We start from the raw sequence: 55726 nt of genomic DNA, 5'->3' as shown, positions 1-55726 counted from the left end.
CGAAGCCCAGCTCGCCGAAATCGGCGCCGAGGCGTCCGCCCTGCTGCTCGAGCCTGAAGGCCGCAACACCGCCGCCGTCGCCGCCATGGCCGCGCTGCACCTTGCGGACGCGGGCGAAGGCGCGCTCGGCCTGCTCGTGCCGTCGGATCATTTCATCGGCCGGCCGGAAGTCTTCCTCGCCGCTGTCCGCGCCGCCGCCGATGCCGCCACTGGCGGGCACATCACCACTTTCGGCATCGCCCCGACACGGCCCGACACCGGCTTCGGCTATATCCAGGCGGGCGAGAGCATTTCAGGCGCAGTCTCTACTGTCGCCGCCTTCCGCGAGAAGCCGGACGCCGCCACCGCCGCCAGCTATCTCGCCAGCGGCGCCTATAGCTGGAATGCCGGCATCTTCCTGTTCCGCCCCGATGCCCTGCTGGCCGAATTCGAGGCACATGCCCCGGACATTCTCTCCGCCACCCGCACAGCCCTCACCGGCGCCCGCCGCGATGGCGCCGCGATCTATCCGGACGCTACCGCCTTCGCGGCCATCCGCGCGACCTCCCTCGACTATGCCGTGATGGAAAAAACCGCCCGCGCGGCCGTCTATGCTCCGCTCGACTGCGCCTGGAGTGACATTGGCACCTGGTCGATGATCGGCGAGATCAGCGCCCGCCAGAACACGCCCGCCCCGGTGGAGATCGCCTCCGAAGGCTGCGTCGTGCACGCCGCGGACGGTATCCTCGTCGCCCTCGTCGGCGCGGAAAACCTCGTGGTTGTTGCAGATGGCGCCCGAGTCCTCGTCGCGGCGAAGGACCGGTCTCAGGATGTCGGCGCCGTGGTCAAGGCCCTCAAAGAGCGCGGATTGACCGACTATCTCTGACCCGCCAGCTTGTATGGCGGCCCCCGGCAATCAACTCCCGCCTGCTTGCCAGATGCGCCGGGCCGGGACACTCTCGGTGTGCCTGATTTGCCGCAGAGGTACCCCCATGGCGCATCCCCCGTCCCGACGCCGCTTGCCGAGCGCGCTGGTTGCCGCTGCCCTCGTCTCCACCCTGCCGGTCTGGGTCTCGGCCTGCGCCAGTGGCGGCAGCAGCGGCGGGGGAACGAGCCCGCCGGTCCAACCCCTGCCCCCTCCGCCGCCCCCGCCGCCTCCACCCCCTCCGCCGCCACCGCCACCCCCTCCGCCGCCACCGGCCCCGCCTCCGTCTTCCTTCGAGACGAGTGAGTATAACTTCACCCGCGGCCTGCCTTTCCTCGGCGCCTCGCACGCTTATGCCCGGGGCGCGACCGGCGAAGGCATCGTCGTCGCCGTGATCGACACCGGTTCAGACCAGGGCCACCGCGACCTGACCGGCCAGTTCACCGGCCCGACCTATGACGTGAACGCCGCCACCCGCGACCCGGACGATATCGACACGGAAAGCCACGGCACCTTCGTCTCCGGCATCATCGCCGGCCGGCGCGACGGCACCGGCATCATGGGCACAGCCTTCAACGCGCAGATCATGGACATCCGCGCCGACCGGCCGGGCAGCTGCGCCGAAGACGATGGCTGCCGCTATCCGACGGGCGATGTCGCCGCCGCGATCAATTACGCCGTCGCCAATGGCGCGAAGGTCATCAACCTCTCCCTCGGCGGCGCGCCCGGTGCCAACCAGACGATCGAGAACGCCATCCTCGCCGCCGCCGCGCAGGGCGTGCTCGTGGTCGTCTCCGCTGGCAATGACGCTGAACCTCCGGATACGGATGAGAATGGCAACCCGGTGGCGGCAAAAGGCACCACGGTCAACAGCCCGGCGCGCGCGGCGGGTTATTCCGGCGCGCTCGGCCGCGTCGTAGCCGTCGGCTCGGTCGTCGCCTTTGCCGGATCCGGCGGCCAGGATGCAGACCGGATCGGGCGCATCTCGAACTTCTCGAACCGGGCCGGGGAAGACGCGATGAACTTCTACCTCCTCGCCCCCGGCCAGCGCGTTGTCTCCACCGGCAACCGCGTCGGCGATGACGACCCCGGCCCCTATTTCATCATCAGCGGCACCTCCTTTGCCGCGCCTTATGTCTCCGGCTCGCTCGCCCTGCTGCTTCAGGCCTTCCCCAACCTTCAGGCCCAGCCGGAAACCGCGCTGCGTATCCTGCTCGACACCGCCGATGACTATATCGACCCCGAACTCGACGCCGTGCTCGGCATTGCCGCCGGTGTCGGCGTCGATCCTGTCTCCGGCGTCGGCGTCATGAACCTGCGCCGCGCCTTCGCGCCGCAGGGCACGCCGAATGCCTTCATCAACGGCGAACTCATCCCGCTGGGCCAGATGGCGGCCCCCGCCAGCGGCCCCTTCGGCGACTGGGCCTCCCGGGGCGGCCTGTTTGAAGGCATGGCGATGATCGACCGGTATAAGCGCACCTTCAGCTTCGACGCCGCCGGCCTCACCACAACCGCCCGCGCCCCGCTCGCCAGCGCCTCGGCGCGCGCCGCCTCCTTCGCCGGCGAGGCCCGGGCCGTCCGTGCCGGGAACATCGCGCTCAGCTGGCACACGCCGAAACTGGTCGAGGACCGCGCCGCGCCCTACCAGCCGGAACCGCAGGCGCAGGTCTCCGCCACCTTCCGCTTTGCCGGCGGCGAAGTCTCTGCCGGGCGCGGCGGCAGCCTGCCCCGGATTGCGCCGGAAACCGCCCTCGTCACCGAAGCCGGCATGACGAACGCCCTGTCGATGACCGGCAGCTGGGCTTCGGCCTCCCACACGCTCGGCCCCGTCGAAGTCCACTCCTTTGCCGCGAGCGACGAAACGATGAGCCGCATGGGCGCCGGCTTTGGCCGCTCCGGATACGGATGGTCCGTGCGCACCCTGGTCGAGATCGCCGAGGACCGCGAAACCGCCTTCGGCAGCGAGGTCCAGTCCCGCCTCGGCCTCGGCCAAGGCGGGCGCCTCACCGCCTGGACGCTGGAGGGCGCGCGCAATCTCGGCGGCGGATGGTCGGTCTCCGGCGGGTATGAATTCGGCATGGCCGAGCTCGATGCGTCTGCTGCCGACGGCATCCACACCAGCCGCTGGTCGCTCGGCGCAGCCCGCCGCATGGGCCCGGCCAGCCTCAGCCTCGTCCTCGCCCAGCCGCGCCGCGCCGAAGGCGGCACGCTTTCCTTCGACACCGTGACCGGCGCCGACACATCCGGCTGGATCATCAGCACACGGCAGGTCGGGCTCACGCCGTCAGGCCGGCAGCTGAACCTTGAATCGCGCCTGCGCTGGCAGCTCAGCGAGGACTGGCTCGCCGAAACCGCCGCCGCCCTCGTCCACCAGCCCAATCATGTTGCCGCCGCAGACGATGCCGCCATGGCCTGGTTCGCCATTCGGGGCCGCTTCTAGATGCGCGCGGGAAGGCCCGGCCTTGCCGCCGCCGGGCTGCTCGCCGCCGCTTGCGCCTGTATTCCGCCTGCGGAAGACATTGCCGCCGCCTGCCCGGCCGTGCGCAGCGCCGAAGCCTGGATCAACCGGATGCCTTCCACAACCGCACGGGAACCTGCCCTTGTGGTGATGGTGCGCGTCGACAGCGCAGAGCCATGGTCATTGAAATCCGTGGGCGCGCCGCAGCCCGGCGATCCGTTGCGGCTCGAACTGACCGAAGGCGGGCACGGCCATCCCGGCATCGCCAGCTGGCGCCGCACAGGCCGCGAGACGCCCGGCTCCATCGAGATATTCTGCGGCGAAAACCTGCATCACCGCATTACGGAGATTACCTCCGCGCGCTGACGATCAAGAGGCTCAGCGCCCGTCGCGCCGCTTGTAGCGCGGCGGCCCGTCCGGCCCATGCTTGCCGGCATAGGGATTCTTGCCCTGGCGCACGAACAGCCGGATCGGCACGCCGTGCATGTCGAACGCCTCGCGGATCCCGTTGACGAGATAGCGCTTGTACCCCTCCGGCATCTGGTCCCCGCGCGAGGCGATGAGCACGAAGGTCGGCGGGCGCGCCTTCATCTGCGCCATATAGCGCGGCTTGATCCGCTTGCCCTGCACGCTCGGCGGCGGATGGTGCTCCACCGTATGGCGCAGCCAGCGATTGAGATCGCCCGTCTTCGCCCGCGCCGTCCAGTCCTTGTAGACCTTCACCACCGCCGGCATCAGCCGCTCGACATTCCGCCCCGTCAGGCCGGACAGGAACACGACCGGCGCCCCGCCTGCATTCGGCATCAGCTTGTTCGCCATCTCGCGGATGTGCTTCGCCGCCCCGTCCGTATCCTGAACAGTATCCCATTTGGAGATGACGAGCACGATCCCGCGCCCCTCGCGCAGGGCCAGATCAGCGATCTGCAGATCCTGCTTCTCCATCGCCTCATGCGCGTCCATGACGAGCGCAATAATGTCCGCATACTTCAGCGAACGGATCGTCTCGGCGGTCGACATCCGCTCCAGCCGTTCCTGAACCTTGGCCTTCCGGCGCAGGCCCGCCGTGTCCACAAGGCGGATCTTCCGGCCGTCCCACTCCCAGTCGATGGCAATGGAATCGCGCGTGATGCCCGCCTCCGGCCCGGTCAGCAGGCGTTCCGATTGCAGGAGCTGGTTGATCAGCGTGGACTTGCCTGCATTCGGCCGGCCGACAATGGCCAGCTTGATCGGCCGGTCCGGCTGGGGCGGCGGCTCGGGCAGGTCCACATCGGCGGCCTCGATCGCGGCGACGAGTTCATCATCCGTTATCGACGTATCTTCAATGTCGATATGGGCGAGCTTCTCGAGGATATCGTCCCCGGCCCCGCCGGCATAATCGGGCTCGGCCTCTTCCAGGGCCCGCTCGAACGCATCCTCGCCAAGCGCCTGCCGGATCGCCTCATAGAGCTCCGCCATCCCCTCGCCATGCTCGGCCGACAGCGCTACCGGCTCGCCAAAGCCGAGCCGGAACGCGTCCAGAACACCGGTCTCGCCCTGCCGGCCCTCCGCCTTGTTGGCAGCCAGCACGACCGGCACACCGGACTTCCTCAGCAGCTGCGCAAAGGTCTCATCCTCCGGCGTCACGCCCACGCGGGCATCGACGAGAAAGAGCGCAAGATCGGCTTCCGCAATCGCTGCCTCGGTCTGCGCGCGCATCCGCGCCTCGAGGCTGTCATCGCGCACATTGTCGAAGCCGGCGGTGTCGATCAGCAGGAGCGGCAGCGAGGCAAGGCGCCCCTCGGCGGTCTTGCGGTCGCGTGTCACGCCCGGCTGGTCGTCGACCAGGGCGAGTTTCTTGCCCGCGAGGCGGTTGAACAGGGTCGACTTGCCGACATTCGGCCGGCCCACGATGGCGAGCTTCAGGGGCAAGGGTCAGCCCTCCCGGAGGCACAGGCGGCCGGCGGGAGAGTTCCCGGGGGCCGAAGGTTAGCGGATGGCGATCAGGTTCGCCTTGTCGGTGAGGACAAAGAGGCGCCCCTGCGCCGCGATCGGCTCAATGAAGACTGTATCGCCGAGCCGCAGCGAGCCGGTCTGCTGCCCTGTCTGGGCCGAGAAGGCAAGCAGTTCTCCCCGTGAGGAGACCACGATCACCCGGTCGGAGGCAATAATCGGAGAGGTATAGGTGATCCGGTCGCGCTTTTTCTCTTCGTTCCGGAACTGTGGCAGCTGGGTCACCCAATAGGCTTCGCCCGTCTCGGCATCGAGGCAGACAAGCTCGCCCTCGGTCCCCACGATGAACAGGTAGCGCCCCGCCAGTGCCGGCGCCTTGGTCGAGCCGACCGGCCGGCCCCAGACGCGCGTGCCCGTGCGCCCGTCAATCGCCACGGTGGCGCCCGACTGGTTGGAGGCAAAGACCAGCCCTGCGCCCAGGATCGGGCGCGAGCCGATGTCATTGATCTCGGAAATTGGCGTGAACCGGCCTGCCCCCTGGATGGCATCCACCCAGAGCCGCCGGCCATTGGCCGCGAGGAAGGCGATGATCTCGCCGGAGGAGAAGGGCGAGATGATGAAATCCTCGACCGCCGCCGCGCTGGGGCTGCCAAGGACCCGGGCGGATTCGGCAATCGCCTGATCGCTCCACAGCGTCTGGCCGGTCGCGAGGTCGAGGGCGAAGATCTCGTTATTGTTGGAGCTGACGAAGATCCGGTTGTCGTCAATCGTCGGCGAGCCGATCATCGGCGCCCCCATGGCCCGCCGCCAGATCTCGCTGCCCGAGGCAGCATCCAGCGCGGCCACGAAGCCGAAGCCGCTGGCCACCACCAGCTTGTCGCCGGAGACCGCAAGCCCGCCGCCGACCGCAGCGCGGTCACGGCGCGTCAGGCCCTGCAGGCGCTGCGTCCACACGGTCGCGCCATTGTCCAGCCGCATCGCCCGGACCGACTGGGTCGAATCAAGCGTGAAAATCAGTGTTTCGCTGCTGACCGGCGGGGTGGTCAGGGCCGACCGGTTGGACGAGCCCCTGCCGGCAGAACGCCGCCAGTCAATCGCCAGGGCCGGCGCCGCCTGAATGTGCCCGATCGCCTTGCTCGGTGTGCCGCCGGCTTCCGGCCAAGCGCTTACTTCGCGGGCCGCCGGCAGGTTGATCAGGACGCCGGCAAAGCCCGGATTGGGCTCCACCCGGTCTTCATCCAGCACCATGGCGAGCCGGCCAACCCGGTCCTCCGCCTTGGCCGCCGCAGCATTGCCGCCGCCAAAGCGCGGCAGGCTGTTGCAGCTCGCCGCCATCAGCGCCGTAGCCAGGACAGCCGCAGCAAGCAGGGGAAAACGGGCAGGCTTCATGGAACAGACTCCTCGGTCTCTGACGCAGGCACTTCCTCGGGCGATTCCTGAGGCATTTCGGCGGCGCCGGGCGCAGCTGTGCCCGCCCCCTGGGGAATGGCCGCCAGCGCCATATCGGCCCGGCGCTGCAGGTTTTCGCTCGCGGCGGCATCGAATTTCAGACGGTTGAACTCGGCCCTTGCTCTCGCATAGTCCCCGGTCTCGAAGGCTTTGGCTGCGACCAGCTCCCGCGCCAGCGCCCCGGCGGGCGAGGTATCGGTCAAGAGGCCGCCCAGCATCGCTTCCAGCTCGGGCAGGGTCATCGTGCCGGCGCGGAAATAGGCCGCTTTCAGCAGGGCGAGCCGGCCAAACGGGTCACTGTCCGTGCCGCCGGAAACGGCCAGCAGCTCAGCCGCGCCGTCTGCATCCCCGCCGCCCTCATAGAGGGTCCGGGCGAGGAAATGCGTCGCCAGCGGCGCCAGTTTCGGATTAGTCTCGCGGATCGTGCGGAAGGCGGCTTCGGCCTCCGCATACTGGCCCTCTTCCAGCGCCTTGACTGCGTTCTCGAAGGCCGCCGCCTGCGCCGCCTTGCGGGCCTCTGCCGCGGGCGTCAGCACGAATTCATTCAGCGCCACAACGCCCACCAGCAGCGCCACGCCGCCATAAACGAAGGGCCGCCAGCGCTTCCAGACGCTCTGCAGCTTCTCCTGGCGGACGCTTTCATCAACTTCGGTGAAGATGTCAGTCACAGGCAGGGGCTCCGGCGGAGGGGGCTATCGGGATTTCGCGGCGAACCTAGACGCGCCTCAGCGCGGCTGCAACGGAAGAGCGCTGTTACCCGGCGGGTTTTCGCAGGCTGTAGATTTCGGCCGAACCGGGGAACCGCCGCGCCCGCACGTCTTCGGCATAGGCCGCCGCTGCCTTGCTGATCTCGGTGGCAAGGTCAGCATAGCGGCGCACGAATTTCGGGGTCCAGTCGAACAGGCCCAGCATGTCCTGCGTCACCAGAACCTGCCCGTCACAGGCTGCCGAAGCGCCGATCCCGATGGTCGGGCAGCTGACTTCGGCGGTGATTTCGGCGGCAAGGTCCTCGGCCACACCCTCGATCACGATGCAGAACGCCCCGGCGCTGTCAGCGGCGCGGGCCTCGGCGATCACGCGCTCGCGTTCATCCTCGGTGCGGCCCTTGGCGCGGAAGCCGCCATCGATGTTCACCGCCTGCGGGCGCAGGCCCACATGGCCCATCACAGGAATGCCGCGCTCGACGAGGTGTGCGATCTGGCCGGCCGCATAGGCCCCGCTCTCGATCTTGACCGCCTGGCAGCCGGTTTCCTTCATGATCCGCGCGGCGTTCAGGAAGGCCTGGTCCGGGTTGGTCTCATACGATCCGAACGGCATGTCCACGACCACGAAGGCCTGCTCCGCCCCGCGCATCACCGCCTGGCCATGCAGGATCATCATCTCCATCGTCACGCCCACCGTGGAGGGCAGCCCGTGCACCACCATGCCGACACTGTCGCCCACCAGAAGGATATCTGCATGGGCATCCAGAAGAGCGGCGGTCGGCGCGTCATAGGCCGTCAGCATCACGAGGGGCGTGCCCCCCTTGGCGGCGGCAATATCCTTGACGGTCTTGCGGGTCGTGCGGGTCTGTTTCGACATGGCCGGGGGCTTACCCCGCCCCGCGCATCCCGGCAAGCGGCCCCGCCTCAACCCCTCTCCCACAAAGTGGGAGAGGAGGGGCCCATTGCGCAGCAATGGGAGGTGAGGGCGGCCGGCGCTCAGCCGGCCAAAGCAAAGCCCCCTCAGCGCACCGCGCAGGCCGCCCAGCCCTCATCATCGGCGCTCAGCCAGTCCGTCACCCGGTAAGGCTCATCGGTCGAGATCATCACAACCCCGTCATCGACGAGCTGCTGATACTCGCTGCCATCGCCGTCCGCCCAGTAGACGTCATCGAGGCGCTCGCCCCGCCGCCCCAGCGTCCCGAAGGCCGGCTCGACCCCTTCGGCATTCAGCCGCGCAAAGGCCGGCGGGTCCGGCTCGCGCGTGCCCGTCCAGGCGATCAGCCGCGTGCGGTCCACACCCAGCGCTTCCAGCCGCTCGATGTCCCGGGCGCCCCGCACGGAAGCCGTCAGCACCATGCCCGGCGCATAGCGGGCGATCTCGGCGGCTTCCTGGTCATTGTAGGAGATGAACACGGCGATGCTCTCCGCCCCCGCCGCCTTCACGGCCTCTGCGATGTTCCGGAACCCCGTCGTGCGCTTGCGGTCGAGCTGGATGATCGCCCCGGCCTCCTTCGCCCAGAGCAGCACATCGGTCAGCTTCGATGGCCGGAACTCGGTCGCCGTCCCGTCATTGTCGATCAGCCGCCGCCCGGCGACATCGGCCCAATCAGTGTCGGAGACATAGCCCGTCCCCTCGATCACCCGGCCGAACCGGTCATCATGGTGCAGGAACAGGACCCCGTCCCGGCTCTCATGGATGTCGATCTCGAACACCCGGATGCCGCGCTCATAAGCGTGCTGCAGTGTCTCCAGCACATTCTCCGGATAGCCCGGCGCCGGCCCGCCCCGGTGCGCGGCGACGACCACCCCGCCCGTCTCGCGCAGGCAGTCGAACAGCTCCGGCAGCGCCGCGGTCAGCGCCGCCCGGGCGCCGGCTTCTGCCGTTGCACCCTGCGCCGCGCCCGCCTCGTCCCCGCCCGCCACGGGCGCCGGCGCGCCGGAACAGGCCGCAATCAGGAAGGCGCCGAGGGCTGCCGTCAAACGTCGCATCATGAGGGGGCGTCCTTTCCTTGCGTCAGTCACGCCGCCCGCATAGACAGGGCTCAGACAAAGCACAAGCCGCCGCCTTGAAGCGGACAGGCGCACAATCCGGAGGGACTTGAAATGAAGGGAATTATGCAGGACTGGCCGCTGACCGTGGACAAGATCCTCGAACATGCGCGCCTGCAGCACGGCGACCGCACCATCGTTACCCGCCGCGTCGAAGGCAACATCACGCGCCTGACCTATGCCGAGCTCTATGGCATGGCCAAGCAGGTCTCCACCGCCCTCAAGGATCTCGGCATCGGGATCGGCGACCGCGTCGCCACCCTCGGCTGGAACTCCGAACGCCACATGGCCGCCTGGTATGGCACCATGGGCATCGGCGCCGTCCTGCACACGATCAACCCGCGCCTCCACCCCGACCAGATCGCCTGGATCGCCAACCATGCCGAAGACAAGGTGCTGATCTTCGACAAGACCTTCCTGCCCATCATCGAGGCCATCAAGGACAAGCTGGAGACGGTGAAGACCTTCATCATCTTCGCCGGCGCCGACACGATGCCGGAGAACAAGCTCGGCGCGATGGCCTTCGACATCTGGATCGACGGGCGCTCGCAGAATGTCCGCTGGGGCGACTTCCCGGAAGATACCGCCTGCGGCCTCTGCTACACTTCCGGCACCACCGGCAACCCCAAGGGCGTGCTCTATTCCCACCGCTCCAACGTGCTGCACACCCTCGTCACGATGGGCAAGGATGTGATGGGCATGGGCGCTGCCGACACTGTGCTGCCGGTCGTGCCGATGTTCCATGCCAATGCCTGGGGCCTTGCCTTCTCCTGCCCGGCGACCGGCGCCAACATGGTCATGCCCGGCGCGCAGATGGACGGCGCCTCGATCTACCAGCTGCTGGATGAGGAGAAAGTCTCGATGACGGCAGCTGTGCCGACCGTCTGGCTGATGCTGCTCACCCACCTCCAGCAGAACAACCTCAAACTGCCCCACCTCAAGAAAGTCCTCATCGGGGGCTCGGCCATCCCGGAGAAGATCCTGCGCGCCTTCGAGGAAGAATACGAAGTCGATGTCGTCCATGCCTGGGGCATGACCGAAACCTCGCCGCTCGGCACGCTCGGCGCCCTGCCGCCGCACCTGATCGACGCCCCGCTCGACGAGCGCATGAAGCAGAAACTGAAACAGGGCCGCCCGCCTTTCGGGGTCGAGCTGCGCCTCGTCGATGATGATGGCAATGAACTCGCCCGCGACGGCAAGACCTCCGGCCGCCTCCTCGTGCGCGGCGCCGCCATCGCCGGCGGCTACTTCAAGGGCGCGGGCGGCCATGTCCTCGATGCCGAGGGCTGGTTCGACACCGGCGACGTCGCCACGCTCGACAATTACGGCACCATGACCATCACCGACCGCGCCAAGGATGTCATCAAATCGGGCGGGGAGTGGATCTCCTCCATCGACATCGAGAACATCGCCGTCGGCCACCCCAAGGTCGCCAACGCCGCCGCCATCGGCATCTACCATCCCAAATGGGACGAGCGCCCCCTGCTGATCGTGCAGCCCGCCGCCGGCGAAAGCCCGACCAAGGAAGAAATCCTCGCCAGCCTCGAAGGCAAGATCGCCAAATGGTGGACCCCGGACGATGTCCAGTTCGTCGAAAACATCCCCCTCGGCGCCACCGGCAAGATCAACAAGCTCGCCCTGCGCGAACAATTCAAGGACTACAAACTGCCAACGGCCTGAGGCAGCCCCTCACCTCCCATTGCTGCGCCACTTAACCCCTCTCCCACTCGTGGGAGAGGAGGGGCCCGCGCCCGAAGGGCGTGGGAGGTGAGGGCCTCCCAAACTCTTCGCATTGCAGACGCATCAGAAAGCGCTAGGTTGCCGGCCAACACATCGAGGCGCCCATGACCACCGACACCCCCCCGCCCTCCACCGCCGGCTGGCGCGGCACCTTTGCGGGCTTTGCGCTCGGCCTGTCGCTGTTTGCGGTGCTGTGGTTTGCCGCCGCCGCCATCGGCACCAAGCTCGGCCTGTGGCGCTGGGAGTTCGGCCTCGGCGTCATGACCATCCAATGGGGCCCGATGCTGCTGATGGCAGCGGCGGGCGTCTCTGTCCTCGCGGTCATCATCGCCCTCATCAAGGCACCGCGGAAGCAGGCCTTCATCATCGCTCTCGCCGCCCTGCTCATCTCCGGTCTCGCCTTCGGGCGGCTCGCCGGCTTCGGCGGCCATGCCGCGCGCCTGCCGCCGCTGCACGACATCCAGACCGACTGGGCCGACCCCATCCAGCCGAGCGACGCCCTGCTGACCGCCCGCGAAGCCACCGGCGCCCTCAATCCCATCCTCGATGATCCCATCATTCCCGAAGGCGCCAACAGCCGGTGGGAAGGCATGGGCGGGCGCCGCGTCGCCGAGGTGCAGGCCGAGGCCGAATTCGACCCCGCCCGCCACAAATCCCCGCGCGAGACGCCCTACCCGCTCATCGCGCCGCTCATCGCCCCCGGTGTCACGGCGGATCAGGCCTACGGCGCCGCCCTCGCCGCCATCGAGGCGCGCGGCTGGACGCTCATTCTCGCCGAGCCGGAGGAAGGCCGTATCGAAGCCACCGAGACCAGCTTCTGGTTCGGCTTCCATGACGACATCCTCATCCGCGTGCGCGAGGAAGACGGCGCCGCCCGCATCGACGTGCGCTCGGTCAGCCGCGTCGGACTGTCGGACCTCGGCGTGAATGCGAAGCGCATCCGGGGACTTCTGGACGAGATCGAAACCCGCCTCGCCAAGGGCCTGACCGGCTGAGCCCGCCCCTCTGAATCCTGCCTCTATCCATGCGGTTTTTCCGCTAAGCCCTTGGAATCATTGAACCGAGAAAATACTTATCCGACCCCCCTTCGGGCGGGGGTATACTGCGCGCATGGTCAACCCTGCCCTCAGCCATCCGGACATTGCCCGCCTGTTCCGGGCCGTGCACGTCCTGTGCTGGCCCTGGCTGTTCTGGCAGCTGAGGCAGCTGATCCGCTGGGGGCTGGAGACCGGCAACACCACGGTCCTCATCTCGGTCTCGCGCTGGGGCCGGCTGCAAGTGCGCTATGCGGGAAGGCCCGCACCCCCGCGCCCGGATTACCGTCCGTTATCTGACTATATCGATCAGCCTACGCACATCCCGGACGCCTGCCTCGCGCGCCTTGATGCCTGGCCGCCGCTTGCGCAGGCCGGCCGCGTCCTTGCCATCGTCAAACCCCACCCGCCCGGCCTGAAACCGGCCGCCGCCGCGCCCTTCTGCGACACGTCCTGACTCGCGCACACACGTAAACCCCAGCACCGCCCCCGGCCTGCCCTCGCAGCGCCGGGCGCCGGTGCTGGCCGGCATTCAATTCAGCGCTTCAGGCCCAGCTCTTCCATCGTGCGGATCGCCTTGGCCGCCGAAACACGCACCAGATGGCGCCCCTTCTCATCCCGCCAGTCCGCCTCGACAAAGCCGGACGTCTTGCCCCGAGAGATCAGCCGCCCCTCAATCGTGATCAGCCCATTGGGCACGGGCCGGAAGATGCGCGTCTGCAATTCGGTCGTCGTGAACCACTCGCCTTCTTCCAGCGCGCTCGCCATCGTCATGGATACGATGTGGTCGGACAATCCCGCCACCCAGCCGCCAAACGCCCGGTCCGGCCCGATATCGCGGCTGCCATCATTGGGCCATTCATAGCGCACCCGGCCATAGGACACCTCCTTCAGCCACTCATGGGGCCGGATGCCGAGATTGCGGATACCGGGCGGCAAATCCCATTCCCCCGATCGCAGACGCTGGAAGAAGGCCGTCTGCTGGGCAGACATATCGGTGCGGGTGGTCATGTCGTGTACGGATCTTTCTGGAGCATTCTCTATCAGCGAGTGCCGTCATCCCGGAATTTGCGCAGCAAATGTCCGGGACCCAGCCTTGCATGTTGTTGTCTGAGGCCCTGGGTCCCGGTCTTCACCTGCGGTGAAACCGGGATGACGACCACATCCCTGCGGCACGCGAGGAGCAGGTCAGGTCACCGTCGCCCCGCCATCGACCACCATCATCTGCCCGGTCATGTACGCGCCCGCCTTCGAGGCGAGATAGACCGCCGCCCCGGCCAGCTCCTCCGGCTCGCCGATGCGCTTCAGCGGGGTGCCGGTGAGGGCGCGTTTCAGGGTTTCGGGGTTCTCCCACAGGGCCTTGGCAAAGTCGGTCTTGATCAGGCCCGGCGCGATGCAGTTGACGCGCACATTGTCCGCCCCGAACTCGGTCGCGAGGTTGCGGGCGAGCTGGAAATCGGCCGCCTTGGAGATGTTGTAGGCCCCGATGATCGGGGTGCCGCGCAGGCCGCCGATGGACGAGACGATGATCACCGCGCCGTCTTTCCGCTCGCGCATCTGCGGGGCGCACATCTGGATCAGCCAGTGATTGGAGATGATGTTGTTCTGCAGGATCTTGGTGAAGGCATCATCGCTGATCCCTTCCATCGGGCCGTAATAGGGGTTGGAGGCCGCATTGCAGACGACAATGTCGATCTTGCCGAAGGCGGCATTCGTTTCATTGACTAGATTCTGGAGGTCGTCCTTGGACGAAATATTCGCCGGCACGGCAATCGCGGTGCCATCGCCATGCTTTGCGTTGATCCCGGCGGCCACTTCCTCGCACGGCCCCGGCTTGCGCGAGGAAATCGTCACGCGCGCGCCCTGGTCGGCAAAGGCTTCGGCAATCGCCTTGCCGATGCCGCGGGACGAGCCCGTGATGATCGCGGATTTTCCGGTCAGGTCGAACAGGCTCATGGGCATCTCCCTCATCTCTTCTGGTGTTTTGGCGTCTGCTGTGTTGCGGCGGCACGCTAGGACGTCCGCCGCCTGCCCGCTAGGGGGTGACGCGGCGTGAACCCGCCTGCCTTGCGCGCGGGCGCTTGCAGGTTCATGGCTGGGGAAAAGAGAGGGAGGTTCCCATGATCCGCATTGCCGCCGGCCTCGCCGCCGCGCTCATCCTCGCCGCCTGCGCCACGGCGGAGACGCCGCCGCCAGCGCCCTCAGCTGCCGCCCCCGCCTATGACGCAGACCTCGCCGCCCGCCTTGGCGCGGATGAATACGGGATGCGCCCCTATGTGCTGGTCCTGCTGATGACCGGCCCGATGGACGCAGAGATCCGCGATCCTGAAACCCGGGGGGCCATCTTCGCGGGCCACTTCGCCAACATGCAGCGCCTCTCCGATGAGGGCCACCTGATCCTCGCCGGGCCGCTCGGCGGAGAGAATGGAAGGCGCGGCCTGTTCCTGTTCAACACAGCCGATGTGGAGGAAGCCCGCAGCTGGGCGGCAACCGACCCGGCGGTCGAGGCGGGCATCTTCACGCTGGAGGTGAGCACCTGGTACGGCTCAGCCTCGCTGCTGCTGACACCGGAGCTGCACAAGACCCTCCAGGCGCGCGGCATCACGGACTGATCCGGCAATAAACCTCAGGCGAGGTCCCACGCCTTCAGCAGGATGTCCGCGAGCTTTTCCGTCCGCCGGCGGACGACATCAGGCGTCCACGCATCCTGATCCATCAGGTCGCGCGTCAGGGCAAATTCCTGCCCGCCGCCGCCATTGAAATAGATTTCCTTCTTGGCCCGGTAGTCGAGCCGGTCGGCCAGCTGGTTCACCTTGTTGGTCAGCAGCACGAAATTGCCGATCGTGTCGCACTGTTCGCGCCGCTTCACAGGGTCCGGCCAGGTGATCATCCAGTGGCTGTCCTCGGGCGGATTGCGCGGCAGCACGTGCTCCACCGTGGCGTCCGATTCCGGCGGGATCGTCTTGCCACCGGCAATCGCCGCATTCAGGCGCAGCGCAATTGCGCGCCGCTGGCCATAGGTGCCGAACCGGATTGTCAGCCGCTCGCGGATCTTGCGGGTCTCGTCCCGGTTTGGCGGAGACAGCGGGCCATTCTTCGCAAACAGCACCCGGTCATTGCGCACCGCCTCGCCGATGCGGGACAGCTTGCGGTTCCTCAGCTCACGGTCATGCACCATGATCTGCGAGATATAGGAAAGCCGCTCCAGCGCCGCGAAGAATTGCCCGGCCATCGGATCGGCAAGGCCGCGCTCGACCACGAACTGGATCGCCGGCGCCCGCCAGGTCTTGTGCTCCAGCGCGCGCAGCTGGTTGATACTGTCGAGCACGCCCTCCGGCGCCGCGCCGCTTTCATCCTGCCCGGTCTCGATCACGCGGAAGGCGGCGACATAGTCCGGCAGCATGTCATCGAGGAAGCGCCGAGGTTCGATCCGGGCAAGGACGGCCTTCTGGAAGCCGGCAAACAGGTCGCCCTTGGGCGAGCGGTCATGGATCACCCGGATCTGGCGCAGGAGGTCATCGAGGCCGCTGCCGCCGAGGCGCGCTTCATATTCAGCCCAGCGTTCGGCATAGCTTGCGGCCTCTGCCGGGCTGAACCGCGCCCGCTGGAACAGCTCTGTCTTGATGATGTCATGGGCGCCGGGTTCCTTGCCGCGCGTGTTCAGCACACGGAACACCTTGAACCCCTGGTCCTTGTTGTCGACCACCACCTTCACCAGCGCGCAGCCGCGCGTGACCACATCCGCCAGCGCCCGGCGCTTTTCCGGCGCCATGTCGCGCAGCTCCCGGTGGAAGGCGGCGGCATTGGCGAGGATCTTCTGCTGGCTCTCGCTTTCGCCCGGCTCATTGTCGAGCTTCAGCGTCGCGCCGGGCGTCTGGATCGTGTCGCGGAAGAAGGCGCCCACCTCATAGTTCAGCGCAATGCGCCAGTTGGCGCCCTCGCCCAGCAGCGGGCGTTCCTCATCCGCGATCAGCCGGTGCAGCTCGGCGGCACGCTCGGCATCCTTCTCCAGGTCGCGCAGCACACAGAGCAGGATGGTCAGCGTCGTCAGACGCTGCTGGCCGTCGACCACTTCAAGATAGCCCGGCTCATCCCCGTTCAGGAACACCAGCGCGCCGATGAAATGCGCGATGGCCGTCTCCATCGCATCGATCAGGTCGCCCAGCAGGTCGAGGGCTTCGCGCTCCCCCCAGGAATAGCTGCGCTGGTAGTGGGGCATCCGCAGGCATTCGCCCGGGGCAAAGACTTCGCTCAGCGAACTTTCCTGCGCGCGCACGCCAAGTTGCATGGAATTCCCCTCTACACGTCCCTCTCCCTAGCCCTTGCCAAACCGGTCCACAACGCGAGATGAACACCGCGCAATGCAGAAGCCCTCAGGGTGTGACAGGAGAGTAACGTATGCGCCTGGTCCGGTTTGCCGCCGCTGGAGAAATCCGGTTCGGCCATCTTGAGGGGGACACTGTTGTTCCCATTGCAGGAGAGACCTTCACCGAAGCCCTCGCCGGGCGCGAGCGGGGCGCGCCGCTGGCGCTGAGCGCGGTCCACCTCCTCTCGCCCGTACCCCGGCCGGGGAAAATCCTCGGCATCGGCGTCAACTATGCCGCCCATGCGGCGGAGAGTGTCAGCTTCGTCAACACGGCAAAGCCCGACGTGCAGAAATGGTTCAACAAGCAGGCCACCGCGATCAACGGCCCCTACGCGCCCGTGCACCTGCCGAAGGTCTCAGCCCAGCTGGACTATGAAGGCGAACTGGTCGTGGTGATCGGCCAGCATGGACGCCACGTTCCGCCAGAGCGCGCGATGGAGATTGTCGCCGGGGTGACAGTCGGCTGCGACTATTCGGTGCGCGACTGGCAGAAGGCGAGCCAGACCATGCTGATGGGCAAGGGCTTTGACACCCATGCGGTGATCGGCCCCGCCATCGTCACCCTCGATGAGGCCGGCGACCTGAACGATCTGGAGATCGCCACCTTCGTCAATGGCGAGCGCCGCCAGGATGGCACCCCGCGCGACATGATCCACGACATCCCCGCCCAGATCGCCCATCTGACGGCGGCCTTCACGCTGGAGCCCGGAGATGTGATCTTCACGGGCACCCCTGCCGGCGTCGGGGCCGGCTATGATCCGCCGCGCTGGCTGAGGCCGGGCGACCGGGTGCGGGTGGAGATCAGCGGGCTGGGCCATGTCGAGAACGAGATCATCACAGAGCCGGCCTCAACCGCGCGGATTGGTTAACGCCGGACGCCGTTTTCCCTGTGGAATTCAGGCCGCGCGCGGGCGCCTGCCTTGTTTCCGCCCCCGCCGGATGCGCAGTAGCGGCAGGCTGGATCGTCCGGTGTTGCGCAATTGCCACGCAGGCCAGCCTGCTTGCCGGATTGCGCAAATCTATCCAAACGCCAGCATTTCGTTAACTTCTTTTGAGATAATGTTAAGATTCGAGGGCTGATTACGGGTGCTGACCGGATGACGATTGTATTGATCTTTCTTTATCTCGCGGCCGGGGTGGGCGTGGGGTATGGCCTCTTCGCGCTGACAACCATCGGGCTGCCGCTGTCGGTGTCCGGCGGCGCGGTCACCGCAGCCCTGCTGATCCAGATCCATGTGCTCGTCCGTTCAAGCCGCACGGCCAGGCAGATCAATGCCCGGATCGACACGGTGGAGCGCGATGTCACCGACATCGGCCGCCGGCAGGATGTGGTGGAGGCGCGCACCGAAGCGGTCGAGGAGACCATCAAGGTCGAGCTGACCGAGCGCCGCGATGCCCTCGTCAGCGAGATGCGCCAGCTGGAAGGCCTGATCGCCAAGCTGACCCAGACCTTCGAGACCCGCCTGACCGACAGCCAGACCCGGCAACGCACCATGCCGGTCGAGGATGCGGCGCTGCGCGATGTGCGCGATGCCCTGAAGGATGGCCGGGTGGACCTGCACCTGCAGCCCATCGTCTCGCTGCCCCATCGCCGGGTCGCCTTCTATGAGGGCTTCACGCGCCTGCGCCGGCCCGATGGCAGCCACATCACCCCGGCCGATTTCCTCGATGCCGCGCGCCGCGCCAACCTGATGGGCGTGATCGACAATTTCATGCTGTTCCGCTGCGTGCAGATCGTCCGGCGCCTCGCCGAGCGCGACCGCCGCGTCGGCGTGTTCTGCAATGTCTCGACGGCTTCGCTGGAAGACCCCACCTTCTTTCCGATGTTCTATGACGTGATGACCGAAAACCGCGACCTGTCCGGCTCGATGATCTTCGAGATTGCCGCCGACCGGTTCGAGAACCGCTCGCCGGCCATGCGCGCGAACATGGACCGGCTGACGTCGCTGGGCTTCCGCTTCTCGATCGACCATGTCACAGGGCTCGACCTCGACCTGCCGCGCCTTCAGGCCGCCGGCGTGCGCTTCGTGAAGATCAATGGCAGCCAGCTGATCGACCAGCTGCGCGATCCGCGCGGGCCCCGCCCGCAGACCGCGCTCAACCGCAAGCTCAGCGCCGCAGAAGTCGGCGCCGCCTTCACCCGCTATGGCATCAACCTGATCGCCGAGAAGATGGAGGATGAGGCCAGCGTGGTCGAAATCCTCGAATTCGATGTGCCCTATGGGCAGGGCAATGTGTTCAGCGCTCCGCGTCCGATCAAGAACTCGCTGATGGAGGACACCGCCCCGCCGCGAGAGCTGATCGAGCGCCTGTCGAACTATCACTGACGAATTGCCCCTGACGGGCGGCGCGTTTGCAGGTCAGGTGCATCTTGATTTTGCCGGGATTTGAGCGCCCTCTTGAGGGGCAATCACATCTCGGGTGGACAGGATGAAACAGGCGCTTCTCGCAATCGGACTCACTGCGGTGCTCGGCGCCTGCGTCTATTCCAGCGAGACCGTGCGGCCGGAGCCAGCCGCCCTCGCCATCCCCGCGCCCCCGGCTGCCATCGTGAAGGCCCCCGGCTACACCGTGCTAACCGCCATCCTGCCGGATGCGGCCAGCGAGGGCCTGCCGCCCGCCATGCTGGACCCGATGACCGAAGGCGTTCCGCTGCGCCTAGATCTGACGCTTCGCCCGCCGCTGGAGCCTTCCTTCGTGCAGGTGAACGGCGCTTACATCTCCGCGGGGACATGCGAATTCGGGCCGGTGCCGGCCACCGGCATCCTGGTGCCGACAGGGTCCTATCACATGCTGCTGGACGTGGAGCTGGGCGCACGCGAGACCCATCCGGCGAACCTTCTCTCCTGCGAATATAATCCTTCCGCGCTCGGCTCGGATGATCCGCCCGCCGTCTGGCGCCTGCGCGGGTGTTTCCTGCCATTGCCTGTGTCGATTCCCACGGCGGTTGTCTGGGCGCTGAACCCGCTTCCGGCAGAGGCCTGCGGCATCGGCGATTGACCGCGGCGCAGGCTCAGCCTACCTCGCGCGGGCGATGACCCCACCTTCCTTTCCGGCCGGACTGTCGGCCCTTGCCGAACGCTATGACACGATCCTCTGCGATGTCTGGGGCGTGATCCATAATGGCCGCGCCGCCTTCACCGAGGCGTGCGAGGCGCTGGTGAACTTCCGCGCGGCCGGCGGCCGGGTGTGCCTGATCACCAATGCGCCGGTGCCCGAGGCTCAGGTGGTGCGCTATTTCGAGCCCTTGGGCGTCCCGCGCACGGCGTTTGATGCCTGCGTGTCCTCCGGCGACGCAACCCGGCGCGAACTCGCCGCGCGGCGCGACATGACCATCTGGCGCCTCGGCGCGGATGAGGGCTGGGAGCATGACCGCTTCCTTTATGACGGCCTCGACCTGCGCTTTGACGACAGCGCGCGGGCCGACCTCCTGCTATGTATCGGCCTGCGCGACCAGGTAAACGACCAGCCCGAAGACTACCGCGACGAGCTCAACCAGGGCACCGATCGCGGCCTGCCAATGCTGTGCGCCAACCCCGACCGGCAGGTGCGCATCGGCGGCAAGCTTTACTGGTGCGCCGGGGCGCTGGCCGACATCTATGAGGATCTCGGCGGCACGGTGATCTATCCTGGCAAACCTCATGCGCCGATTTATGAGCTCGCGCTGGAGCGCGTGGCTGCGATGGGCGCGCCGGCGAGGAATGTGCTCTGCATCGGCGACAGCCCGGCAACGGATGTGCGCGGTGCAAGGCTGCAGGGCTTTGACAGCCTCTATGTCGGCACGGGCCTCAAACAGCACGGGCCGGACTTCCGCGCGGAAGTGACGGACCTGCTGGCCGATTATGGCGAGCCGGCGACCTATGCGATGACCGGCCTGCGCTGGTAATCTCTCTGCTGCCGGGAGCGGCGCATTCCGCTCAGCCCCAAATCAGGATAGCCTGCCAGCAAAACTGCTGGGAGGCACCGCCATGACCTATCTGATCCTGGGTCTCGTCATCTTCTTCGGAACCCATCTGTTCAGCGCCGTGCGATCCCGCGCGCCGGGCAAGGACATCCGCGCGAAGATGGGGATGGGGCCGTATATGGGGCTTTACAGCCTGGTCGCGATCGCAGGCTTTGCGCTGATCGTCTGGGGTTATGGCGCGGCCCGCCCCGCGCCGATCCTCTACCAGCCACCGGTCTGGATGGCGCACCTCAACCTTGTGCTGATGCTGCCCGCGATGATCCTCTTGGCGGCGGCCTATGCCCCGACAGGCCGGATCAAGAAGGCCGCGAAACATCCGATGCTGGCGGCGGTGAAGATCTGGGCGCTGGGGCACCTGCTGGCGAATGGGGAGCTCAACTCCGTGCTGCTGTTCGGCAGTTTCCTCGCCTATGGCGTCATCGACCGGATCGCCTTGAAACGGCGCGGGGATAATGGCCCGGGGCCGGATACGCCCGTGTCGGCGATGGGCGATGTGGCCGCCATCGTGATCGGGACGGCGGCCTATGCCGCGATCCTCCTCTGGCTCCACCCGCTGCTGTTCGGCGTCGCTGCGCTGCCGGTCTGAACGACTGAGGCGCTCAGGCCCGGGCCTTGCGGGCGACCATTTGCTGCCAGATCAGCAGGAGCGGCGCGCCAAGCTCGATGGACATCCCGATGGCCTGCTCCGGCAGGCCGGGGCCCACAGCGCCCTGCGAGATGAAGCGGGCAACCCCGCCGACGAACAGGGCCGCGCAGATGATCGCGGCGGTACGGAACTGGCGCTCGATATCCGGGATGATGCTCCAGAGGAGCAGCGTGACGATGACATACATGCCGGAGAGATACCGGAACTGGTTGTCCAGCGCGGCGCCGGGATTGCCTTCAGGGTCGAGCCCGGCGGCGCCGTTCATCACCCCCATGACGGCAAAGGCCAGCGGAATGAGCGAGAAAAGCCCGAGCACGATCTGCAGGCCGAGTTTCATGATGGGGTCCCCCTTGGCGTCTGATGGGCGCCGGAGATGTGGCAGAAAATGACGGGGGCGTCATCTTGTGTTTCGGGCGGCGGGGTTAATTCAACGTAAGGGCGGTGTTCCGGCGCCGATCTGCCAGATTCCTGCCTCAATTGGCGCTGATCCTCGCGCATGGGAGGGCGTCAAGGAGCCATGAATGACCCCTCTCACGCCTTATGAAACACGACTTGATATCGCGCGCCCGAAGCTGAGCTTTCCGGTGCCGGACCCGCTTCAGGAAAGCCCATGGGAAGGCATTTTCACCGCGAACTTCCAGACGGGGCGCAGCTACCGCGTGCCTCTGAAGGCGGTGCTGCGCGTCAATGACTCGCTGCTCGACGGATCCGGCCGCTCGCTCGGCTATCCGCAGAACACGGCGGAAAAGAACCGCACCTTCAGCATCAGCGGGTCGCGGCGCCAGAGCTTCGTGGCCTTCGATATCTGGTTTGACCTCAGCAGCATCGCCCACAGGCCCTGGATGTGCGAAGGGCAGCTGAACGATTCCGGAGACCTGATCACCGGCAACTGGTCGATGCAGTGCCTCGACCCGCCGGAGTGCGCGTGCGGCGGCCCGTCGGGTCCGTTCGAGCTGAAGCGCGTTAGATAAAGACGGCCGTTTCCAAGACCCTCACCTCCCACGCCCTTCGGGCGCGGGCCCCCCCTCTCCCATTCACATGGGAGAGGGGGCAGTGGCGCTTGAGGCTGGGAGGTGAGGGCCTGCCGCCGCTTAGGGATAAAGCCGCACCGTTGCCCAGCCGCCGGCGTCCTTGCGGTAGAAGCGGAGGCGGTCATGCATCCGGAAGGACTGGTCCTGCCAGAATTCGATCTCCAGCGGCGCGAGGCGGAAGCCGCCCCAGTGCGGCGGGCGGGGGATGTCCTTGTCGTCGCCATAGATGGCCGAGATTTCGGCGATGCGCTGCTCGAAAACGGCCCGGTCGGCCAGCGGGCGGGACTGGTCGGAAGCGATCGCGCTGATACGGCTCTGCGCGGCGCGGGAGGCGAAATAGGCGTCGGCCTCCGCATCGGTGACGCGCGTGACGGAGCCGCGCACACGCACCTGCCGGCGCTGGCTTTTCCAGTGGAAGGCGAGCGCAGCAACGGGGCTCGCGGCGAGCTGCACGGCCTTGGTGCTTTCGAGATTGGTGAAGAAGGTGAAGCCGGCCTCGTCCACGCCTTTCAGCAGCACGATGCGCACATCCGGGCGGCCGTCTGCATCGACGGTGGCGAGCGACATGGCGTTGGAATCATTGGGCTCGGTCGCGCGCGCCTGCGCCATCCAGGCGGCAAAGAGCGCAATGGGATCCTCCGCCGCCGGGATCAGCGGACGGTCGCCCTCGGCAGCATAGTCCAACGCGCTCGGGGTGGGGGGGATGACGGAGGAGGACATGAGGGCTGGCCCCTTTTCGCGGTTTGTCAGGCGCTTTAATTCATATAGGACGGGGCCGGAGACCGCGAGGGGATAGCCTGTCACATGTCGCATAACACGTTCGGCCACCTATTCCGTGTCACCACCTGGGGGGAGAGCCATGGGCCGGCGCTGGGCTGTGTGGTGGATGGGTGCCCGCCGGGCCTCGCGCTGGACGCGGCGTTCATCCAGCAATTCCTCGACAAGCGGCGGCCCGGCACGTCCCGGTTCGTGACGCAGCGGCAGGAAGCGGACGAAGTGAAGATCCTCTCCGGCGTGTTCGAGGATGACCGCACGGGCGGCCCCGTGACCACCGGAACGCCGATCTCCCTGCTGATCGAGAATACCGACCAGCGCAGCAAGGATTACCGCGAGATCCGCGACCGCTACCGCCCCGGCCATGCCGACTATGCCTATGACCAGAAGTATCGCGTACGCGATTATCGCGGCGGCGGGCGGAGCTCCGCGCGGGAGACGGCTGCGCGGGTGGCCGCCGGCGCGGTGGCACGGCGGGTGCTGGGGGATGGTATCGTAATCCGCGGGGCGGTCGTGCAGATCGGGCCGCACATGATTGACCCTGAGGCCTGGGACTGGGCCGAGACGGAGAACAACCCCTTCTGGTGCCCGGACAAGGCGATGGCGGCGCAATGGGAGACGTATCTCGACGGCGTGCGCAAGGCGGGCTCGTCGGCCGGCGCCATCGTGCAGGTGGAGGCGAGCGGGGTGCCCGCCGGCTGGGGCGCGCCGGTCTATGGCAAGCTCGACGCGGAACTCGCCGGCGCGATGATGAGCATCAATGCGGTCAAGGGCGTCGAGATCGGCGCAGGCTTTGCTTCGGCCGCGATGAGCGGCGAGGAGAATGCCGACGAGATGCGCGCGGGCAATAATGGCCCGGCTTTCCTCGCCAACAATAATGGCGGCGTCGCGGGCGGGATTTCCACAGGGCAGGATGTGGTGCTGCGCCTTGCAATCAAGCCGACCTCCTCGATCCTCAATGATGTGCGCTCCATCACCCGCGAGGGCGAGGAGGTGGAGGTGCGCACCATCGGGCGGCACGACCCGTGCGTGGGCATCCGCGCCGTGCCGGTGGCCGAGGCGATGCTCGCCTGCGTGCTGGCGGATGCGAAGCTGCGCCATCGGGGGCAGACGGGGCGGTAAGACCAGCTCCTGTCGCTGTCACAAATCTTTCATCTAACTCTCATGCGCCCGTCATCGGCCCTCTGCTAGAGACGGGGCGGGTTCAAAAGATATGGGAGTTGGTCCGGTGGCGTTTGGCGGCATTGAGCTTTTTGCGCTTCTGGGTTTCCTGCTCGCGGCCTATTCCATCGTTGCCAATGACGCGATCCAGACGCTGGGCACGTTCCTGTCGTCCAACAGCCAGCGGCCCTGGTGGGTGCTGTGGCTGTATGCCTGTTCGATCATCGTGGCGGTGATGCTGTATGGCTATTTCGTGCTGAACAGCGACATCGCCTATGGGCGGCTGAACCGCATCCCCTATCCGGAACTGGGCATCCAGTGGTGGCACGCCCTGCCCCCGCTGGCGCTGCTGATCCTGACGCGGTTCGGCATCCCGGTCTCGACGACCTTCCTTGTGCTGACGATTTTCACCCTGACGGGCGGCGCCGCCACCGAGGGCGTGATGCTGGACATGCTGATCAAGTCCGGCGTCGGATACCTGGTGGCGCTGTTTGCCGGCGGGCTGGTCTATCTCGCGGTCGCCAATTCCTGGGAGCGCTGGATCCGGCGCACGATGGAAAACCCGGTTCCGATCCACTGGATCGCGCTGCAATGGCTGTCCACCGCGTTCCTATGGTCGCAATGGCTGATCCAGGACCTTGCGAACATCTTCGTCTTCCTGCCGCGCCAGACTGTGCAGAATGGCAGCGGCACGCAGGTGATGTTCGATCCCTGGATGCTGGTGTTTGCCACCATCGTGATGCTGGTGCTGCACGCCTGGATCTTTGCGCGGCGCGGCGGCGAGATCCAGAAGATCGTCACCTCCAAGACCAACACGACCGACATCCGCGCAGCGACGCTGATCGACTTCATCTATGGCGTCATCCTGTTCATCTTCAAGGATATCAGCGACGTGCCGATGTCGACGACCTGGGTGTTCCTGGGCCTGCTGGCGGGCCGGGAGATCGCGATTTCCTATGTCTCGGGCCTGCGCTCGCGCCGCGAGGCGGCGTTTGATGTGGGCACCGACATTGCGCGGGCAACCCTGGGGCTGGTCGTCTCCGTGGCGCTGGCCGTGGCCCTGCCCTGGGCGGCGACGGGCCGGCCGCCGACCTGGTAGGTCAAAAAAAGCCCCGGAGCGTTCTGCTCCGGGGCCTTCAAGGTTACCAGGTAAGTTTGGGAGGCTGTCGCCGCGGATCAGAAGCGGACCACGGCGCCGATCGAGATGACGTCCGCGTCGTTGTTGTCGCCTTCATACTTGGTGAAATCACCGCGCAGGCCGACCCGGTCGGTGAAGAAGTAACGGCCACCGACGCCGTAGGCGACGCCGTCAAAGTCTGCCGAGGCGCTGCCAAGACCCGGCGCGCTGGCGCTGAGTTCGGACCTGGCATAGCCGAGGCGGCCGAAGATATCGAACCGTTCGGTGACGGGCGCGCGCAGCACGCCGAAGGCGCCGATGGAGTGGTCGAGCTCGATCTTGCCGGGGCCGACATTGTCATCCTTGACGCCAATGGAGGCTTCGCCTTCCAGGCCGAGATAGTCGGTGACGAACCAGGTCGCGCGGCCGGTGAGGGCGCCGACGTCTGCGGGGCCGACATCAATGTGCGAATAGCTGCCGCCGACCTCGATATTGCTCTGGGCAAAGGCAGCGGGCGCTGCGATGAGGGCGGTGGCGAGAGAGACGAGTGCAAGTTTCATGTTCTGCTTTTCTCCGTGTTCTGCGCTTTCACGCTGAGCGCAGGTAACAACGGAAACGCCCCATGCCATCTTTCCATGCAGTCATGTGATGTTTCAGCGTGGCCGGTGTGGCCGGAAAAACACGCTAAATGACTGGCATTTAATGAAGGTGGCGCAATCAGGGCCGGCGCCAGGCGGTGACCTTGGTCAAAAAGGCAAGATTGCCTTTTTCCTTAATGAAACCGGCCTTGATGAGCGCCTCATCCAGCGGCCATGCAAGATACCCCTTGTAATAAGGCTCATGAAATCCATGCGGGAAATATTCGAGCAGACCGTCCAGACCCGGACGATCTGCGAACTGCAGGCTGTCGGCCAGAACGAACAGGCCGCCCGGTTTCAGTATACGGAATATCTCTGCAAGGACTTTCGGGCGCACCTTCGGGGGCAGCTCATGGAAGAGGTAGATCGACACGGCGATGTCCATGCTGGCGGCCTCGAGCGGCATGGCTTCGGCCATGTCCTCGATGATCTCCGCCTGCGGCCAGGGGGCGAGGCGGGCGCGGGCGGCTTCTGTATAAGAAGGTGAGAGATCAAGGCCGGCGGCCTTGAGCTTCGGCCAGATGCCGAGCACGGTTTCAAGGAAGAGGCCGTTGCCGCAGGCGACATCGAGGAGGCGCACCGCGCGCTGGTCTCGCCCGCGCAGCTCGCGCGCGATTTCGGCAAGGGCGGCGCGGCGCATGGCGCTGGCCGTGCCGGAGAACAGCGCCTCCACCTGCGTGTCATAGAGCGCGGCGCTTTCATCGGTGAACCAGCCGCCGGACTGATAATGGAAATTCTGGCGGTAATAGGCGGGGTAGCGGTTGGAGCCTTCCGGCAGGCTCGCGCGCACCTCGGTGCCGTCGCGGGCGAGGCGGCGGGCATCCACGGCGCGGACATCCTCCAGGAAGGCGCGGGCGGATTTCAGCGCGCGGGGCAGCCTTGTGATGCGCAGCTCATCGGGCGCGGGATAAAGCCCGGCTTCGACATTCAGCCGGTCCTGCACGAACAGCTCGATATAGGCGCGGCGAAGCTCTGCCATGTCCGGGGCGCCGCGCGTGGGGCGGAATTCCGGCTCGCCCGGCCGGTTGAAGCCCTCGGCGCGGCTGCGGGCGGCCTGCATCTGGCCGGTATACCAGGCCGCGCGCAGCCCCTGCCCGGCCGCATAGCGCGCCCGTCCGGCGGTTTTCGCTGCGAGATCGAGCCATCCCATGCACCAGATATGAGGCGGCGGGGCCCCGGCGTCCAGCCTTCAGGTCCGGTTCAGATTGACGGGCGCAAGAACGAGGAAATCTTGGAGGCGTCTCGCCTCAGCCGAAGGAGACCCGGATGCTCAGAGTTGCGATCCTTGCAGGCAGCGCCGGCCTGTTTGCCCTTGCAGGCACGGGCGAGGCGCACGCGCAGTATGGCTATGGATACAACACAATGCCGGTGCAGAATGTGCAGTGCCAGCGGCAGAAATCATCGGATGGCACCGCCGGCGCCGTGGTCGGCGCGCTGGCCGGGGCGCTGATCGGCGGGGCCATCGGCAACAATATCGACAATGACCGCTATGTGACCCAGTACCGCCGGCGCGGGCCCCCGGTGACGTATCGGGAACGCCGGTCGAATTCCGGGCCTGTGGCTGTCGGCGCGACGCTTGGCGCGGTGCTGGGCGGCGTGGCGGGCAGCGAGATCGGGCGCAATTCCGGGCCGGACTGCCAGGTGGCCTATGCGCCGTCGAACTATGTCGCTGTGCCCAGCGGCTCGATCCCGCAATCGACGCGCGGGCTCTATGGCGGGGCAGAAGTGATGCGCGGCGCGCCTGTCGCGACAGCGCCCTATCCGCACAGCCCGGTGGGGTATCCGACCTCCAGCTTCCCGTCCCAGCCCGCCCAGCCGGTCTATGCGCCGCAGACGGGGCATCAGGGCGGCTATCAGGGTGGCTATCAGGGGCCGGCAAGCGGGCCGGATGGCTGCCGGGTGATCCACCGCGAGACGCGGATGCCCGACGGGCAGGTGTTCCGCGATCCGGTCACCGTCTGCCAGGACCCGCAGACCGGGCAATGGGTGCTCGATGTTGGCGCCGGCGAGGAACTCTACGGCTATTGAGGCACGCTGACGCGCGGCGGGCTGCGCGGTTGCGCTTGTGAAAGCGGCATGATTGTGTGCGCCGTTAAATGACGGAGCCTCTTCTCATGCGCCTTTTCGCTTCCGCTGCCTTTTCGGCCCTTGCCCTGATGCTTGGCGCCTGCTCGCCCGCTTCTGCCCCTGCGGGCGATGAGCCGGCCGCCTCCGAGCGCGGGCTGATGATCGGCTCACTGGTGATCCTCGACGGGGTGGTGTTCATCCCGGCAGAGGGCCGCGATGTGACGGCTGGCTTCGGCACATTTGCAGCCAATGACCGGGCGGTGACCATTGTGGAGGCCGAGGCCCCGTTTGCGCAGGCCGTCGAGCTGCACACCCATGCGATGGACGAGGAAGGCCGCATGGCCATGCGCAAGGTGGAGAATTTCACCGTGCCGGCCAACGGCGTGCACGAGCTGCGCCGCGGCGGCGACCATCTGATGTTCTTCGGCATTGACCGCAGCCAGCTGGTCGAGGGCGAGCTGGTGCCGGTGATGGTGCGCGCCGAGTTCGAGGACGGGACGAATGAAGTCGTCCTGCTGAACCTGAAGGTCAGCCAGCTTTAAGGTCTCCGGGCGAGGACGAGGTATTCCCGGTTGCCGTCACCGCCGGTGACGGGGCTGGGGATCGGCGGCGCGGGCGGCCAGCCTTCAGTTTCCAGGAACTGCGTGAAGGCCGCGAGGGCGCGGGCGGTGGCGTCGTCATCGGTGACGATGCCGCCCTTGCCGACATGGGCTGGGCCGACCTCGAATTGCGGCTTGAACAGCGCGATGAGAATGGCCTGTGGCCCGGCGAGCGCGAGCGGGGCGGCGAGGACTTTGGCGAGCGACACGAAGCTGAGATCGCAGACGATGAGCTGCGGCGGGGATTTCATATGCGCGGGCGCAAGGTCGCGGGCGTTGAGGCGTTCGAGCGAGGTGACGCGCGGGTCTGCGGCGATGGTGGGATGCAGCTGGCTATGGCCCGCATCAATGGCGGTGACATGGGCCGCGCCGCGCCGCAGGAGGACATCGGTGAAGCCGCCGGTCGAGGCGCCGAGGTCGAGGCAGGTAAGGCCCGAAGGGTCGGTCCCGAATGCATCGAGGGCGTGGGCGAGTTTCAGCCCGCCGCGCGAGACATAAGGATGGGCGGCGCCGGCCTCGATCTCTGCGCTGCGGAACAGGGTTTCGGACGGCTTGGCCACGGTGCGGCCATCGGCGCGCACCTGGCCGGCCGCGATGGCGGCCTGCGCTGCGGCGCGGCTCGGGAAATGGCCGAGGGCGACGAGCAGCCGGTCGGCCCGGTCCTTTTCTGGCACGGAAGGGTCTGACATGCGGGGAGACTGCCCTATACTCACACCGGAATCGACAGGAGACCTCATCATGACCCGACTGTTACTCGCGGGGGCCGCTGCCCTGGCCCTCGGCGCCTGCGCGCATACGGCTGAGCATGGCGACCATGCCCACCATCATGGCGATCACGGCGCCGCCGAGGCGCACACGCCGGAACTGGCCGTTGCCAAGGCGACGATGCTGGGCGCCGACGGGCTGGAGATCGGCTGGGCGCGGTTCGAGCAGGGCCCGCATGGCGTGCTGATCCGGATGGAACTCGCCCCCGGCAGCCTGACGCCGGGCTGGCACGGGCTGCACCTGCATGAGGTGGGCGATTGTTCCGACCCCGGCAGCTACATGTTGTCCGGCGGGCATCACGGGAAAGCGCCTGGCGCGCATGGCCTGATGAACCCTGAGGGGCCTGAGGAAGGCGACCTGCCGAATGTTTGGGCGGCGTCAGATGGCTCGGCGGGCTATGAAGCGTTCACGACGCTGACCGAGCTGGTGCCTGCGCTGAACGGCGATGGGCTGTCGATCATCATTCACGCGAATGAGGACGACCATCGCAGCCAGCCGATTGGCGGAGCGGGTCCGCGCGTGGCGTGCGGCGTGGTGGCGCGCGCCGAGCCCTGATACCGGCAGGGCTTGCGGTCGCCCGGATTGGCCGTAACGATGACCCCAGACGACCTGCACGAGTCGATGGGAGGATACCAATGCCACGCCTGACCCGGCGCGCTGCCCTTGCCGGCAGCGCCGCCACACTGGCCCTTGCGGCCTGCAGCCCGCGCGCCCGGGGCCCAGAGACCGCCGCCGACCTGCCGGCACCGCCCGGCTTCCGGGACGGGATTGCGATTGCCGCCGCGATTGCGTCGGGCGAGACGACCGCGCTGGCGGAGACCGAGGCCGCGATCCAGCGGGCGCTGAAGGTGGAGGGCGACATCAACGCGATTGTCGCGCGCACCTTCGAGACCGCACGGGCGGATGCCAGCGGCATCCTGACGGGGCCGTTGGCGGGCGTTCCGAGCTTCATCAAGGACCTGATCGACTGGCGCGGCGCGCCGACACAGGCCGGCAGCCGGGGCCTCGCGGGGCTCGGGCCTGCGACCGCTGACAATGTGTTTGCCGACAAATGGCGCCGGGCGGGGATTGTCTCGCTGGGCAAGTCGACGACGCCGGAAGCGGGGCTCATTTCCTCCACCGAGCCGCTGTCCAGCGGGCCGACGCGCAATCCCTGGGACCTGTCGCGCATTCCTGGCGGATCGTCTGGCGGGGCGGCGGCGCTGGTGGCGGCGGGCGTCGTACCGTTTGCCCATGCCAGCGATGGCGGCGGCTCGATCCGGATTCCGGCCTCCTGCTGCGGCCTGTTCGGGATGAAACCGTCGCGCGACCGGCTGCCCTATAGCGAGCCTGGCACGGCGCCGCCGCCGCTGCAGATTTCGGTGAACCATGCGATCACGGTGAGCGTGCGGGATTCGGTGGCGCTGTTCCGGGCGGCCGAGGCGCTGGACGGGACCTATCCGGCGCTGGGCGAGATCGCGCCGCTGACCCGCCGGCTGCGGATCGGTTTTGCGCCGGAGCCGATTGGCGGCACGCCGCTGCATCCCGACACCCGCCGGGCCATCGAGGATGTGGCGCAGCTCTGCCGTGAGCTGGGGCATACGGTGGTCGATTACCGCCTGCCGATGGACGGGGCGAAGTTCACCGATGCCTTCATCCTCTACTGGGCGGCGGGCGCGGGAGAGTTTGCGCAGGCCGTCAGCAACGCCTCCGGCAAGCCCATCGGGCCGGACATTGTCGAGCCCTGGACGCTGGGCCTCGCCGGCATGGCAGCTGCCCGCATGGCGGAGTTGCCGGGGCTGGTCGGCTATCTCCTCGGCTTCGAGGCGGAGTATCACAGCTTCTTCGAGGAACTCGACCTGATCCTGACGCCGGTGACGGCAAGCCCGCCGGTGCCCATCGGCGAGCAGGCCCCGGACCGGGATTTCGATGCCGTGATGAGAAGCGTGCTCGATTTCGTGGCCTATACCTCGCCCATGAATGTCGCCGGGGCGGCCTCGATGAGCGTGCCGCTCGCCTGGTCACCGGACGGGTTGCCGATCGGGGCGATGTTCTCCGGCAGGCGGGGCGATGACGCGCTGCTGTTCGAGCTCGCGCTCGAACTTGAGGCGGCGCGGCCCTGGGCCGGGCGGAAGCCGCCGATTACAGCTTTGTAATCCCGGCGGGGATTAATCCTACATTTCAGGCTGTTAACGCACTGCCTCCGCTCGTTTGCGGGGCAGAAACGGATGCTGCGCTAGATAAATCGTCGCAGCAAAGATGACACGTGCGTCAGCAAGACCTATTTTCGCTTTCGCCTCCCTAGAAAGAAACCCGCCGTGAAGCGTTCGATCCTTTATGCAGCCATCATCCTGGCGGTGATCGTGGCCTACTTTGGCGTGCGCATGACGATGCGCGGCAGCGTCGGGCTGAATGGCGACACGGCAGAAGCGGCGACGCAGGCGCCGGTCCCCGAAGCGCTGGTCGTGGCGGCGGTGAGCCAGCCGCACATGATGCGCATTACGGCGCGCGGGCGCACGGCGCCGGACAAGTCGGTGACGGTGAAATCGGGCACTTCGGGGACGGTGACATCGACGCCGGTGCGCGAGGGCACGTTTGTGCGCGCGGGCACGCTGCTGTGCGGACTGGACGTGGAAGCGCGCAGCGCGCGGCTGCAGGAAGCCGAAGCGATGCGGGAGTCGGCACGGATTGATTTTGAGGCGGCAGCAACGCTCGCTGCGCGCGGGCTGGCGCCTGCGAACCGCGAAGCGGCGGCGCGTGCGACGCTGGACGCCGCCGAAGCGGCGGTGAACGCTGCGCGGGTGGAACTCGACCGGACGCGCATCCGCGCGCCGTTTGACGGGATTTTCGAGCGCCGGATGGCCGAGACGGGCGACTTCCTGTCGCCGGGCGCGGCCTGCGGCCTGCTGGTGGACCTCGACCCGGTGATCGTTGCGGCGGAAGTGACCGAAGCCCAGGCCGGGCTGCTGAGCACCGGAATGGCGGCGGAGGCCGAACTGGCGGACGGACGGCGTTTTCCGGCCAAGCTGCGCTTTGTGGCGCGCACGGCGAGCGCGCAGACGCGCACCTTCCCGATCGAGGCAGAGCTTGAGACCGGCGACGCGGTGGTGGCCGCCGGGGTGACGGCTTCGCTGTCGATCCCGGCGCAGGAAGTGAGTGCGGCGCTGGTGCAGCGCTCGCTGCTGACGCTGGCGGATACGGGTCAGCTGGGCGTGCGGATCGTACGCGAGGACAATACCGTCGCCTTCATGGCCGTGCGGGTGATCGACGAGACGCCGGAAGGCGCCTGGGTGACCGGGCTGCCGGAGCGGGTGACGCTGGTGGCCAAGGGGCAGGATTATCTCAATGACGGTGTCCGGGTGAGACCGGTCGAGCAAGGACCGCTGCCATGACACGGCTCATAGACGGCGCCATCGGCCGGGCCCGGATGGTGTTGTCGATCCTCGTCTGCGCGATCATTGCCGGCACCGCGACCTATATCGGCCTGCCGAAAGAGGCAGACCCGGACATCCCGATCCCGTTCGTGTCGATCACCGTGCCGCTGGCCGGTGTAACGCCGGAAGACGCCGAGCGGCTGCTGGTGCGCCCTATCGAACAGGAGATCCAGTCTCTCGAAGGGCTGAAGACCTTCCGGGCGTTTGCCGGCGAAGGCGCGGCGCAGCTGATCCTCGAATTCGAGATTGACGCCGATGTGAACCAGGCCGTGATCGACGTGAAGGACCGCGTCGACATGGCGAAGCGTTACTTCCCGGCCGATGCGCGCGAGCCGATCGTGCGCGAGTTCAATGCCGCGCAGTTCCCGGTGATGGTGGTCAACCTGTTCGGCGATGCGCCTGAGCGCGGCCTCGGGCGGATTGCCGAGCGGCTGAAGGACCGGTTGGAATCCGATCCGCGCATCCTTGAGGCCCGTGTGCTGGGCAAGCGCGAGGAGCTGCTCGAGATCGTCATCGATCCGGTGAAGCTGGAGACCTACAACATCTCCTATCAGGAGATCATGAGCGTCGTGGCGGCCAACAACCAGCTTGTGCCGGCCGGCTCGATTGATACCGGGCAAGGCAGTTTCGCGGTGAAAGTACCCGGCATCATCCGGGGCGCGGAGGACGCGCTGAACCTGCCGGTAAAGCGGACCGAAGACGCGGTCATCACCCTGTCGGACATCGCCGAAGTGCGCCGCACCTTCAAGGATGCGACCGGCTTTGCGACCTTCAATGGCGAGCCGGCCCTGCTGATCGAAGTGGTCAAGCGCACCGGCGCGAACATTCTGGATACGGCCAATTCCGTACGCGCGATCATTGATGATGAGAGCAGCGCCTGGCCGTCGAGCGTGCGGGCGCAGATCACCTCGGATGCCTCGGAAATGATCGGCAGCCAGCTGGGCCAGCTGCAAAGCTCGATCATGACGGCGGTGCTGCTGGTGATGATCATTGTGGTGGCCGCGCTCGGCCTGCGTACGGCGCTGCTGGTCGGTATCTCGATCCCGACCTCCTTCGTCCTCGCCTTCCTGTTCCTCGGGGCGTCGGGCTACACGATCAACATGATGGTCATGTTCGGCATGGTCATCGCGGTCGGTATCCTGGTCGATGGCGCGATTGTCGTGACCGAATATGCCGACCGGAAGATGGCCGAGGGCCTGCACCGCAAGGAAGCCTATGCGATGGCGGCCAAGCGGATGTTCTGGCCGGTGGTCAGCTCCGCGCTGACGACGCTGGCGGCGTTCGTGCCGTTCCTGTTCTGGAACTCGATGCCCGGGAAGTTCATGGCCTACCTGCCGATCACCCTGATCTTCGTTCTGTCGGCCTCGCTGATCGTGGCGCTCATCTTCCTGCCGGTGCTGGGCTCTGTGCTCGGCGCGCGCCCGGGCGGGACGGATGAGGACCTTGCAGCGCTCGCCGCCGACGCCGATCCGCGCAAGGCAAAGGGCTGGCTCGGCACCTATGTCGGCATCGTCAGCGAGACGATCAAACGGCCGCTGCTGACGAGCGCGGCGGTGATCGGTGCGGTGTTCCTGATCTTTGCCTGGTATGGCTCGGAGGATCACAAATCCGAACTGTTCCTGGATATCGAACCGGAGCAGGCTTTCGTGTTCGTGCAGGCGCAGGGCGCGCTGTCGGCGGCGGAGCAGGCCGTGCTGGTGCGCCGCGCAGAAGCTGCGATCACCGGGCTGGACGGCATCAAGGCGCTGTCGACGCGGACGGGCGTATCGTCGGGCGGCTTCAATTTCGACGGCGTGAGCGGCGTGCCGGTGGATACGGTCGGCCAGATCCTGATGGACCTGAAGACCAGTTCGGACGGCGCCTATAATGGCCGCGAGGTTTTGCAGTCTGTGCGCGAGCGCCTGTCTCAGGTGCCGGCGCTGCGCTTCCAGATCCAGCCGCGCGAACAGGGCCCGCCCTCTGGCAAGGACCTGCAGGTCGCGCTGCTGGGACAGGACATCGCCGCGCTGGACCGCACGGCCACAATGATCCGCAGCTGGATGGAGGCCCATCGCGGCGTGCATGAGATTGACGATTCCCGGCCGCTGCCGGGCATCGAGTTCCAGCTGTCCATCGACCGGGCCGAGGCCGGCAAGTTCGGGCTGGATGTGGCGCAGATCGGGGCTGCGGTGCAGCTGGTGACCAATGGCGTGCTGGTCGGGCGGTTCCGGCCCGATGATGCCAATGAAGAGGTCGATATCCGCGTTCGCTTCCCGGAGGATGCGCGCTCTGCACTGGCAATCGACAGCCTGAGGATCGCCACGCCGCAGGGCAATGTGCCGCTGTCACTGTTCGTGACGCGCGAGCCGGCCCCGCGCGTGAGCCAGATCGAGCGGCGCGACGGGCGCCGGGTGATTGATGTGCGCGGCAATGCGATCGAGCAGGGCACGGGCGCTGCCCTTGTGGCGGAGATGAAGACCTGGCTGGACGCGCAGGCGCTGCCGCCGGGCGTGGACGTGCGCTTCGAGGGCGCCGATGAAGACGCCGCCGATGCGGCCGCTTTCTTCCAGGGCGCGGCGCTGGCGGCGCTGTTCATGATGGCGATGATCCTGCTCTGGCAGTTCAACAATTTCTGGCAGGTGCTGCTGACGCTGTCGGCGGTCGTGATTTCGACGGCGGGCGTGCTGGTCGGCATCAACCTGGTGCTGCCCTATGTGTCGCAGCTGATGATCGGGACCGGCATCGTCGCGCTCGCGGGCATCGTCGTGAACAACAATATCGTGCTGATCGACACCTATAACCGGCTGCTGAAGGATGGGCGCTCGCCTGAGGATGCGGCGCTGGCAACCGCCGCGCAGCGTATCCGCCCGGTGCTTCTGACGACGGGGACGACGGTGTGCGGCCTGTTCCCGATGATCATCCAGATGAATGTGAACTTTGCGCAGGGCGCGATCAGCTTTGGCGGGGCAAGCTCTGAATGGTGGGTGCAGCTGGCAACGGCGGTCGTGTTCGGCCTCAGCTTCTCGACCATGATGATCCTCCTGGTGACGCCGTCCTGGCTGCTGGTGCCCTACCGGGTGCAGCAGCGCAGCGCGAAGGTGAAGGCGTGGATCGCTGCGAAGGTTGCGGCGCGCCGCGCCGCCGAGGCGCCTGCAGGCGCGCCGGACGGGGCAGCGAACGAAAATGACGGGCGCCCGAAGCGGGACGTTCTGCCCGCCGCCGAGTGAGGCGTCAGCCCGCCGGGCGGATGCGGTAGACAGCCGTTGCCGACATCACGATGCCGCCGGCGGTTTCCGCCGTGCCGCCCGCGAAGAGGATCGAGCGGGTCTTGCGGTCGATGCGCGGGGTGCAGGTGATCTGCGACGGGTCGGTGACGGCCGCAGAGACATCCAGCGTGACGGAGATCAGGTCCAGCAGGTCCGGCGCGCAGGCGGCTTCGCCATGAGCGCGGATGGCCTGCATCAGGCGCAGGGCGATCAGTTCGTCAGCGGCAATGTCTGCGGTGATGGTCAAGGAAGCCCCCTCTTGCTCTGCGGGAGGGCTTTAGGGGCTGGGGCAGGCCTTGGGAAGGGCTGTTTTCGGGTTCAGGCCGCGCGGGCGGCAGCAGCAGCGGCGGCAGCGGCGTCGGCGTCATGGGCGATGAGGCTGCCGAGGCCGGTGAGGGCGCTGGTGCCATAATGCGTCTGCATCCAGCTGGCGATGGCGCCCGGAATGGCGGCAATCTCGGCATGGCTGAGGCCGAGCGCATGAAGCGCGCTGAACATCTGCGCGACCACACGGCGGCGGCCGCCGGGGGTCTGCTCGATCAGGCGGGCGATTTCGCCGGTGGGAGCGCCAATGTCGGAGCCGGCACGGGCGGCGAGCTGGCGGGCGCCGGGCACGGCGCGGAAAACCGTGCTGGCGAGGGCGGAGTCCTGACGCTCGGCGGCGTTCAGCACGATGCCAAGCGCCTGGCGCGCCTGTGGCTCCCCGAGACCACTGGTGTTAGCGATGTGCGCGGTCAGATCTGTCATCATTGGCGAAGGCACTCCTAAGATCCAATGGCCCCGGGGAGCCCCGACAATGTGCGATCGTGGTTTCCGCTTTCTAAACTCCGGGACAGATTTCATTCATCCTCTGCAGAAAGTGCTTAAGGGGCGTTAGGGCGGGGTAAACAATCGCGCCGGTTTTGTTTACCGGTGGTCAGGCAAAGCTCGCGCGGAGGACCCCTGCCCCATGATCCGTATCGGCATTCTCGGCGCAGCCCGGATTGCGCCCAAGGCCCTGATCCCGCAGGTGTCGCGGCGGGATGACTGCGTCATCACCTGCGTGGCGGCGCGCGACGGGGCGCGGGCGGAGGCCTTTGCGGCGGCGCACGGCATCGCGAACGCTGTGGACAGCTATGAGGCGCTGATCCGGCGGGAGGATGTCGACCTTGTCTACAACGCCCTGCCCCCGAACCGCCATGCCGACCTTTCCATCGCGGCGCTGGAAGCCGGCAAGCATGTCTTGTGCGAGAAGCCGTTTGCGATGAATGCGGGCGAGGCGCGAGATATGGCGGAGGCCGCAGCGCGCAGCGGGCGCCACCTGATCGAGGCGTTCCATTACCGGTTCCATCCGGTGTTCCTGCACCTCATGGAGACGGTGCGCAGCGGGGCGATCGGGCGTTTGTGTGCGCTGAAGGCGGAATTTTCGGTGGCAATCCCCTACCGGCCGGAGGAGCTGCGCCACAGGCCGGACCTCGGCGGCGGGGCGCTGATGGACCTGGGCTGCTATCCGGCGCACTGGCTGCGCACGATTGCGGGCTCGGAGCCGGAGATCGTCTCTGCACGGATCGAGGAGGGCACACCGGGCGTGGACCTGCTGACGGAAGCCGAGCTGCGCTTTGAGGGCCGTATCCCGGCGCGCCTGCGCACCTCGATGAAGCCGGGGCAGAAATTCAAGGCGCTGCTGGCCATTGAAGGCAGCGAGGGCCTGCTGATTGCCGACAATCCGATCCATCCGACGATGGGCCACCTCATCACGCTGCGCCGGGGCGGTGATGTCAGGCGTTATACCGTGGACGGACAGACGACGTTCGACCACCAGCTGGCGCATGTGATGGATGTGCTGGCCGGACGCGCAGAGCCCCTGACCGGCGGGGCGGATGCAGTGGCCAACATGGCGCTGATCGATGCGATCTACCGCGCGGGCGGACTGGCGCCCCGAGGGCTGTAATCAGGCGGCGGCGTCGCGCGCCATGCCGATCCAGTCCTCGACCTCGTCTTCCTCCAGCACCTGGCCGGGGCGCAGGATGCGGCCACCATCCGGGGACTGAATGAATTCCATCGCGAGTTCGAAGATCGTCGCTGCCGAGGCGCTCATCAGGTCTGCGCGGCTGGTGATGCCGGCGCCGACGAGGAGCTGCGCATCATGGACGCGCAGGCCCGGCACCTCGATCATCAGGGTTGCCTGCATCTGCCAGGTTTCGATAGCATCCACCGTGATGTGGCGCACATCCACCAGCTCAGCCGTCTCCTCCGGATCGCAGATCAGGAGATCGCCGACCGTTTCGATGCCTGCCCGGCTGAGATGTTTTGCAGTCTTGGGCCCAATGGACGGCGCATCGACCACGGGCGATTCCCAGCTGAGGCATGACCTGTGCGCTGGACGCGCGCGCTGGGGCGCGGGCGCGTCTTCCTGCTCAGTTTCGGCTTCTTCCTGGTAGGTTTCTTCAGACTCGAAGACTACCTCTTCCCGGTGCTCCGTATACGGAAATACTCGAGCAGCATCGCCTGTTCCGGCGCCAGCTTCAAGATTGGCAGTGGGCGTTTCGTCAGCGACTTCTTCAATCAGGGGCGCGGCCTTCGTCTCGTCTGCCACCGCTTCCGGCGCAGGCTGGCGCGCGGCGCCGATCGGAGCGATCGGCTCTGCATTCAGCACCTTGAGCGGCACGCGGCGCACTTCCCTGGCGTGCAGTGCACGGATCTGCTTGTCGTCTTCCGGCAGGGTACGGATGACCTTGCCGGTCTTCTGGAATTCGGCATACATCCGCTCGACCTGGCGGCGGTCGCCCATGTCTTCCAGCTTTGCCGTGATCCAGCGCAGCGGGATGTCGAGCGTTTCGATATAGCCCTGAAGGGTGAGGTTCACCTTCGGCGGCGCGGCGGCGGCCTCATCTACCGCGCGGCTGATGATGGCGGCAAAGCCGGCGGTCGCGTAGGCGATCAGCCCGGCAATCGCTTCCCGCATCGGTTCGTCGAGGCCTGAGGGCGGGTCGGCGACGCCGGCGTCGATGTCGTAATGGTCGATGAAGAGTTCATAATACCGGTTCGAGCGCTCGGCGCCCGCGCGCACCATATCCGACACAAAGCCGGGGCCTTCCGGCACATCGACCTGAGGATAGCCGGCGGCCGCGATGCGCGCGTCGATGTCGGGGCGGGATTTGGCAATGCTCCATTCCACCGCGCGGTGGATGACATTTTCAGCTTCCGTCTGGCCGGTATGGAAGGGCTGGATGGGATCTGCATAGTAATGGCTGAGCACGCCGAGGGCGTAGGCCGCCTCGCTCCAGCGCCTGCGGGCGAGGAGGTCTACGGCCTTGGCATACCATTCGGTTGCCTTCGCCCGCGCGCCGCCCCATTCGCCCTCGCGCACATGCAGGACATGGTTCTTGAAATCCTTGAACTTTGCATCCGGCGCCTTGGCGCCTTCGAGCAGGTGTTCGTGATGGACCAGGAACACGGATTTCCAGGCCGCGCCCTCCTCCCCGCCGATAAGCGCGAGGGCGTCGAGGGCGATGAAATGATGCGTCGAGCGGCAGCGATGGGCGCGGATCACACGTTCCAGAAGCGTCGTCATGGCCGGGAGGGTCCTGTGGCGGCTGTTCGGGGGAACGGTGGCGCGAATGTATGAACGCGCTGTTAACCCTCAGCCGGTCTCTGCAGCATGTTGGCGCGGGGACCCTGGCGTGGTATCGCGGGTTTCGCAACAGGCGCTGAGCGCGGCCGTCATCCGGGCATCCCGAGAGGAGACCGGAGAGGCAACCGCGGCGCAGTCAGTTCCTGTGCGCGGGGCAAGTGCCAACAAGGCCCCACTCCCAGGAATGTTTCAGCCGGGAGTGCTCCTTATGAAGACGATCATCGAACCTTTCCGCATCAAATCGGTCGAGCCGATCCGCATGACCACGCGGGCCGAGCGGGAACGCCTGCTGGCCGGGGCCGGGTACAACCTGTTCAAGCTGCATTCCGATGATGTGATCATCGACCTGCTGACCGACAGCGGCACCTCCGCCATGAGCGCAGCGCAATGGGGCGCGGTGATGACCGGCGACGAGAGCTATGCCGGGGCGCCGAGCTTCTACCGGTTCGAGGCGGCGGTGAAGGAGCTGATGGATTTTGCCCATATCATTCCTACCCATCAGGGCCGAGCGGCAGAGCATTTGCTCTTTACCCTGATCGCCTGGAAGGGTGACCTCATCCCCTCCAACACCCATTTCGACACGACGCGCGGCAATATCGAGGCGATGGGCGCCGAGGCGCTCGACCTGCCGATTACCGAGGGGCGCGTGCCCTCGCTCGATCATCCGTTCAAGGGCAATATGGACCTTGGCGCGCTGGAATCTGTGCTGGAGGCGGAAGGCGCGCGCATCCCGGCGGTGATGATGACGATTACCAACAATGCCGGCGGTGGCCAGCCTGTCAGCCTTGAGAACATTCGCGGGGCGGCGGCGCTGGCGAAGGCCCATGGCAAGCCCTTCTATATCGATGGCTGCCGGTTCGCGGAGAATGCCTGGTTCATCAAGCTGCGCGAGGAAGGGCAGAAGGATCGTCCGATCAAGGATATTGTGCGCGATACCTTTGCCTTGGCCGATGGCATGACGATGAGCGCCAAGAAGGATGCCTTCGCCAATATCGGCGGCTGGTTGGCGCTGAATGATGATGCCCTTGCCGAGCGCGCCCGCACGCTGCTGATCCAGACCGAAGGCTTTCCGACCTATGGCGGACTTGCGGGGCGCGACCTTGATGCGATTGCACAGGGGCTGAAGGAAATCATCGATGAGGATTACCTACGCTACCGTGTACGGACGAATGCGTATATCGCCGAGCGGCTGGACGCGATGGGCATTCCCGTGGTGAAACCTGCGGGCGGACATGCCGTGTTTATTGATGCGCGCGCTTTCCTGCCGCATATTCCGCCGCTGGACTATCCCGGCCAGGCGCTGGCCTGCGCCATGTATGAAACCGGCGGCATCCGCGCCTGCGAAATCGGCACGGTGATGTTTGGCCGCAAGCCCGATGGCAGCGAAGCCCCTGCCGCGATGGACCTCGTCCGCCTCGCCATGCCCCGGCGCGTCTACACGCAGAGCCATGCGGATTATGTGGTGGAGGTGCTGGAAGAAGTTGCGGCCATAAAGGACACGCTCAAGGGCCTGCGCATCGTGAAAGAGCCCCCGATGATGCGGCATTTCACGGCGGCGTTTGAGCGGCTTTAGCAGCGCCCCCGAATGCAACGGTTATTGAAAGTTCGTCACCCTCTACAGGTGAAGCCTGTCTGAGGTCCATCGCCGAAACCTTCCGTACACGCACCAATCGTTTGCCGTCATCCCGGTTTCGTCCCGGACCTGATCCGGGGCGAAGACCGGGACCCCGCGTAAGGACAAAAGTCTGGGTCCCGGGCATTTGCTTCGCAAATCCCGGGATGACGGCCTTTTGTTCTTGCGCGGTGACGCTTCCTGTTAATGCCTACCGCACCGCGAAATCCGTCGGCTCCGTGCTCTTGCCGCCTTTGCCGGTTTCGCCTTTGGGCTGGCCGTGTTTGTTGGGGCCCATGAAGCCGAACATGTGGCCGGCGACCTTGCGGATCTGGATCTCTTCGGAGCCTTCGGTGATGCGGTAGCGGCGGTGGTGGCGGTAGATGTGCTCGAACGGCTTGTGGCGGGAATAGCCGATGCCGCCATGCACCTGCATCGCCCGGTCGGCGGCTTCGCAGACGAGGCGGTTGGCGTAATAGTTACACATCGACACCTTGTCGGAGAGCCGAAGCGCCACTTCGGGCTTGGACATCTGGTCCATCTCCCAGGCCGTCTTGAAGATCAGCAGGCGGAGCATCTCGGCCTGTGTGGCGAGTTCCACCAGCGGGAACTGGATCGCCTGGTTGGTGGCCAGCGGCTTGCCGAAGGGCTTGCGCTCGAGGGCATACTTCACGCTCTCATTGATGCAGTAGATCGCCGCGCCGCAGGAGGAGGCCGCCTGGCGGATGCGGTTTTCGTGGACGAAATGCTGGGCGAGCGCGAGGCCGCCTTCCGGCGGGCCGAAGACAGCATCCTCCGGCACCCACACATCCCGGATCGTCAGGCGCGGATGGTCCGTCGGCATGTTGAAGGTCCACATGTATTCTTCGATGATCACGCCGGGGTCGCGCGCCGGGATGATCAGGCAGGTGATGCCCTTCGCGTCGCCATCCTTTCCGCTGGTGCGGCAGAACAGCATGATGTGGGTGGCGACATGCATCCCGGTGATCCACATTTTCTCGCCATTGATCAGCCAGCCATCCTTGCCATCTTTCTTGTGGCGCACGGCGCGGGTTTCCATGTGCGTGGCGTCAGAGCCGTGATTGGGCTCAGTCAGGCCGAAACAGGCGATGAATTTTCCGGCGAGCGCGGCCTCGGCGAGGTGTTTCTGGTCGGGGCGGGCAAAGTCGCGCAGCATCAGGATCTGCGGGAAATTGCCGACAATGGAATGCTCGTTCTGAAGGTCGTTGTGCAGGCCGAGGCCCTGGCGCGCGAAATGCTCGCGGATGATCGCCATGCCGAGATTGGTGCCGTCCTGGCCGCCGAACTCCCTGGGCAGGGCGTAGCGCAGATGCCCGGCCTTGTCGGCGCGGCGCTTGGCTTCCCGCAGGAGCTGTTCCCATTCAGGGCGCGGCAGGCCGCCATTCTCGAAATCCGTCCGCGCCCATTCGCGGCGGTGATCGAAGAAGCGCTCATTATCATCCTGTGCCTGGAGAGGCTTGATCTCATCCTCGATGAATTTATCGAGCACGACGAGATAGTCGGCGATGTCCTGGGGGATGTTGAAGTCCATGGGCGCGCTCCTCCGGTCAGCTTGTGCGTTCACTCTGAGGCCCGCGGACAAGCCGGGCAATTTGTGCCGCGAGGGCAATCCGGCGCAGGGAGTATGCTGCGGCGCAGCATATGGTACGAACCGTTCTCCAAAAATCCTGAATTCAGCGCTCTGAACGCTTGACGAATTATTCAGCGTTCTTTACGCACAGGTTCAGGCAGAAATGCCACCACCGTAACCCAAGCAGCTTCAACCCGAACAAAGGCACCCTCCCATGCTCCGTTCTGCCATTGCCGTCATGTTCATGGCCGGCCTTTCCCTCCCGGCCCTCGCCAGCAATGCCTACACCTTTGAAACCGCCGAGCCGGTCAACAAGCGCCGCGTCGTCGCTGAAAGCGTCGTGTGGACGTGCGAAGGCACCGTCTGCCGCGGTGAGCTGGCCCGCCGCGCCCCGACCGTGCGCATCTGCAAGAAGATCGCCCGCGAAGTCGGCGTGGTGACATCGCTTCGCAACACGAATGCCGAGCTGACCGAGGCCGAACTGGCCGAATGCAACACGGCTGTCCGCCGCTGATTTCACGGGCTCTCCAAGCCTCTCCTCGGGCCGCTGCCGGTTTCCGCAGCGGCCCTTTTTTATGCCTGTCGGGGCTCGCAGAGACGGAGAACTGCCAGACAAGCCCCTTGCCGCCGCATCACGCCCCTGACACCGTATCGATCAGCAGGGAGACGAAGCCATGAACCTGAAGGCGGCCATTTTCAGCGTATCGATTGTCCTTTTCGGAGCATTGGCCAGCACGGCGGATGGTCCGCCGGAGGCGTCCGAACCACTTGACCCGGGGTCATTGGCCTCAATGATTTCGGCGCTCTTCGGCAATGAGCCTCCTACGGAGGAAGAACTGGCCAGCATTGCCGCGAAGGCTGCGACCCATCCATTGGGCTCGCGGGGAAACCCCATCCGCGCCTCAGGCGCACGGGGACAGCACGCCTACATCTTGCGGCTCAACTGCCCGGGCGGAAGCAAGCCCGCCTATCACCGCGCCGGAAGCGCCGGGGTGGGCATTTATGGCAACATCCTCGACATCTATGTCGTGACTTGCCCAAAGGGCCCCGAGGCGGCATTGTATCTTGATCTTTATCATTCGGGATACGTCGAAGCCGGTGCCGTGCCGGGCTTCACCATTGATCCGCCACCGAAATAGCGAACAAGGCCAATGACAAGACCGGTCGAAGCCGGCTGCGGGGCGGCCATCCTTGACGAGCAGGGGCGCCTGCTCCTGATCCAGCGGCTGCGGGAGCCTGAGGCTGGCGCCTGGGGACTTCCCGGCGGCAAGATCGATTTCGGCGAACGCGCAGAGGACACCGCCCGCCGCGAGATCCGCGAGGAACTCGGCATCGAGATCGAGGTGCTGGGCCTCGCCTGCATTGCCGAGACGATCGACGCCGGAGATGGGCGCCACTGGATCGCGCCAGTGTTCGATGCGCGTATCATTTCGGGCAGCCCAAGTGTTCAGGAAACGGACAAACATGGCGGCTGGGGATGGTTCGCCCAGGACGCCCTGCCCCGGCGGATCACTTCCTCAACGGCGGCTTATCTCCGCCGACGGCAAACCGACGATTTGTGAGCGCTCACATTACGTTTGACAACGTGAGACACGCTTAAATCACTCATTTCAAAAGAGATTTTTTCCTCAGCCCCAGGCCGCTTTACCCCGGCACGGATGTTGCAAAATTTCGTAACGGCGCGCTAATGAGCGCATGGTGGCGGGGCCGGGGGCGGCCTTAAGTTGGCGTAATCGAGGAAATCCGATGAGCGATACCGTAGCAATCCTGGCAGAGCTGGGCGTGTCTCCGAAATCCGTAAAAAAGAACTGGAACGAAGCCCGCCTGTATGAGGCAGCGGTCGCTTCCGGCGAAGCGCGCGTGGCCGCTGGCGGCCCGCTGGTCGTCGAGACCGGGCAGCACACCGGCCGCTCCGCCAAGGACAAGTTCACGGTGCGCGACGCAACGACCGAGAAAACCGTCTGGTGGGACAACAATGCCGCGATGTCTCCGGAGCATTTCGAAGCTCTGTGGACGGACTTCAAGGCGCACCTGGCCGGCCAGTATGTCTACTCGCAGGACCTGTTCGGCGGCGCTGACCTGGACCACCGCCTGCCCGTCACGGTTGTGACCGAATATGCCTGGCATTCGCTGTTCATCCGCCACCTGCTGCGCCTGCCCGAGCCGCAGGAATATGAAGGCTTCAAGGCCGAATTCACGATCATCAACTGCCCGAGCTTCCGCGCCGACCCGGCCAAACATGGCTGCCGCAGCGAGACGGTGATCGCGGTCAACTTTGCCAAGCGCCTCGTGCTGATCGGCGGCACATCCTATGCCGGCGAGACCAAGAAATCGGTCTTCACCATCCTCAACTACCTCCTGCCCGCCAAGGGCGTGATGCCGATGCATTGCTCGGTCAACACGCATGAGAAAGACGGCGCCGCGATCTTCTTCGGCCTGTCGGGCACCGGCAAGACGACCCTGTCGGCAGACGCTTCGCGCACCCTGATCGGCGATGATGAGCATGGCTGGTCGGAGAACGGCCTCTTCAATTTCGAAGGCGGCTGCTATGCCAAGATGATCAAGCTGTCGGCCGACGCCGAGCCTGAAATCTTCGCGACCACGAAACAATGGGGCACAGTGCTCGAGAATGTCGTGATGGATGCCACGACGCGCGAGCTGGACCTCGACTCGGCCGCGCTGGCTGAAAACTCCCGCGGCGCCTATCCGATCTCGGCCATCCCCAACGCTTCGGAAACCGGCCGCTGCGGCCAGCCGAAAAACCTGATCATGCTGACGGCGGACGCCTATGGCATCATGCCGCCGATTGCGAAGCTGACGCCGGCGCAGGCGATGTATCACTTCCTGTCGGGTTACACCGCGCGCGTCGCCGGCACCGAAAAGGGCGTGACCGAGCCTTCGGCTACCTTCTCGACCTGTTTCGGCGGGCCGTTCATGCCGCGCCATCCGTCCGAATATGGCAACCTGCTGCGCGAGCTGATCGCGAAGTATAATGTCAATTGCTGGCTGGTCTCGACTGGCTGGACGGGCGGCCCATATGACCAGGGCAGCCGGATGCCGATCAAGGCGACGCGTGCGCTGCTGAACGCTGCCCTCGATGGCTCGCTGAATTCGGTCCAGTTCCGCAAGGATGAGACGTTCGGCTTCCTCGTGCCGGTCTCGGTACCGGGTGTCGATGCCAAGGTGCTCGATCCGCGCGCGACCTGGGCCGACCCGAAGGCCTATGACGCACAGGCCGCGAAACTGGCCGATGAATTCGTCGCGAACTTCAAGAAGTTCGAAGCCTATGTGGATGATGCGGTGAAAGCCGCTGCGCCGAAGGCCAAGTCGATCATCAACGCCTGACGGCGCCGGTCACGCAGAAATGAAACCCGCTGGCCCCGGGCCGGCGGGTTTTTTTGTCGCGCCCCGTCCATTGACGCCAAGGGAAGTCTGGCGTTGGCGGTGTTCCACAACTAGGGTGCGCCGCAACAAGACGTTATCACACAACCGGAGGAAGCCATGCGCGAAGCCGTTATCGTATCCACTGCCCGTACCGCCCTGACAAAGGCCGGGCGCGGCGCCCTGAATGACACCCACGGCATCACCCTGGCCGGCCATGCCATCCCGGGCGCGCTCGCGCGCGCCGGGGTCGAGGCCGCTGCCGTTGAGGACGTGTTCCTCGGCTGCGCTGCGCCGGAAGGCGCCACGGGCCACAACGTCGCCCGCAACGCGGCGCTTGCGGCCGGCTGCCCGTCGACCACGTCGGGCGCCACCATCAACCGGTTCTGCTCCTCCGGCCTGCAGGCTATCGCCAACGCCGCGCACACCGTGATCAACGAGGGCGCAGCCGTCACCGTCGGCGGCGGCGTGGAGAGCATCAGCCTCGTCCAGGCCTCCGGCCAGTCCAACCGGTACAAGTATTTCGAGCCGGAACTGGCCAAGACCTGGCCGGCCATCTGGATGACGATGATCGAGACCGCCGAAATCGTCGCCGAGCGCTACAATGTCAGCCGCGAATACCAGGACCAGTATTCGGCCGAGAGCCAGCGCCGCACCGCCGAGTTCCAGCAGAAGGGCTACATGGCCCAGGAAATCGTGCCGCTGAAGACGAAGATGCGCCTCGTCAACAAGGAAACCAAGGAAGAGACGTTCCAGGACGTCATCGCCGACCGCGACGACTGCAACCGCCCCGGCACGACCTATGAGAACCTGGCCGGCCTGCCGCCGGTTTTCCAGGGCGGTCTTGTGGTCAAGCAGGGCAAATATGTCACCGCCGGCAACGCCTCGCAGCTCTCCGACGGCGCCGCTGCTGTGCTGGTCATGGAAGCCAAGGAAGCCGCCCGCCGCGGGTTGAAGCCGCTCGGCCGGTTTGCCGGTTTCAACGTGGCCGGCTGCGATCCCGATGAGATGGGCATTGGCCCGGTCTTCGCTGTGCCGCGCCTGCTGGAGCGTCATGGGCTGAAGGTCGATGATATCGACCTGTGGGAGCTGAACGAAGCGTTTGCCTCGCAGTGCCTCTATTCGCGCGACCGGCTCGGCATTGATCCGGAGAAATACAACGTCAATGGCGGCTCGATCTCCATTGGCCACCCCTTCGGCATGACCGGCGCGCGCTGCACCGGCTCCATCCTGCTGGAAGGCCAGCGCCGCAAGGCAAAGTGGGGCGTTGTCACCATGTGCATCGGCGGCGGCATGGGCGCTGCCGGCCTGTTCGAAATCTACAGCTGAGCCTGATTTTTCAGCGGATATTGCGAAAGGGCGGCCTCACGGGGCCGCTCTTTTTGCTGAAGGGTGGATTGAGCCTCTCTGCCTTTTTCCGGCCTCCGCTTTGTGACAGGTTGCCGGAACTCAAAAGGAGTCTGCCATGCGCCACGCCCTGTCCCTGACTGCTGCCGCCCTGCTGCTGATGGCCTGCGGCGGGCCGGCCACCGATGCGCCCCCTGCGGCTACGGAGGCGACCGCTGCACCTGCAGCGGCAGCTGCGGACATGCCGAGGGCCGAGGGGTTCATCACCGCGAATGCCGCGCCGCCTGAGGGCGCAATCGACACACGCGGCGATGGGGTTTACCGCGACGGCGCTGGCCGGCCCTTCCAGTATGCCCTGCTCGGTCAGGAACTTCCAGACTTCACAGCCCCGACCTCCGACGGCGGCACCTTCAGCAAGGCCGATATCACCCGCTGGACCGTGATCGACGTCTGGGGCGCCTGGTGCGGCGACTGTGTGGCGGACGGGCCGTATGTGGCCGCGCTGGAGCGGGCGATCGCGCAGGATCCGGACCTCGATTTCGTCTCCCTCCACGTGCCCGCCAATGCCAACCGGGCGACGCCTGAGGAGCTCTTTGGCCGGTATGGCTCGCTGGAGGGGTATTTCACCGAGGCCGGCTATCATATCGACCGGGTCGTGCTGGATAATGATGCGGGCCTGCGCAACCTGCTGCAGATCAGCTGGACGCCGAGCTATCTGCTTGTCTCGCCGGACGGCGTGGTGCGCGGCTTCCGCACGGATCTGCGCGTGATCGATGACCAGCCGGTGAAGACCTTCATGCAGGATATTGCAGCAGTGCGCGGCGCAGGGGCGGAGTGATGATGCGGGCCGGTGCGGCGCTCCTGTTCCTCGGGGCGGCGTTGATGCTCACCGCCTGCGAGGAGGCAGAACCGGGCGCCCCTCAAGCGAACGGGACCGCAAGCACCGACGCCGATACGCCCCAGCCCGCCCGTATCGACCCCTCCCGATTGCCGGGGCGAACGCCTTTCACCCTGCCGGCGGTGCAGCAGGCCTTTCCCGGCCTTGAGGTGGTGGCCGTTTTGGAAGATCCGGCGCGCGGAGAGCTGCCGCGGTTTGACGTGCGCGCCCCGGGGGACACAGCCCCGCTCTACCGCCTGACGCCTGACTGGACGCGGGGGCTGGTGGGCGAAGTCGCCACCGATCATCCGGCCATTTCGGGACCGGGCGGGCTGCAGACTGGCACAACAAGGCGGGCGGAGGCCCTCGCAGCGCTGAACGGTGCACCCTGCGAACCCCTGACCGGACCGGGCGCCCCGCCTTTCGCCTGTGAGGCGAATACGGACGGCGCCGTGCTGCGCCTCGAATTTGCGGGCGAGGCGGCAGATGCCGTTCTGGTCCGGCTGGTCTGGCTGCCTGCACTGCCCTGATACCGGTCGCCTCTGGCGCGATTCCTGCATCAGACAGGGCGGGAGGCCCTCATCGCCCCTGCCCCTCACGCGGTGTTTGAAACTTCGCGTGTGACCGGCTAGGGGTGGAAGCGGGTGAATTGTGGACACTGGATGAAAAGGCGGAACGGAATGCTGCATCCTTCGACCAAGAAACTGATCGACAAGCTGAACGAGATGACCCGCAAGCAGCGGGTCGCCTGGATCGAGGGGGAGGACGCCTCGGTCGTGCACGACACCGAAGGCTACCGCGTGATCCTGACGCCGGAGCCGCACGGCATGAAGCTGACCGATGCGCTGGGCCGCGAGATCGAGACCTGCAGCGCCGAAGACTTCGCCGGCGAGACCGACAGCGCCGGCCGGCCCTATGCCCAGTTCGTGGGCGAGCTTTACCGCGAAGCGCACCGCCATGCGCGCGGCGCCGAACGCGCGATCCGCACGCTGCTGGCCGGGCTTGAAGCCGCCGAGGCGCCGATCGCCGCCCAGCCCGCGGAACCGGAGCTGCCGCCCGCAGAGCCGGACATGACCACCGACGAGACGGCCGAACTTAAGAGCGAGGCCGCGCCCGACGCCGAAGCGGCTGCTGAACCTGCGCCCGCGCCGGAACCGGCCGCTGCTCTGGCCGAGGCGCCTGAGCCGGCGGCAGAAGCAGCGCCAGTTGCGGAAGTTGTTGCAGAGCCGGCTCTGCCCGTTGAAGCAGCCCCCGATGAACCTGCCGCCGCAGAAGCGCCAGAACCCGCTCCTGAACCCATTGCCGCACCAGAAGCGGCTGAATCAGAGACGCCTGCTCCGGCGCCCGAGCCTGCCCCGGCGCAGGAAGAAACCCCGGTCCAGGCCGCGCCGCCCCAGATGCAGCAGCGCTTCTCGCTGTCGGGTATTCCGTATGCGGCAGCTGGCGCAAGCCTCGCGGAAGCTGCGCCAGAGCCCGAGCCCAAGCCTGCCCCGCCGCGCACGCTGATCATCGACGGGACAGAGGACCTGCCGGACATCATCCCCGGCATTCCGGAGCCCCGCCGCAATGTGAATGCGATCGATGCAGCGCCGGACGGCGAGGGCGAGCCCGGTACCGGCGGCGCCTCGCGCTTCAATCCCTGGAACTGATCCTCGCGCTGGCTGCGCCGGGTCCGGTGTGAACCGCCCCGCGCGCCTTTGCGAGCTCGATCTGGCGCTGGCGCTCGGCAAAGCGGCGGCGCTGCTCGTCGCTCATCTCACCGGCGCAATGCGGGCAGGAGACGCCGGGTTGCCAGTCTGCATGCTGACGGTCTGATTCCGAGACGGGGCGCCCGCAGGCGCGGCAAAGGGCATGGTTGCCTGGCTTCAGGTCGTGGCCGACACTGACGCGCTCATCGAAGACGAAACATTCCCCGCGCCAGAGGCTGTCCGCCTGCGGAACAGTTTCCAGATATTTCAGGATGCCGCCTTCGAGATGGTAGACATCCTCGATGCCTTCGGCCTTGACGAAGCTGGTTGCTTTTTCGCAGCGGATGCCGCCCGTGCAGAACATCGCGATTTTCGGGCGGCGGCCTTCGGCTTCCAGCTTTTCGCGGAAGGCGCGGAACCAGTCCGGGAACTGACGGAAGGTCTCCGTCTGCGGATCAATCGCGCGATCGAACGTGCCGATGGCAACTTCGTAATCGTTGCGGGTGTCGATGACGACCGTATCGGGGTCGGCGATCAGCGCGTTCCAGTCCTCCGGCTTCACATAGCTGCCGACGAGATGGCTGGGATCCGTACCCGGAACACCCATGGTCACGATCTCGCGCTTCAGGCGCACCTTGAGGCGCGGGAACGGCATCTCCTCCGCTTCGGAAAACTTGGCTTCCAGCGCCTCATTGCCGGGCAGCGCGCGCAGGCAGGCGAGCGCTGCGTCAATTGCCTCGGCGCTGCCGGCAATCGTGCCGTTGACGCCTTCCTCGGCCAGCAGGACCGAGCCCCGGATGCCGAGGCCGCAGAAACGCGCGGCAATCTCCGTTCGCCGGGCCTGATAGTCCGGGAAGCGGAAAAACCGGTAGAAGGCGGCAATGCGAACGCTCATGCGGCGCCTTATGGCAGAAGCGCGCGCCCCGGAAAACCGGGGCGCGCAGGGAAGCGCTCAGCCGGCCGCGACCGCCTTGTCCCAGGCCTTCACGGCGAGGGCGTCGCGCGGCGTGATGTCCGGGAAATCCGGATCGGCGGCGGCCGGATCGAAATACTTCCAGCTGCGGCGGCATTTCACGCCGGATGCCTTCTCCGGAACCACGGCGATGCCCGGCGCCTCGCCCATCGTGAACGCGCCGGCGGGCACCTCGGCGGAATGGATAAGCTCTGCGCCGGAGGTGATGAAGATGTCGCCTGCATCCTCGCCCGCAAACGCTTCGACGAGGGCCTTGTCGGCAATGAACACTTTCGGCGCGGCTTCCAGCGAGGCGCCGATGCGCTTTTCGCGGCGTTCGACCTCCAGCGCGCCGGTGACGACGCGGCGGACGGCGAAAATCTTCTCCCAGCGGCCCGCCACCTCTGCGTCCAGCCAGCCTTCCGGCGTTTCGGGGAAGAGGCGCAGGTGGATCGACGGGGCCGTGTCTTTCAGGTGGCTCGTCAGGAAGGCTTCCTCGGTCGTGAACGGCATGACCGGGGCGAGCCAGGCGAGCATCCGCTCCAGCGTCGCGGCCATCACCGTGCGCGCGGCCCGGCGGCGATTGCCGTATACGGAGGTTGCCTCATCCCAGGTCGCCATCGTTGTGAAGGCCGGATCGCAATAGAGCGAATCCTTGCGGACATCGAAATAGACCGCCGAAAGCTCGACATTCACGAAGTTGATGAGCAGCGTCATCACGCGTTTGAAGTCGAAATTCGCATAGGCCTTGCGGATCTGGCCATCGAGTTCGGCGAGGCGGTGGAGCATGTAGCGCTCAAGGCCGGGCATGGCCTGCAGGCCAAGCTGCGCGCCCGGATCAACCACTTCCCGGTAATCCGCAGACAGAAGGGATTCGGCTTCGCCAAAGCCCTCCAGCGCGCCGAGCATGTAGCGCAGCGTGTTGCGGAGTTTGCGATAAGTTTCGACCGTGCCCTTGATGATCTCGTCGGAGATGCGCAGGTCTTCCTGATAATCTGCCGAAGCTGTCCAGATACGGAGGATTTCGATGCCGTACTGTTTCTGCACTTCCTGCGGCTCGATCGTGTTGCCGATGGATTTCGACATCTTCTTGCCGTCGGCATCGACGATGAAGCCGTGGGTGACAACCTTCTTGTATGGCGCCTTGCCGCGCGTGGCGCAGGCCTCCAGCAGGGAGGACTGGAACCAGCCGCGATGCTGGTCGGAGCCTTCCATGTAAACGTCCGCCTGCCCCGTTTTCTCGTCGATGACGCCGCGCTTGCGGAGCGCAAAGGCGTGCGTTGTGCCGGAATCGAACCAGACGTCGAGGACGTCCGTGACTTTTTCCCAGCCTTCGGGCGAGACGCCGGTGCCGGTGAAGAAGTCTGCGATAGGCGTCGCAAACCATCCGTCTACGCCGGATTTTTCGATGGCGGCCTTGATGTTGGTGTTGAGAACTTCCGCTTGCTCTTTCGGCAACGCGGCGGTGTGCGGCTCGCCGGCGCCGTTGACGAACAGGGTGATCGGCACGCCCCAGTTGCGCTGGCGCGAGATCAGCCAGTCAGGCCGCCCTTCGACCATGGCCTGAAGCCGGTTACGGCCGGTGGGCGGGAAAAATTCGGTTTCGGCGATGGCGTTGAGGGCGAGTTCGCGCAGCGTCTTGCCATTGTGCACCGGCTTGTCCATCGCGATGAACCATTGCGGCGTCGCGCGGCGGATGACGGGGGCTTTGGAACGCCAGGAATGCGCGTCACGGATCGTGGTGATGCCGCGCGCGAGCAGGTTGCCGGACTCGGCGAGCAGGCGGATGACTTCATTGTTCGCCTTCCCCGCCTCGCCGCGCTTCTTGCCGGAGGTGACGATGATGTCGAGCCCGCGAAGAGGCTCGGGCACTTCGTCCGTATACCGCCCATCTGGATCGACGATCTGGCGAATATCTGATCGAACTTTAGCTCCAATCTGCTCTCTGTGCGTAAGGTTAAATAGAGGGAGCTGTTCCACCCATACGCCAAAGTCGTCTTCACCGTGGGCTGGCGCAGTATGTACAAATCCAGTTCCGGCTTCGTCCGTAACATGATCGCCGGGCAACATTGGTATGCGTTGTTGGTCCCAGAAATCACCTGCCCAAGCAGCTTTTGCGAATGGATGTGTACAAACAAGCAAGTCACGCGGATTCACCGCAGTGACAGGATGGAACCGCTTAACTTTAGCGGATTCCATAACAGACTGAACAAGCGCATTGGCGACGATAAGTTTTTCACCGACTTGAGCGTACGGTGGAAAACCTAGTTCTTCAGCAGTGAAAACTTCATCGACTTCAAAAACGCTGTACTCAACCGACGGATTGAAGCTGATCGCTTGGTTTGCAGGGATGGTCCAAGGCGTCGTTGTCCATATGACTACGCTGGCACCTGCAGCAAGTTTTGCCCACTCAGGAACACCAGGCTCAGACGCAAAGAACGAACCACCCCAAGGAAACTTCACCCACACCACCGGCACTTTCCGGTCGTGGTATTCCACCTCCGCTTCGGCCAGCGCAGTGCGCTCAACAGGCGACCACATGATCGGCTTGGCGCCGCGCACGAGGCCGCCTTTCATCGCCATGTCGAGGAATTCCGAGACGATGGCCGCCTCGCTCTCGAACGCCATGGTGAGGTAGGGATTGTCCCATTCCCCCTCGATGCCGAGGGCGCGGAATTCGGCCTTCTGCACGCCCACCCAATGCTCCGCGTACGCCCGGCAGGCGGCGCGGAATTCATCCGCAGGCACACTGTCCTTCGGGCGGTTCTTGCTCCGGAACTCCTCCTCCACCTTCCATTCGATGGGCAGGCCATGACAGTCCCAGCCCGGAAGGTAGGAGGCGTCAAAGCCCTGCATCTGGTGGGAGCGGACGATGATGTCCTTGATGATCTTGTTGAGCGCCGTGCCGAGGTGGATGTGGCCGTTGGCGTAAGGCGGGCCGTCATGCAGGATAAAGGGCGCCGCGCCCCGCGCTTTCGCGTCTGCGCGCAGCTTTTCATACAGTTTCAGCTCATCCCAGCGTTTGATCCATTCCGGCTCGGCCTTGGGCAGGCCGCCGCGCATGGGAAACTCGGTGGTCGGCAGGAACAGCGTATCGCGATAGTCGCGGGTCGTCTGGGACTCGGTCATGTCTCTGGTCATTCAGATGGGGGGCAGCGGCGGCACCGGTTGAAGGATTGGGGGCAAACGAACTTACCCGGCCACCGCTGAAGAAAAGGCTTCAGCCGGCGGCCGGGCCGCTAATTCGAGAAATCGGGAGCGCCCGTGCCTGTTCCATGGCGCTGGCGGTTAGCATGACCGGCAGGTCGCTGTCACCCCTGCAGAACCTTGGCGGCCGGGTCATCTGGCCGGTCATTGTCAGGCTTTCAGGATCTTGCGCGCCGCCTCGGCATCCTTGTGCATCTGGGCGATCATGGCCTCGAGGCTGTCGAATTTCAGCTCCGGGCGCAGCCAGGCGATGAGCTGCACTTCCAGCCAGCGGCCATAGATGTCGCCGGAGAAGTCGAAGATGTGGGTTTCCAGCAGCGGGTCGCGCAGGCCGGTGGTGGGCGTGCGGCCGAAATTGGCCACCCCATCGCGCCAGTCTGCCTCGCCCTCGATGCGGGCGCGCACGGCATAGACCCCATGCTTGGGGTGGATCAGCGTGCCAAGCTGGAGATTGGCGGTGGGAAAGCCGAGATTGCGGCCATTGCGCTCGCCGCTCTCGATGATGCCGTCCGCGGTCCACGGGCTGCCCAGCATTTCGGCGGCGAGATCCGGCTCGCCCGCCATCAGCGCCTGCCGGATCGCGGTGGAGGAAGCCTTGGCGCCGTGACTTTCGACCGGCTCGACGATCGTGACGCCAAAGCCGAACGCCCGGCCAAGGCTCGACAGCCGCTCGGCATGGCCCATACGGCCGCGCCCGAAACGGAAGTCGAACCCGACCGAGATGTGCGAAACGCCCAGCCCGTCCACCAGCACCTGCCGGACGAAGCCTTCATCCGTCATCGCCGCCATCTCGCCATTGAAGGGCAGCTCATAGACGTGCGCCGCGCCCGCAGCCGTCAGGGCCGCATTGCGGCGTTCCGGCCGGAAGATGCGGAAAGGCGGGTCGCCGGGGCGGAAATAGGCGCGCGGCGGCGGCTCGAAGGTGGCGGCAGCGAAGCGGCCATGCCCGGCGGCCCGCGCCGCCGCAATCACCGCAAGATGGCCGGCATGGACGCCGTCGAAATTGCCGAGCGCGACCGAACAGCCCCGGGCGTCCGGGGGCAGGCCGCGATAATCGGCAAAGACCGGCATCAGCCCTCCCGGCTCGGCGCGACGACTTCGGCTTCCCCGGTGATCACGCGCTTGCCTTCGACGATGCACTCGACCTTCAGCGTCACGCGGTTGCCGCGCGGCTGCTTCTCAGCCACTTCGGCGCGCACGGTGACGGTGTCGCCGATGTGAACGGGGCGTTTGAAGCGCATGGACAGGCCCACAAAGATCGCCCCCGGGCCCGGCAGGTTGTTGCCCAGGATGCCGGAAATGTAGCTTGCCGTCAGCGCGCCATGGGCGATGCGCTTGCCGAAGATGGTGCCGGCGGCGAATTCGTCGGACATGTGTAACGGGTTGTAATCGCCGGAAACTTCGG

The 55726-nt window shown here is 66.2% G+C and carries 52 protein-coding genes (2 of these 52 running past the window's edge); 31 read left to right on the top strand and 21 right to left on the bottom strand.

Features of this window, described 5'->3' with window-relative positions; genetic code table 11:
* The 3 genes from ACK4SV_RS02140 to ACK4SV_RS02130 all read left to right on the top strand — a co-directional run.
* Positions 1-865, top strand: partial view of a mannose-1-phosphate guanylyltransferase gene (locus tag ACK4SV_RS02140; protein WP_409916141.1) — the 3' portion only. Its footprint begins 194 nt before the window's first position; only the last 865 of its 1059 coding nucleotides appear in the window; its start codon lies beyond the left edge, outside the window; the stop codon is at positions 863-865.
* Positions 866-971: 106 nt separating this feature from the next.
* On the top strand, positions 972-3344 hold the full coding sequence (locus ACK4SV_RS02135; protein ID WP_409916140.1) for a S8 family peptidase: 2373 nt from the start codon (positions 972-974) through the stop codon (positions 3342-3344).
* Positions 3345-3728: a hypothetical protein gene (locus tag ACK4SV_RS02130; RefSeq protein ID WP_409916139.1), complete on the top strand. Its 384-nt coding sequence runs from the start codon at positions 3345-3347 to the stop codon at positions 3726-3728.
* A 12-nt stretch (positions 3729-3740) separates the two neighbouring features.
* On the opposite strand, the gene der is transcribed toward ACK4SV_RS02130, so the two are convergent.
* The 5 genes from der to ACK4SV_RS02105 form a co-directional block, all read right to left on the bottom strand.
* On the bottom strand, positions 3741-5270 hold the full coding sequence (gene der / locus ACK4SV_RS02125) for a ribosome biogenesis GTPase Der (RefSeq protein WP_409916138.1): 1530 nt from the start codon (positions 5268-5270) through the stop codon (positions 3741-3743).
* Between the two features lie 57 nt (positions 5271-5327).
* On the bottom strand, positions 5328-6680 hold the full coding sequence (locus tag ACK4SV_RS02120; RefSeq protein ID WP_409916137.1) for a PQQ-binding-like beta-propeller repeat protein: 1353 nt from the start codon (positions 6678-6680) through the stop codon (positions 5328-5330).
* The gene (locus tag ACK4SV_RS02115; RefSeq protein WP_409916136.1) at positions 6677-7408 is read right to left on the bottom strand and encodes a tetratricopeptide repeat protein; all 732 of its coding nucleotides are present in this window, start codon (positions 7406-7408) and stop codon (positions 6677-6679) included. Before ACK4SV_RS02115 ends, ACK4SV_RS02120 begins: the two co-directional genes overlap by 4 nt.
* 85 nt (positions 7409-7493) lie before the next feature.
* Positions 7494-8321: a 3-methyl-2-oxobutanoate hydroxymethyltransferase gene (gene panB / locus ACK4SV_RS02110; protein WP_409916135.1), complete on the bottom strand. Its 828-nt coding sequence runs from the start codon at positions 8319-8321 to the stop codon at positions 7494-7496.
* A gap of 143 nt (positions 8322-8464) precedes the next feature.
* Entirely contained in the window at positions 8465-9436 is a 972-nt protein-coding gene (locus tag ACK4SV_RS02105; protein WP_409916134.1) for a glycerophosphodiester phosphodiesterase family protein, read from the bottom strand.
* 111 nt (positions 9437-9547) lie between these two features.
* Between ACK4SV_RS02105 and ACK4SV_RS02100 the strand changes: the two genes are divergently transcribed.
* The 3 genes from ACK4SV_RS02100 (at position 9548) to ACK4SV_RS02090 (ending at position 12724) form a co-directional block, all read left to right on the top strand.
* Positions 9548-11173 (top strand): long-chain-fatty-acid--CoA ligase, encoded by a 1626-nt coding sequence (locus ACK4SV_RS02100; protein WP_409916133.1) that lies wholly within the window; start codon positions 9548-9550, stop codon positions 11171-11173.
* A gap of 164 nt (positions 11174-11337) precedes the next feature.
* Positions 11338-12228, top strand: coding sequence for a DUF1499 domain-containing protein (locus ACK4SV_RS02095; protein WP_409916132.1), 891 nt, complete (start codon positions 11338-11340; stop codon positions 12226-12228).
* Between the two features lie 115 nt (positions 12229-12343).
* On the top strand, positions 12344-12724 hold the full coding sequence (locus ACK4SV_RS02090) for a hypothetical protein (protein ID WP_409916131.1): 381 nt from the start codon (positions 12344-12346) through the stop codon (positions 12722-12724).
* A gap of 80 nt (positions 12725-12804) precedes the next feature.
* Here the strand turns inward: ACK4SV_RS02090 and ACK4SV_RS02085 are convergent, their stop codons facing one another.
* Positions 12805-13278, bottom strand: a complete 474-nt coding sequence (locus ACK4SV_RS02085; RefSeq protein ID WP_409916130.1) for a PaaI family thioesterase — start codon at positions 13276-13278, stop codon at positions 12805-12807.
* A 177-nt stretch (positions 13279-13455) separates the two neighbouring features.
* Complete coding sequence (locus tag ACK4SV_RS02080) at positions 13456-14223, bottom strand: SDR family oxidoreductase (protein ID WP_409916129.1); 768 nt, start codon at positions 14221-14223, stop codon at positions 13456-13458.
* A gap of 164 nt (positions 14224-14387) precedes the next feature.
* Here ACK4SV_RS02080 and ACK4SV_RS02075 point away from each other — a divergent pair, with 164 nt between their 5' ends.
* The gene (locus ACK4SV_RS02075) at positions 14388-14879 is read left to right on the top strand and encodes a YciI family protein (protein WP_409916128.1); all 492 of its coding nucleotides are present in this window, start codon (positions 14388-14390) and stop codon (positions 14877-14879) included.
* A gap of 14 nt (positions 14880-14893) precedes the next feature.
* Here ACK4SV_RS02075 and ACK4SV_RS02070 read toward each other — a convergent pair whose 3' ends face one another.
* Positions 14894-16555 carry a DUF262 domain-containing protein gene (locus ACK4SV_RS02070; protein ID WP_409916127.1) on the bottom strand — a complete coding sequence of 554 codons (1662 nt, stop codon included), beginning with the start codon at positions 16553-16555 and terminating at the stop codon, positions 14894-14896.
* Positions 16556-16665: 110 nt separating this feature from the next.
* On the opposite strand from ACK4SV_RS02070, the gene ACK4SV_RS02065 reads away from it, so the two are divergent.
* The 5 genes from ACK4SV_RS02065 (at position 16666) to ACK4SV_RS02045 (ending at position 21183) form a co-directional block, all read left to right on the top strand.
* Positions 16666-17502, top strand: coding sequence for a fumarylacetoacetate hydrolase family protein (locus tag ACK4SV_RS02065; RefSeq protein ID WP_409916126.1), 837 nt, complete (start codon positions 16666-16668; stop codon positions 17500-17502).
* Between the two features lie 228 nt (positions 17503-17730).
* Positions 17731-18960 carry an EAL domain-containing protein gene (locus tag ACK4SV_RS02060; protein WP_409916125.1) on the top strand — a complete coding sequence of 410 codons (1230 nt, stop codon included), beginning with the start codon at positions 17731-17733 and terminating at the stop codon, positions 18958-18960.
* A gap of 103 nt (positions 18961-19063) precedes the next feature.
* Complete coding sequence (locus ACK4SV_RS02055) at positions 19064-19633, top strand: hypothetical protein (protein ID WP_409916124.1); 570 nt, start codon at positions 19064-19066, stop codon at positions 19631-19633.
* Between the two features lie 34 nt (positions 19634-19667).
* Positions 19668-20519: a TIGR01459 family HAD-type hydrolase gene (locus ACK4SV_RS02050; RefSeq protein WP_409916123.1), complete on the top strand. Its 852-nt coding sequence runs from the start codon at positions 19668-19670 to the stop codon at positions 20517-20519.
* Positions 20520-20601: 82 nt separating this feature from the next.
* Positions 20602-21183, top strand: coding sequence for an NnrU family protein (locus tag ACK4SV_RS02045; protein WP_409916122.1), 582 nt, complete (start codon positions 20602-20604; stop codon positions 21181-21183).
* Positions 21184-21196: 13 nt separating this feature from the next.
* On the opposite strand, the gene ACK4SV_RS02040 is transcribed toward ACK4SV_RS02045, so the two are convergent.
* Entirely contained in the window at positions 21197-21580 is a 384-nt protein-coding gene (locus tag ACK4SV_RS02040; protein ID WP_409916121.1) for a DUF4345 domain-containing protein, read from the bottom strand.
* 184 nt (positions 21581-21764) lie between these two features.
* On the opposite strand from ACK4SV_RS02040, the gene ACK4SV_RS02035 reads away from it, so the two are divergent.
* Positions 21765-22214 carry a hypothetical protein gene (locus tag ACK4SV_RS02035; RefSeq protein ID WP_409916120.1) on the top strand — a complete coding sequence of 150 codons (450 nt, stop codon included), beginning with the start codon at positions 21765-21767 and terminating at the stop codon, positions 22212-22214.
* Positions 22215-22334: 120 nt separating this feature from the next.
* On the opposite strand, the gene pdxH is transcribed toward ACK4SV_RS02035, so the two are convergent.
* Entirely contained in the window at positions 22335-22994 is a 660-nt protein-coding gene (pdxH, locus tag ACK4SV_RS02030) for a pyridoxamine 5'-phosphate oxidase (protein WP_409916119.1), read from the bottom strand.
* Between the two features lie 84 nt (positions 22995-23078).
* Here pdxH and aroC point away from each other — a divergent pair, with 84 nt between their 5' ends.
* Together aroC and ACK4SV_RS02020 are read left to right on the top strand one after the other, a co-directional pair.
* Entirely contained in the window at positions 23079-24170 is a 1092-nt protein-coding gene (aroC, locus tag ACK4SV_RS02025; protein ID WP_409916118.1) for a chorismate synthase, read from the top strand.
* 91 nt (positions 24171-24261) lie between these two features.
* Positions 24262-25308: a hypothetical protein gene (locus ACK4SV_RS02020; RefSeq protein ID WP_409916117.1), complete on the top strand. Its 1047-nt coding sequence runs from the start codon at positions 24262-24264 to the stop codon at positions 25306-25308.
* Positions 25309-25385: 77 nt separating this feature from the next.
* On the opposite strand, the gene ACK4SV_RS02015 is transcribed toward ACK4SV_RS02020, so the two are convergent.
* Together ACK4SV_RS02015 and ACK4SV_RS02010 are read right to left on the bottom strand one after the other, a co-directional pair.
* Entirely contained in the window at positions 25386-25886 is a 501-nt protein-coding gene (locus tag ACK4SV_RS02015) for a porin family protein (protein WP_409916116.1), read from the bottom strand.
* 157 nt (positions 25887-26043) lie between these two features.
* On the bottom strand, positions 26044-27114 hold the full coding sequence (locus ACK4SV_RS02010) for a class I SAM-dependent methyltransferase (RefSeq protein WP_409916115.1): 1071 nt from the start codon (positions 27112-27114) through the stop codon (positions 26044-26046).
* Between the two features lie 116 nt (positions 27115-27230).
* On the opposite strand from ACK4SV_RS02010, the gene ACK4SV_RS02005 reads away from it, so the two are divergent.
* Together ACK4SV_RS02005 and ACK4SV_RS02000 are read left to right on the top strand one after the other, a co-directional pair.
* Positions 27231-27992 (top strand): glycine zipper domain-containing protein, encoded by a 762-nt coding sequence (locus ACK4SV_RS02005; RefSeq protein ID WP_409916114.1) that lies wholly within the window; start codon positions 27231-27233, stop codon positions 27990-27992.
* Between the two features lie 86 nt (positions 27993-28078).
* Positions 28079-28573, top strand: a complete 495-nt coding sequence (locus ACK4SV_RS02000) for a copper chaperone PCu(A)C (protein WP_409916113.1) — start codon at positions 28079-28081, stop codon at positions 28571-28573.
* Here the strand turns inward: ACK4SV_RS02000 and ACK4SV_RS01995 are convergent.
* Positions 28570-29319 carry a TlyA family RNA methyltransferase gene (locus ACK4SV_RS01995; RefSeq protein WP_409916112.1) on the bottom strand — a complete coding sequence of 250 codons (750 nt, stop codon included), beginning with the start codon at positions 29317-29319 and terminating at the stop codon, positions 28570-28572. The genes ACK4SV_RS02000 and ACK4SV_RS01995 overlap by 4 nt on opposite strands.
* Positions 29320-29368: 49 nt before the next feature.
* On the opposite strand from ACK4SV_RS01995, the gene ACK4SV_RS01990 reads away from it, so the two are divergent.
* The 4 genes from ACK4SV_RS01990 to ACK4SV_RS01975 all read left to right on the top strand — a co-directional run bounded on the left by ACK4SV_RS01990 (position 29369) and on the right by ACK4SV_RS01975 (position 36014).
* On the top strand, positions 29369-29950 hold the full coding sequence (locus ACK4SV_RS01990; RefSeq protein ID WP_409916111.1) for a superoxide dismutase family protein: 582 nt from the start codon (positions 29369-29371) through the stop codon (positions 29948-29950).
* A gap of 80 nt (positions 29951-30030) precedes the next feature.
* Complete coding sequence (locus ACK4SV_RS01985) at positions 30031-31530, top strand: amidase (RefSeq protein WP_409916110.1); 1500 nt, start codon at positions 30031-30033, stop codon at positions 31528-31530.
* A gap of 162 nt (positions 31531-31692) precedes the next feature.
* On the top strand, positions 31693-32766 hold the full coding sequence (locus ACK4SV_RS01980; protein WP_409916109.1) for an efflux RND transporter periplasmic adaptor subunit: 1074 nt from the start codon (positions 31693-31695) through the stop codon (positions 32764-32766).
* Positions 32763-36014, top strand: a complete 3252-nt coding sequence (locus ACK4SV_RS01975) for an efflux RND transporter permease subunit (protein ID WP_409916108.1) — start codon at positions 32763-32765, stop codon at positions 36012-36014. The genes ACK4SV_RS01980 and ACK4SV_RS01975 overlap by 4 nt, the downstream gene beginning before the upstream one ends.
* A 4-nt stretch (positions 36015-36018) precedes the next feature.
* Here ACK4SV_RS01975 and ACK4SV_RS01970 read toward each other — a convergent pair whose 3' ends face one another.
* Positions 36019-36300, bottom strand: coding sequence for a hypothetical protein (locus ACK4SV_RS01970; protein WP_409916107.1), 282 nt, complete (start codon positions 36298-36300; stop codon positions 36019-36021).
* Positions 36301-36371: 71 nt separating this feature from the next.
* Entirely contained in the window at positions 36372-36803 is a 432-nt protein-coding gene (locus tag ACK4SV_RS01965) for a hypothetical protein (protein WP_409916106.1), read from the bottom strand.
* 199 nt (positions 36804-37002) lie between these two features.
* Between ACK4SV_RS01965 and ACK4SV_RS01960 the strand changes: the two genes are divergently transcribed.
* The gene (locus tag ACK4SV_RS01960; protein WP_409916105.1) at positions 37003-37983 is read left to right on the top strand and encodes a Gfo/Idh/MocA family protein; all 981 of its coding nucleotides are present in this window, start codon (positions 37003-37005) and stop codon (positions 37981-37983) included.
* Here ACK4SV_RS01960 and ACK4SV_RS01955 read toward each other — a convergent pair whose 3' ends face one another.
* Positions 37984-39606: a DUF4332 domain-containing protein gene (locus tag ACK4SV_RS01955; RefSeq protein ID WP_409916104.1), complete on the bottom strand. Its 1623-nt coding sequence runs from the start codon at positions 39604-39606 to the stop codon at positions 37984-37986.
* Positions 39607-39874: 268 nt separating this feature from the next.
* Between ACK4SV_RS01955 and ACK4SV_RS01950 the strand changes: the two genes are divergently transcribed.
* Entirely contained in the window at positions 39875-41239 is a 1365-nt protein-coding gene (locus ACK4SV_RS01950) for a tryptophanase (RefSeq protein WP_409916103.1), read from the top strand.
* Positions 41240-41489: 250 nt separating this feature from the next.
* Here the strand turns inward: ACK4SV_RS01950 and ACK4SV_RS01945 are convergent, their stop codons facing one another.
* The gene (locus tag ACK4SV_RS01945; RefSeq protein WP_409916102.1) at positions 41490-42830 is read right to left on the bottom strand and encodes an acyl-CoA dehydrogenase family protein; all 1341 of its coding nucleotides are present in this window, start codon (positions 42828-42830) and stop codon (positions 41490-41492) included.
* A gap of 253 nt (positions 42831-43083) precedes the next feature.
* On the opposite strand from ACK4SV_RS01945, the gene ACK4SV_RS01940 reads away from it, so the two are divergent.
* From ACK4SV_RS01940 to ACK4SV_RS01905, 8 genes are all read left to right on the top strand, one after another.
* On the top strand, positions 43084-43383 hold the full coding sequence (locus tag ACK4SV_RS01940) for a CC_3452 family protein (RefSeq protein WP_409916101.1): 300 nt from the start codon (positions 43084-43086) through the stop codon (positions 43381-43383).
* 160 nt (positions 43384-43543) lie between these two features.
* A complete protein-coding gene (locus tag ACK4SV_RS01935; protein ID WP_409916100.1) occupies positions 43544-44008 on the top strand; it encodes a hypothetical protein in 465 nt (154 codons plus the stop codon).
* A gap of 12 nt (positions 44009-44020) precedes the next feature.
* On the top strand, positions 44021-44431 hold the full coding sequence (locus ACK4SV_RS01930; protein WP_409916099.1) for an NUDIX domain-containing protein: 411 nt from the start codon (positions 44021-44023) through the stop codon (positions 44429-44431).
* A 184-nt stretch (positions 44432-44615) separates the two neighbouring features.
* Positions 44616-46214: a phosphoenolpyruvate carboxykinase gene (locus ACK4SV_RS01925; protein WP_409916098.1), complete on the top strand. Its 1599-nt coding sequence runs from the start codon at positions 44616-44618 to the stop codon at positions 46212-46214.
* 156 nt (positions 46215-46370) lie between these two features.
* Complete coding sequence (locus tag ACK4SV_RS01920; RefSeq protein ID WP_409916097.1) at positions 46371-47579, top strand: acetyl-CoA C-acyltransferase; 1209 nt, start codon at positions 46371-46373, stop codon at positions 47577-47579.
* A gap of 136 nt (positions 47580-47715) precedes the next feature.
* Complete coding sequence (locus tag ACK4SV_RS01915; RefSeq protein ID WP_409916096.1) at positions 47716-48435, top strand: TlpA family protein disulfide reductase; 720 nt, start codon at positions 47716-47718, stop codon at positions 48433-48435.
* Positions 48435-49004: a hypothetical protein gene (locus ACK4SV_RS01910; RefSeq protein ID WP_409916095.1), complete on the top strand. Its 570-nt coding sequence runs from the start codon at positions 48435-48437 to the stop codon at positions 49002-49004. The genes ACK4SV_RS01915 and ACK4SV_RS01910 overlap by 1 nt, the downstream gene beginning before the upstream one ends.
* A gap of 150 nt (positions 49005-49154) precedes the next feature.
* Positions 49155-50123 carry a hypothetical protein gene (locus ACK4SV_RS01905; RefSeq protein WP_409916094.1) on the top strand — a complete coding sequence of 323 codons (969 nt, stop codon included), beginning with the start codon at positions 49155-49157 and terminating at the stop codon, positions 50121-50123.
* Here ACK4SV_RS01905 and ACK4SV_RS01900 read toward each other — a convergent pair.
* The 4 genes from ACK4SV_RS01900 to ACK4SV_RS01885 all read right to left on the bottom strand — a co-directional run.
* Positions 50107-51057 (bottom strand): rhodanese-related sulfurtransferase, encoded by a 951-nt coding sequence (locus ACK4SV_RS01900; protein ID WP_409916093.1) that lies wholly within the window; start codon positions 51055-51057, stop codon positions 50107-50109. The genes ACK4SV_RS01905 and ACK4SV_RS01900 overlap by 17 nt on opposite strands.
* A 57-nt stretch (positions 51058-51114) precedes the next feature.
* On the bottom strand, positions 51115-54243 hold the full coding sequence (ileS, locus tag ACK4SV_RS01895) for an isoleucine--tRNA ligase (RefSeq protein WP_409916092.1): 3129 nt from the start codon (positions 54241-54243) through the stop codon (positions 51115-51117).
* A gap of 228 nt (positions 54244-54471) precedes the next feature.
* Positions 54472-55392, bottom strand: coding sequence for a riboflavin biosynthesis protein RibF (gene ribF, locus ACK4SV_RS01890; protein WP_409916091.1), 921 nt, complete (start codon positions 55390-55392; stop codon positions 54472-54474).
* Positions 55392-55726, bottom strand: the 3' portion of a protein-coding gene (locus ACK4SV_RS01885) for a MaoC family dehydratase (protein ID WP_409916090.1). Its footprint extends 97 nt past the window's final position; only the last 335 of its 432 coding nucleotides appear in the window; the start codon falls outside the window, past its right edge — the gene reads right to left on this strand; the stop codon is at positions 55392-55394. The genes ribF and ACK4SV_RS01885 overlap by 1 nt, the downstream gene beginning before the upstream one ends.

Origin of the sequence: Hyphomonas sp. (genome assembly GCF_046313735.1) — a bacterium.
GTDB lineage: Bacteria > Pseudomonadota > Alphaproteobacteria > Caulobacterales > Hyphomonadaceae > Hyphomonas.
The sequence above is the reverse complement of the archived record's forward strand: the minus strand, read 5'-3'. Positions and strand labels throughout refer to the sequence as shown.

What these genes read in the sequence shown, in the direction of transcription:
- ACK4SV_RS02135 (WP_409916140.1), top strand. Translation starts at nt 972, where the DNA reads ATGGCGCATCCCCCGTCCCGACGCCGCTTGCCGAGCGCGCTGGTTGCC.
- ACK4SV_RS02130 (WP_409916139.1), top strand. Translation starts at nt 3,345, where the DNA reads ATGCGCGCGGGAAGGCCCGGCCTTGCCGCCGCCGGGCTGCTCGCCGCC.
- ACK4SV_RS02120 (WP_409916137.1), bottom strand. Translation starts at nt 6,680, where the DNA reads ATGAAGCCTGCCCGTTTTCCCCTGCTTGCTGCGGCTGTCCTGGCTACG.
- panB (WP_409916135.1), bottom strand. Translation starts at nt 8,321, where the DNA reads ATGTCGAAACAGACCCGCACGACCCGCAAGACCGTCAAGGATATTGCC.
- ACK4SV_RS02105 (WP_409916134.1), bottom strand. Translation starts at nt 9,436, where the DNA reads ATGATGCGACGTTTGACGGCAGCCCTCGGCGCCTTCCTGATTGCGGCC.
- ACK4SV_RS02100 (WP_409916133.1), top strand. Translation starts at nt 9,548, where the DNA reads ATGAAGGGAATTATGCAGGACTGGCCGCTGACCGTGGACAAGATCCTC.
- ACK4SV_RS02095 (WP_409916132.1), top strand. Translation starts at nt 11,338, where the DNA reads ATGACCACCGACACCCCCCCGCCCTCCACCGCCGGCTGGCGCGGCACC.
- ACK4SV_RS02090 (WP_409916131.1), top strand. Translation starts at nt 12,344, where the DNA reads ATGGTCAACCCTGCCCTCAGCCATCCGGACATTGCCCGCCTGTTCCGG.
- ACK4SV_RS02085 (WP_409916130.1), bottom strand. Translation starts at nt 13,278, where the DNA reads ATGACCACCCGCACCGATATGTCTGCCCAGCAGACGGCCTTCTTCCAG.
- ACK4SV_RS02080 (WP_409916129.1), bottom strand. Translation starts at nt 14,223, where the DNA reads ATGAGCCTGTTCGACCTGACCGGAAAATCCGCGATCATCACGGGCTCG.
- ACK4SV_RS02075 (WP_409916128.1), top strand. Translation starts at nt 14,388, where the DNA reads ATGATCCGCATTGCCGCCGGCCTCGCCGCCGCGCTCATCCTCGCCGCC.
- ACK4SV_RS02070 (WP_409916127.1), bottom strand. Translation starts at nt 16,555, where the DNA reads ATGCAACTTGGCGTGCGCGCGCAGGAAAGTTCGCTGAGCGAAGTCTTT.
- ACK4SV_RS02065 (WP_409916126.1), top strand. Translation starts at nt 16,666, where the DNA reads ATGCGCCTGGTCCGGTTTGCCGCCGCTGGAGAAATCCGGTTCGGCCAT.
- ACK4SV_RS02060 (WP_409916125.1), top strand. Translation starts at nt 17,731, where the DNA reads ATGACGATTGTATTGATCTTTCTTTATCTCGCGGCCGGGGTGGGCGTG.
- ACK4SV_RS02055 (WP_409916124.1), top strand. Translation starts at nt 19,064, where the DNA reads ATGAAACAGGCGCTTCTCGCAATCGGACTCACTGCGGTGCTCGGCGCC.
- ACK4SV_RS02050 (WP_409916123.1), top strand. Translation starts at nt 19,668, where the DNA reads ATGACCCCACCTTCCTTTCCGGCCGGACTGTCGGCCCTTGCCGAACGC.
- ACK4SV_RS02045 (WP_409916122.1), top strand. Translation starts at nt 20,602, where the DNA reads ATGACCTATCTGATCCTGGGTCTCGTCATCTTCTTCGGAACCCATCTG.
- ACK4SV_RS02040 (WP_409916121.1), bottom strand. Translation starts at nt 21,580, where the DNA reads ATGAAACTCGGCCTGCAGATCGTGCTCGGGCTTTTCTCGCTCATTCCG.
- ACK4SV_RS02035 (WP_409916120.1), top strand. Translation starts at nt 21,765, where the DNA reads ATGACCCCTCTCACGCCTTATGAAACACGACTTGATATCGCGCGCCCG.
- pdxH (WP_409916119.1), bottom strand. Translation starts at nt 22,994, where the DNA reads ATGTCCTCCTCCGTCATCCCCCCCACCCCGAGCGCGTTGGACTATGCT.
- aroC (WP_409916118.1), top strand. Translation starts at nt 23,079, where the DNA reads ATGTCGCATAACACGTTCGGCCACCTATTCCGTGTCACCACCTGGGGG.
- ACK4SV_RS02020 (WP_409916117.1), top strand. Translation starts at nt 24,262, where the DNA reads ATGGGAGTTGGTCCGGTGGCGTTTGGCGGCATTGAGCTTTTTGCGCTT.
- ACK4SV_RS02015 (WP_409916116.1), bottom strand. Translation starts at nt 25,886, where the DNA reads ATGAAACTTGCACTCGTCTCTCTCGCCACCGCCCTCATCGCAGCGCCC.
- ACK4SV_RS02010 (WP_409916115.1), bottom strand. Translation starts at nt 27,114, where the DNA reads ATGGGATGGCTCGATCTCGCAGCGAAAACCGCCGGACGGGCGCGCTAT.
- ACK4SV_RS02005 (WP_409916114.1), top strand. Translation starts at nt 27,231, where the DNA reads ATGCTCAGAGTTGCGATCCTTGCAGGCAGCGCCGGCCTGTTTGCCCTT.
- ACK4SV_RS02000 (WP_409916113.1), top strand. Translation starts at nt 28,079, where the DNA reads ATGCGCCTTTTCGCTTCCGCTGCCTTTTCGGCCCTTGCCCTGATGCTT.
- ACK4SV_RS01995 (WP_409916112.1), bottom strand. Translation starts at nt 29,319, where the DNA reads ATGTCAGACCCTTCCGTGCCAGAAAAGGACCGGGCCGACCGGCTGCTC.
- ACK4SV_RS01990 (WP_409916111.1), top strand. Translation starts at nt 29,369, where the DNA reads ATGACCCGACTGTTACTCGCGGGGGCCGCTGCCCTGGCCCTCGGCGCC.
- ACK4SV_RS01985 (WP_409916110.1), top strand. Translation starts at nt 30,031, where the DNA reads ATGCCACGCCTGACCCGGCGCGCTGCCCTTGCCGGCAGCGCCGCCACA.
- ACK4SV_RS01975 (WP_409916108.1), top strand. Translation starts at nt 32,763, where the DNA reads ATGACACGGCTCATAGACGGCGCCATCGGCCGGGCCCGGATGGTGTTG.
- ACK4SV_RS01965 (WP_409916106.1), bottom strand. Translation starts at nt 36,803, where the DNA reads ATGATGACAGATCTGACCGCGCACATCGCTAACACCAGTGGTCTCGGG.
- ACK4SV_RS01960 (WP_409916105.1), top strand. Translation starts at nt 37,003, where the DNA reads ATGATCCGTATCGGCATTCTCGGCGCAGCCCGGATTGCGCCCAAGGCC.
- ACK4SV_RS01955 (WP_409916104.1), bottom strand. Translation starts at nt 39,606, where the DNA reads ATGACGACGCTTCTGGAACGTGTGATCCGCGCCCATCGCTGCCGCTCG.
- ACK4SV_RS01950 (WP_409916103.1), top strand. Translation starts at nt 39,875, where the DNA reads ATGAAGACGATCATCGAACCTTTCCGCATCAAATCGGTCGAGCCGATC.
- ACK4SV_RS01945 (WP_409916102.1), bottom strand. Translation starts at nt 42,830, where the DNA reads ATGGACTTCAACATCCCCCAGGACATCGCCGACTATCTCGTCGTGCTC.
- ACK4SV_RS01940 (WP_409916101.1), top strand. Translation starts at nt 43,084, where the DNA reads ATGCTCCGTTCTGCCATTGCCGTCATGTTCATGGCCGGCCTTTCCCTC.
- ACK4SV_RS01935 (WP_409916100.1), top strand. Translation starts at nt 43,544, where the DNA reads ATGAACCTGAAGGCGGCCATTTTCAGCGTATCGATTGTCCTTTTCGGA.
- ACK4SV_RS01930 (WP_409916099.1), top strand. Translation starts at nt 44,021, where the DNA reads ATGACAAGACCGGTCGAAGCCGGCTGCGGGGCGGCCATCCTTGACGAG.
- ACK4SV_RS01925 (WP_409916098.1), top strand. Translation starts at nt 44,616, where the DNA reads ATGAGCGATACCGTAGCAATCCTGGCAGAGCTGGGCGTGTCTCCGAAA.
- ACK4SV_RS01920 (WP_409916097.1), top strand. Translation starts at nt 46,371, where the DNA reads ATGCGCGAAGCCGTTATCGTATCCACTGCCCGTACCGCCCTGACAAAG.
- ACK4SV_RS01915 (WP_409916096.1), top strand. Translation starts at nt 47,716, where the DNA reads ATGCGCCACGCCCTGTCCCTGACTGCTGCCGCCCTGCTGCTGATGGCC.
- ACK4SV_RS01910 (WP_409916095.1), top strand. Translation starts at nt 48,435, where the DNA reads ATGATGCGGGCCGGTGCGGCGCTCCTGTTCCTCGGGGCGGCGTTGATG.
- ACK4SV_RS01905 (WP_409916094.1), top strand. Translation starts at nt 49,155, where the DNA reads ATGCTGCATCCTTCGACCAAGAAACTGATCGACAAGCTGAACGAGATG.
- ACK4SV_RS01900 (WP_409916093.1), bottom strand. Translation starts at nt 51,057, where the DNA reads ATGAGCGTTCGCATTGCCGCCTTCTACCGGTTTTTCCGCTTCCCGGAC.
- ileS (WP_409916092.1), bottom strand. Translation starts at nt 54,243, where the DNA reads ATGACCGAGTCCCAGACGACCCGCGACTATCGCGATACGCTGTTCCTG.
- ribF (WP_409916091.1), bottom strand. Translation starts at nt 55,392, where the DNA reads ATGCCGGTCTTTGCCGATTATCGCGGCCTGCCCCCGGACGCCCGGGGC.